The sequence below is a fragment of the Pseudomonas fluorescens genome (genome assembly GCF_902497745.1).
Taxonomy (GTDB): domain Bacteria; phylum Pseudomonadota; class Gammaproteobacteria; order Pseudomonadales; family Pseudomonadaceae; genus Aquipseudomonas; species Aquipseudomonas fluorescens_BM.
This window is the reverse complement of record NZ_CABVHJ010000011.1, coordinates 1-57,671: the sequence shown is the minus strand read 5'-3', so window position 1 is coordinate 57,671 and position 57,671 is coordinate 1. Positions and strand designations below refer to the sequence as shown.

At 60.3% G+C, this 57,671-nt stretch carries 48 protein-coding genes and 2 pseudogenes (1 of these 50 running past the window's edge); 19 read left to right on the top strand and 31 right to left on the bottom strand.

Annotated elements, in window-relative coordinates; all coding sequences use genetic code 11:
- The 6 genes from F8N44_RS17995 to F8N44_RS17970 form a co-directional block, all read right to left on the bottom strand.
- Positions 1-348, bottom strand: the 5' portion of a protein-coding gene (locus F8N44_RS17995; RefSeq protein ID WP_150651229.1) for a TonB-dependent receptor. The gene continues 2,307 nt to the left of window position 1, outside the view; only the first 348 of its 2,655 coding nucleotides appear in the window; it begins with the start codon at positions 346-348; the stop codon falls past the left edge of the window.
- Positions 349-466: 118 nt separating this feature from the next.
- Positions 467-970, bottom strand: a complete 504-nt coding sequence (locus tag F8N44_RS17990) for an RES family NAD+ phosphorylase (protein ID WP_095120991.1) — start codon at positions 968-970, stop codon at positions 467-469.
- On the bottom strand, positions 967-1,443 hold the full coding sequence (locus tag F8N44_RS17985) for an antitoxin Xre/MbcA/ParS toxin-binding domain-containing protein (protein ID WP_191630919.1): 477 nt from the start codon (positions 1,441-1,443) through the stop codon (positions 967-969). The genes F8N44_RS17990 and F8N44_RS17985 overlap by 4 nt, the downstream gene beginning before the upstream one ends.
- 270 nt (positions 1,444-1,713) lie before the next feature.
- Positions 1,714-4,623 carry a TonB-dependent receptor gene (locus tag F8N44_RS17980; protein ID WP_150651228.1) on the bottom strand — a complete coding sequence of 970 codons (2,910 nt, stop codon included), beginning with the start codon at positions 4,621-4,623 and terminating at the stop codon, positions 1,714-1,716.
- A gap of 91 nt (positions 4,624-4,714) precedes the next feature.
- The gene (locus F8N44_RS17975) at positions 4,715-5,662 is read right to left on the bottom strand and encodes a FecR domain-containing protein (RefSeq protein WP_150651227.1); all 948 of its coding nucleotides are present in this window, start codon (positions 5,660-5,662) and stop codon (positions 4,715-4,717) included.
- A complete protein-coding gene (locus tag F8N44_RS17970; RefSeq protein WP_034152323.1) occupies positions 5,659-6,165 on the bottom strand; it encodes a sigma-70 family RNA polymerase sigma factor in 507 nt (168 codons plus the stop codon). The genes F8N44_RS17975 and F8N44_RS17970 overlap by 4 nt, the downstream gene beginning before the upstream one ends.
- A gap of 297 nt (positions 6,166-6,462) precedes the next feature.
- Between F8N44_RS17970 and F8N44_RS17965 the strand changes: the two genes are divergently transcribed.
- The 4 genes from F8N44_RS17965 to F8N44_RS17950 all read left to right on the top strand — a co-directional run bounded on the left by F8N44_RS17965 (position 6,463) and on the right by F8N44_RS17950 (position 11,628).
- Positions 6,463-8,181 carry a hydrogenase maturation protein gene (locus F8N44_RS17965; RefSeq protein WP_150651226.1) on the top strand — a complete coding sequence of 573 codons (1,719 nt, stop codon included), beginning with the start codon at positions 6,463-6,465 and terminating at the stop codon, positions 8,179-8,181.
- 253 nt (positions 8,182-8,434) lie between these two features.
- Entirely contained in the window at positions 8,435-9,298 is an 864-nt protein-coding gene (locus tag F8N44_RS17960) for a LysR family transcriptional regulator (protein WP_095121024.1), read from the top strand.
- Positions 9,299-9,409: 111 nt separating this feature from the next.
- Positions 9,410-10,555 carry a sterol desaturase/SRPBCC family protein gene (locus F8N44_RS17955; protein WP_150651225.1) on the top strand — a complete coding sequence of 382 codons (1,146 nt, stop codon included), beginning with the start codon at positions 9,410-9,412 and terminating at the stop codon, positions 10,553-10,555.
- Positions 10,552-11,628: an SMP-30/gluconolactonase/LRE family protein gene (locus tag F8N44_RS17950; RefSeq protein WP_150651224.1), complete on the top strand. Its 1,077-nt coding sequence runs from the start codon at positions 10,552-10,554 to the stop codon at positions 11,626-11,628. The genes F8N44_RS17955 and F8N44_RS17950 overlap by 4 nt, the downstream gene beginning before the upstream one ends.
- 147 nt (positions 11,629-11,775) lie before the next feature.
- Here the strand turns inward: F8N44_RS17950 and F8N44_RS31375 are convergent, their stop codons facing one another.
- Both F8N44_RS31375 and F8N44_RS17945 read right to left on the bottom strand, forming a co-directional pair.
- Positions 11,776-11,940, bottom strand: coding sequence for a hypothetical protein (locus tag F8N44_RS31375; protein WP_007912545.1), 165 nt, complete (start codon positions 11,938-11,940; stop codon positions 11,776-11,778).
- Positions 11,941-12,049: 109 nt separating this feature from the next.
- On the bottom strand, positions 12,050-12,292 hold the full coding sequence (locus tag F8N44_RS17945; protein ID WP_077573170.1) for a YdcH family protein: 243 nt from the start codon (positions 12,290-12,292) through the stop codon (positions 12,050-12,052).
- On the opposite strand from F8N44_RS17945, the gene F8N44_RS31370 reads away from it, so the two are divergent.
- Positions 12,291-12,467, top strand: coding sequence for a hypothetical protein (locus F8N44_RS31370; RefSeq protein ID WP_191630914.1), 177 nt, complete (start codon positions 12,291-12,293; stop codon positions 12,465-12,467). The two genes, F8N44_RS17945 and F8N44_RS31370, sit on opposite strands and share 2 nt — an antisense overlap.
- Positions 12,468-12,497: 30 nt before the next feature.
- The gene (locus F8N44_RS17940) at positions 12,498-13,019 is read left to right on the top strand and encodes a DUF4142 domain-containing protein (RefSeq protein ID WP_016983387.1); all 522 of its coding nucleotides are present in this window, start codon (positions 12,498-12,500) and stop codon (positions 13,017-13,019) included.
- Positions 13,020-13,313: 294 nt separating this feature from the next.
- On the opposite strand, the gene F8N44_RS17935 is transcribed toward F8N44_RS17940, so the two are convergent.
- A complete protein-coding gene (locus F8N44_RS17935) occupies positions 13,314-13,577 on the bottom strand; it encodes a hypothetical protein (RefSeq protein ID WP_150651223.1) in 264 nt (87 codons plus the stop codon).
- A gap of 248 nt (positions 13,578-13,825) precedes the next feature.
- Between F8N44_RS17935 and F8N44_RS17930 the strand changes: the two genes are divergently transcribed.
- Genes F8N44_RS17930 through F8N44_RS17905 form a run of 6 tightly spaced genes read left to right on the top strand, consistent with a single transcriptional unit; the run spans position 13,826 to position 19,251 of the window.
- Positions 13,826-14,677, top strand: a complete 852-nt coding sequence (locus tag F8N44_RS17930) for an STAS domain-containing protein (RefSeq protein ID WP_150651222.1) — start codon at positions 13,826-13,828, stop codon at positions 14,675-14,677.
- A 2-nt stretch (positions 14,678-14,679) separates the two neighbouring features.
- A complete protein-coding gene (locus F8N44_RS17925; RefSeq protein WP_007912539.1) occupies positions 14,680-15,042 on the top strand; it encodes an STAS domain-containing protein in 363 nt (120 codons plus the stop codon).
- Positions 15,039-15,443 (top strand): anti-sigma regulatory factor, encoded by a 405-nt coding sequence (locus tag F8N44_RS17920; RefSeq protein ID WP_003225570.1) that lies wholly within the window; start codon positions 15,039-15,041, stop codon positions 15,441-15,443. Before F8N44_RS17925 ends, F8N44_RS17920 begins: the two co-directional genes overlap by 4 nt.
- Positions 15,440-16,450, top strand: coding sequence for an ATP-binding protein (locus F8N44_RS17915; RefSeq protein WP_150651337.1), 1,011 nt, complete (start codon positions 15,440-15,442; stop codon positions 16,448-16,450). The genes F8N44_RS17920 and F8N44_RS17915 overlap by 4 nt, the downstream gene beginning before the upstream one ends.
- Positions 16,443-17,318, top strand: a complete 876-nt coding sequence (locus F8N44_RS17910) for a sensor histidine kinase (protein ID WP_150651221.1) — start codon at positions 16,443-16,445, stop codon at positions 17,316-17,318. Before F8N44_RS17915 ends, F8N44_RS17910 begins: the two co-directional genes overlap by 8 nt.
- Complete coding sequence (locus F8N44_RS17905; protein WP_150651220.1) at positions 17,308-19,251, top strand: response regulator; 1,944 nt, start codon at positions 17,308-17,310, stop codon at positions 19,249-19,251. Before F8N44_RS17910 ends, F8N44_RS17905 begins: the two co-directional genes overlap by 11 nt.
- A 136-nt stretch (positions 19,252-19,387) precedes the next feature.
- Here F8N44_RS17905 and F8N44_RS17900 read toward each other — a convergent pair whose 3' ends face one another.
- The 3 genes from F8N44_RS17900 to F8N44_RS17890 all read right to left on the bottom strand — a co-directional run bounded on the left by F8N44_RS17900 (position 19,388) and on the right by F8N44_RS17890 (position 24,988).
- Positions 19,388-22,021, bottom strand: coding sequence for an excinuclease ABC subunit UvrA (locus tag F8N44_RS17900; RefSeq protein ID WP_150651219.1), 2,634 nt, complete (start codon positions 22,019-22,021; stop codon positions 19,388-19,390).
- Between the two features lie 31 nt (positions 22,022-22,052).
- The gene (locus tag F8N44_RS17895) at positions 22,053-24,164 is read right to left on the bottom strand and encodes a PAS domain-containing sensor histidine kinase (protein ID WP_150651218.1); all 2,112 of its coding nucleotides are present in this window, start codon (positions 24,162-24,164) and stop codon (positions 22,053-22,055) included.
- Between the two features lie 134 nt (positions 24,165-24,298).
- A complete protein-coding gene (locus F8N44_RS17890) occupies positions 24,299-24,988 on the bottom strand; it encodes a GntR family transcriptional regulator (RefSeq protein WP_150651217.1) in 690 nt (229 codons plus the stop codon).
- A gap of 115 nt (positions 24,989-25,103) precedes the next feature.
- Between F8N44_RS17890 and F8N44_RS17885 the strand changes: the two are divergent.
- Positions 25,104-25,358 (top strand): annotated as a pseudogene (locus tag F8N44_RS17885) (flavin reductase family protein); the annotation flags it as partial.
- A gap of 130 nt (positions 25,359-25,488) precedes the next feature.
- Here the strand turns inward: F8N44_RS17885 and F8N44_RS17880 are convergent.
- The 8 genes from F8N44_RS17880 to F8N44_RS17845 form a co-directional block, all read right to left on the bottom strand.
- Entirely contained in the window at positions 25,489-26,148 is a 660-nt protein-coding gene (locus tag F8N44_RS17880; RefSeq protein ID WP_150651216.1) for a DUF799 domain-containing protein, read from the bottom strand.
- Positions 26,145-26,516, bottom strand: coding sequence for a DUF4810 domain-containing protein (locus F8N44_RS17875; protein ID WP_007912524.1), 372 nt, complete (start codon positions 26,514-26,516; stop codon positions 26,145-26,147). The genes F8N44_RS17880 and F8N44_RS17875 overlap by 4 nt, the downstream gene beginning before the upstream one ends.
- A gap of 29 nt (positions 26,517-26,545) precedes the next feature.
- The gene (locus F8N44_RS17870; protein ID WP_166674995.1) at positions 26,546-27,232 is read right to left on the bottom strand and encodes a CsgG/HfaB family protein; all 687 of its coding nucleotides are present in this window, start codon (positions 27,230-27,232) and stop codon (positions 26,546-26,548) included.
- Between the two features lie 289 nt (positions 27,233-27,521).
- A complete protein-coding gene (locus F8N44_RS17865; RefSeq protein ID WP_224794786.1) occupies positions 27,522-30,620 on the bottom strand; it encodes an error-prone DNA polymerase in 3,099 nt (1,032 codons plus the stop codon).
- Complete coding sequence (locus tag F8N44_RS17860) at positions 30,596-32,011, bottom strand: Y-family DNA polymerase (protein WP_150651214.1); 1,416 nt, start codon at positions 32,009-32,011, stop codon at positions 30,596-30,598. The genes F8N44_RS17865 and F8N44_RS17860 overlap by 25 nt, the downstream gene beginning before the upstream one ends.
- Before the next feature lie 7 nt (positions 32,012-32,018).
- Entirely contained in the window at positions 32,019-32,636 is a 618-nt protein-coding gene (imuA, locus tag F8N44_RS17855) for a translesion DNA synthesis-associated protein ImuA (RefSeq protein ID WP_150651213.1), read from the bottom strand.
- Positions 32,636-33,253, bottom strand: coding sequence for a transcriptional repressor LexA (gene lexA / locus F8N44_RS17850; RefSeq protein ID WP_150651212.1), 618 nt, complete (start codon positions 33,251-33,253; stop codon positions 32,636-32,638). The genes imuA and lexA overlap by 1 nt, the downstream gene beginning before the upstream one ends.
- Positions 33,254-33,411: 158 nt before the next feature.
- Positions 33,412-34,329, bottom strand: coding sequence for a LysR family transcriptional regulator (locus tag F8N44_RS17845; RefSeq protein WP_150651211.1), 918 nt, complete (start codon positions 34,327-34,329; stop codon positions 33,412-33,414).
- 103 nt (positions 34,330-34,432) lie between these two features.
- On the opposite strand from F8N44_RS17845, the gene F8N44_RS17840 reads away from it, so the two are divergent.
- From F8N44_RS17840 to F8N44_RS17830, 3 genes are all read left to right on the top strand, one after another.
- Positions 34,433-36,175, top strand: a complete 1,743-nt coding sequence (locus F8N44_RS17840) for an amidohydrolase (RefSeq protein ID WP_150651210.1) — start codon at positions 34,433-34,435, stop codon at positions 36,173-36,175.
- A 148-nt stretch (positions 36,176-36,323) separates the two neighbouring features.
- A complete protein-coding gene (locus tag F8N44_RS17835; RefSeq protein ID WP_150651209.1) occupies positions 36,324-37,061 on the top strand; it encodes a TorF family putative porin in 738 nt (245 codons plus the stop codon).
- A gap of 234 nt (positions 37,062-37,295) precedes the next feature.
- Positions 37,296-38,948 (top strand): phosphoethanolamine transferase, encoded by a 1,653-nt coding sequence (locus F8N44_RS17830; RefSeq protein ID WP_412071520.1) that lies wholly within the window; start codon positions 37,296-37,298, stop codon positions 38,946-38,948.
- 128 nt (positions 38,949-39,076) lie between these two features.
- Here the strand turns inward: F8N44_RS17830 and F8N44_RS17820 are convergent, their stop codons facing one another.
- The 11 genes from F8N44_RS17820 to F8N44_RS17765 all read right to left on the bottom strand — a co-directional run bounded on the left by F8N44_RS17820 (position 39,077) and on the right by F8N44_RS17765 (position 50,153).
- Positions 39,077-39,355: a DUF971 domain-containing protein gene (locus F8N44_RS17820; protein ID WP_150651207.1), complete on the bottom strand. Its 279-nt coding sequence runs from the start codon at positions 39,353-39,355 to the stop codon at positions 39,077-39,079.
- Complete coding sequence (locus tag F8N44_RS17815; protein WP_150651206.1) at positions 39,352-40,314, bottom strand: HEAT repeat domain-containing protein; 963 nt, start codon at positions 40,312-40,314, stop codon at positions 39,352-39,354. The genes F8N44_RS17820 and F8N44_RS17815 overlap by 4 nt, the downstream gene beginning before the upstream one ends.
- Positions 40,311-41,159 (bottom strand): ABC transporter ATP-binding protein, encoded by an 849-nt coding sequence (locus F8N44_RS17810; protein ID WP_150651205.1) that lies wholly within the window; start codon positions 41,157-41,159, stop codon positions 40,311-40,313. The genes F8N44_RS17815 and F8N44_RS17810 overlap by 4 nt, the downstream gene beginning before the upstream one ends.
- Complete coding sequence (locus tag F8N44_RS17805) at positions 41,159-41,941, bottom strand: ABC transporter permease (protein WP_150651204.1); 783 nt, start codon at positions 41,939-41,941, stop codon at positions 41,159-41,161. The genes F8N44_RS17810 and F8N44_RS17805 overlap by 1 nt, the downstream gene beginning before the upstream one ends.
- A gap of 311 nt (positions 41,942-42,252) precedes the next feature.
- Positions 42,253-43,677: an ABC transporter substrate-binding protein gene (locus tag F8N44_RS17800; RefSeq protein ID WP_191630913.1), complete on the bottom strand. Its 1,425-nt coding sequence runs from the start codon at positions 43,675-43,677 to the stop codon at positions 42,253-42,255.
- 211 nt (positions 43,678-43,888) lie between these two features.
- Complete coding sequence (locus tag F8N44_RS17790) at positions 43,889-44,134, bottom strand: ferredoxin family protein (protein ID WP_003225615.1); 246 nt, start codon at positions 44,132-44,134, stop codon at positions 43,889-43,891.
- A 26-nt stretch (positions 44,135-44,160) separates the two neighbouring features.
- The gene (locus F8N44_RS17785; protein WP_150651202.1) at positions 44,161-45,891 is read right to left on the bottom strand and encodes a fumarate reductase/succinate dehydrogenase flavoprotein subunit; all 1,731 of its coding nucleotides are present in this window, start codon (positions 45,889-45,891) and stop codon (positions 44,161-44,163) included.
- A complete protein-coding gene (locus tag F8N44_RS17780; protein ID WP_016774450.1) occupies positions 45,888-46,640 on the bottom strand; it encodes a GntR family transcriptional regulator in 753 nt (250 codons plus the stop codon). Before F8N44_RS17780 ends, F8N44_RS17785 begins: the two co-directional genes overlap by 4 nt.
- Positions 46,641-46,861: 221 nt before the next feature.
- Positions 46,862-47,830 (bottom strand): Gfo/Idh/MocA family protein, encoded by a 969-nt coding sequence (locus tag F8N44_RS17775; RefSeq protein ID WP_150651201.1) that lies wholly within the window; start codon positions 47,828-47,830, stop codon positions 46,862-46,864.
- A 22-nt stretch (positions 47,831-47,852) separates the two neighbouring features.
- On the bottom strand, positions 47,853-48,740 hold the full coding sequence (locus F8N44_RS17770) for a Dyp-type peroxidase (RefSeq protein ID WP_150651200.1): 888 nt from the start codon (positions 48,738-48,740) through the stop codon (positions 47,853-47,855).
- A gap of 330 nt (positions 48,741-49,070) precedes the next feature.
- Positions 49,071-50,153, bottom strand: coding sequence for an AraC family transcriptional regulator (locus tag F8N44_RS17765; RefSeq protein ID WP_150651199.1), 1,083 nt, complete (start codon positions 50,151-50,153; stop codon positions 49,071-49,073).
- 211 nt (positions 50,154-50,364) lie between these two features.
- On the opposite strand from F8N44_RS17765, the gene F8N44_RS17760 reads away from it, so the two are divergent.
- The 3 genes and pseudogenes from F8N44_RS17760 to F8N44_RS17750 all read left to right on the top strand — a co-directional run.
- Positions 50,365-51,312, top strand: coding sequence for a transporter (locus tag F8N44_RS17760; RefSeq protein WP_150651198.1), 948 nt, complete (start codon positions 50,365-50,367; stop codon positions 51,310-51,312).
- A 179-nt stretch (positions 51,313-51,491) separates the two neighbouring features.
- Entirely contained in the window at positions 51,492-55,436 is a 3,945-nt protein-coding gene (locus F8N44_RS17755; protein ID WP_150651197.1) for an Ig-like domain repeat protein, read from the top strand.
- Between the two features lie 223 nt (positions 55,437-55,659).
- Positions 55,660-57,671 (top strand): annotated as a pseudogene (locus tag F8N44_RS17750) (hypothetical protein); the annotation flags it as partial.

The following is a 57,671-nucleotide window of genomic DNA, read 5'->3' as shown; positions in this document are numbered from 1 at the left end:
CAGGGTTTTATTCGGGCCAATGCCACGCAAGTCCGCATACGACGCGCCACCACTGCTCGACCCTACCGAGCGACCGGAACCCACTGAAGACTGGTTGGCGGATATCCGGCTGACCAGTTCCTCGGTGGTGGATACGCCCTGCTCGCGCAGCTCTTCTACGCGCAGGATGGTCACCGGCACCGCAGTTTCTGCATCGACCCGACGGATTGCCGTCCCCGTGACTTCGACGCGCTGCAGTTGAGTCGTCGGTTCGGATGCCGTGCTGTCGGCAGCGATGGCCGGCAGCGTGTTGATTGCCAGCAGCAAGGCCAGGCTCAAAGGTGATTTGACGGGTGAAAACTGAATCATGAACAGCCATCCCTGCGTTTTGGTTTATGCAGGGATGTGCGATGAAGAATAAGGATTTATAGAGGGCGGTTTAGACCGTTGGGTGATGAGGTTATGCACAAAATGCCGTGCGTCCGTATCAAGCCAATGTCACCTCCCTCAACAACCGGGTATCCAGGCCAAACCGCTCCTGGGAGACCATCTTGAACTGCCCCTCTGCCAGGTCGCAGCTCACCAGCAGATTCCAAGAGTGGCGGGTTGCCGCCGAGGGAATCAGGACAAACGGATGCTCATCCAGTAAAGCGTCGGCAAACCGCTGTTGATTGGGTGACGGCCACGCGGGACTCAACCAGTAAGGATTCGGTACCTCTTCAGGCTGGACGACTTTGACCCGTGCATCGCGGATGACCTCAAAACACGTCAGCACATAAGGCTCTCTGTCCAGTGCATCAAAACTGTTATTGGCTGCTACCTCCAGAATGGCCGAGGACGGGTCGACAGATGCATAGACGACTCGCCGGCCAGGCGCATTCCATCGACCGCCCTTCAGTTTAGAACCCATCCCGCTGTCCCACGTCTCTCCGTAGGCCTCCTGATCCAGGCGCCAGCCATACCAGTGCCCTTCCCAAGGCAAGGGATTCATGGGTAACCCCCGTACAGGAGCTGACACAAGTATTGCTCGACCATCTGGAAACCCAGTGGGTGGCGGGTCAGTTCCAACGGCACGTAGCCGTTAAGGTAAGGGGTGGGTTTTTGCATCCATATCTCCGCCTGTGACAGCCCCCCGAACGCCCGAGTGGCCATCTCCAGCACCAGCGCATATTGATAGGCGACGACACTCTGCTGCGAGTCAAGCCGTATCGATTTGCCTTCCTTCAACAGCCGCTGCACGGTTCTGACAGACCTGCCGGTGATGCGTTTGACCATGTCTTCGCGCAGGTACATTTCGGAAGTTGAAAGCATGTTGACGACGTCGCTCAGCTCAAAGCCCTGGTCGGTAAGGCGGACAATCAACATGGCATCGTCACCGAGGTCCTGGCCGTGCACGAGCAAATCGACAGGCTTGCCCGCGACCTTCTTCAGCCCCGTCAGCCGGGGTACTTTTGCTGTGGGCATCGCGACATCCTCCATGGGGCATCTGGCGCGATCGTCGATCCAGAAGTTACGCAGGGAATAAGCAGGCGTTTCATGCTCGATGTGTGGGGTACGCATAATCGATCCTTTATCTGGGAGCCTGAGCGTCCAAGCCGCTCAGCGACTTCAATGTCAGGTCCGATGCTATAGATCGCGCTTCCGACGACCAACCTGAAAAAGTCGTCGGAAATATCCCCTGCCTGCCGAAAAACCTGGCTTTTTCCGTAGGACGTCAACGCGAGATTCCTGCCATCAGCCGCCGAAGTGATAACTCACATCGAGCCACCATTGCCGCCCGTACGGGTCATAGTTGCCGGTCGGGTAATACGGCCACCCTGCCGAGTCATCGTGCTTGACCTGATTGAGCACGTTGTTCACGGTCAGCCCGACACTCGCCCGGTCATTGAGCTTGTAACGCGCACTGGCGTTGAACACCGTCCATGGCGACAGACGCCCGTCTCCCGCGCCATTGGTGACCGAGCCGTAACGAATGCCCATCAGCGTCGCCGTGGCCTTCTGGTAATCCCAGGTCAGGCTGGCGTTGACCTTGCTGCGCCAATCGTAGTTGGTGCGTGAGGTGCGCCAGTCTTGCGTGGGGGCTTCTTCCGATTCCTTGTAGTAATGCGAAAGCACCAAGGTGTAACCCAGCGCCGAACTGAACGCGCCGTACTGCCCGGCGCCCCAGCGGATGTTGCTCTTGAAATCCAGGCCGCTGACCCGCTCGCTAGCGGCGTTGATGGCGTTGACCCGCACGCGATTCAACTGGTTCGGGTCGACCGCCGCATTGCCGGCGTTACGATCAATGCGCGCCAGCGTCGACTGGCAATTGGCCGAGTTGATGTCCTGAGTACCATTGCGGCATTCGTTTTCCTGTTGCAGCAGCCGGTTTTCATCGACGGTGGTCAGCAGATCGTCGATCTCCACGCGCCAGAAATCGGTGGAGAAATCGAAATTGCGCGACGGTGACCAGACAAATCCGTAGGTCCATGATTTACCGCGTTCCGACTCCAGGTTCGCCGTGCCGCTTTGGGTGTAGTCGACGCGCCCGCGATCACAGGCGCCCTCCACGCCCTGACTGCAACCGTAGTAATCGATTTGCGCCGGGTAGTAGCCGTTGCTGTCGGACTGATAGATGTAGTTCAGATCCGGCGCGCGGAAACTGGTGCCGTAACTGCCGCGCAGCAACAGGCTGGTCACCGGGCGCCACTCAAGCCCCAGGTTGTAGGTTTTCTGCTGCTCGGTGCGGCCGCTGAACTTGTATTGGTCCCAGCGCCCGGCGGCGGTCGCCAGAATCGTGTCAGTCACCGGAATGCTGAACTCGCCGCCCGCCGCATAACGCTTGCGCGAGCCACCGGAACTTTGCTGTGGGCTTACGCCGTAAAAGGTACCGTCGTTGAGGCCGTCATCCGGATCGACGCGGTATTCCTGTTTGCCCGCCTCCAGCACACCGGCGAAGCCCACGGGCCCAGCCGGCAGATCGAACAGATCACCGTTGACCGAAGCGTTGTAGCTGGTCGACACCGACTTGCTGCTCTGGGTCAGGTTGCCGCGAAACTGCTGCCATTCCTGCGGCGTCAGCGGCCGGTCGAGCCGCGAGGCATCCGGGGCGAACACCGGATAACCACCGCTCACACCCAACTGCGGGCCGAGGTAGAAATCCTGAATCGATGACAGCGGGGTGTAACGGGTGGTCCTGACGCTGCGATATTCCGAGCGATTGGCCGCCAGATCGTAGCTCCAGCCAGTGTCGGCAATCTTGTCCGAGAGACCGAGGGTACCGGTCCACGAGGTGTCGCGCCACTTGCTGTTGTTGCTCGTACGGCCACCGATTTCCTCTTCACCGAAGCGTCGATACCAGCGCTCCAGATTGCCGCTGTTCTGGTTGATGAAGTCCGGCGAGGTGAAGGTCGGCCCGCGTGTGTTGTTCTGAATATGGTCGAGGCCGTACATCAAGTCGGCGAAGACCTGGCCGCTGTCGCTGAAGTGCCAGGTGCCACGGGTGTAGCCGTCGTAGTTTTCCTTTTGGGTCTGCACGGTCCAGTAATCGTTGTACATCTGATCGGTGCGGCAGCGCCCGCCGCTGTTGACCAGTTTGTTGTCGAAGGTGCCCTGATAAGCACCGCAACCCGGTCCCAGATAACGACTGTTGCTCAGGTCGCGGCGGTAACCGACGTCCGCCAGCGGGCCGTTTTGCATAAAGCCACGGTCATCGGCCCAGATCGGATCACGGTTAGTCAGTTCCAGACCGAACAAGCCGTCAAAATCCCCCCAACTGCCGCCGCCGCTGATCTGCAAGCGCTGGTTGTCACCGCCGCCGCGTTCGCTGGTGCCGCCCTTGAGGTTAACGTCGACGCCGTTGATCTTGTCCTTGAGGATGATGTTGACCACCCCGGCGATCGCGTCCGAGCCGTAAATCGCCGAGGCGCCGCTGCTGAGGATTTCGATGCGTTCGATGACCGCCGACGGAATGTTCGCCAGGTTGGTGAAGTTGACCTTGCCGTCGTACGGCGTCGGATAATCGGCCACGCGACGGCCATTGATCAGCACCAGCGTATGGTTCGGGCCGAGGCCGCGCAGGTTCAGCGCGCTGGCCGCCGGTTGCCAGGTGTTGCCGTAATCTTCGCCCTGGGTCATGCCGGTGTTTTGCGTTTGCGTCGCGAGGGCGTCGTAGACGTTTTTGTAGCCGCGCGCTTCCATTTCTTCGTGGGTGATGACGTTGACCGGCGTGGCGCCATCGCTTTGCGCGCGGGCGATGCGTGAGCCAGTGACGGTGACTTTTTCCATGCGGTAATCGGCGCTGGTGACCGGCGCTGCGGTAGTGACTTTCGCCGGCGCATCGGCTGCGCGAACGGTCAGGCCCTGAGCGCTTTGTTCGACTTGCAAACCACTGCCGAGCAGGGCTTTTTCCACCGCCTGGCGGCCACCCAACGCACCGCGCACCGCCGCACTGCGTTTGCCCTGCACCAGTTCCTGACTGAAGGAAATCGGCACGCCGCTCTGCCGCGAGATGTCCAGCAGCACTTCGTCGAGCGGCCCGCTGGCGATGTCGAAGGTGGACACCGCCGCTGCCGATTCCTGGGCCACCGCCGCCAATGGACTGACGCCCAGCGCCAAGGCAGCGGCGAGGGTCAATCGAGGTAATTGTTGTTTGAGTGAGAACATCGAAGGGTTTCCCTGTTGGAGGCATCTGCAGGGAATGAGCAGCAGGCCGGCGCTTTTTATAGGGCGGCGATTAGGCCAAGAAGTTATGGGTTTATAACCGCGCGTCGATACTCACCCAGTACGGGTTGTGCCAGGTGACGCGGATCGGCAGCGAGCGCTCCAGCAGTTGCAACGTACGATCGCTGTCGTCGAGCGGATAGAGGCCGCTGAGGCGCAGGTCGGCGACTTCCGGGCTCAGATGCAAGATGCCGCGACGGTAGCGGCGCAGGCTGTCGATGACCTCGTACAAAGGCCGATCGCGCACCTCCAGTCGACCTTGCACCCAGGCACTTTCCTGGCCGCTGCTGCGCTCCAGCGACAGTAACCCGGCGCCGTTGAACAGCAGACTCTCGCCCGCCTGTACCACTTGCCGCGCGCCACTTGCGGTGAGCACTTCGACCTGCGAATGGAGCATCACCAATCGCGTCGTTTCCTCGCTGTACTGCACGAGAAACTTCGTCCCCAGCGCCCGCATGCGGCCGTGCTCGGTCTCGACTACAAAAGGTCGCGCCGACTCTTTCGCCACATCGACCAACAATTCGCCGCTGCGCAAGGCGAGCAGCCGTTGCTGATGGTCGAACAAAGGCACCACACGGCTGCGCGCATTGAGGGTCAGCCCACTGCCGTCCGCGAGTGTGAAGTCACGCCGCTCTCCGGTTCCGGTCGACAACTCCCCCGCCTCCGGCAGCCAGCCGTAACGTCGCCCGAGCAACCCGGCCAACAGCGCAACACCGAGCACACTCAAACTGCCGCTGATGAAGCGTCGACGACTCGACGGCGCATTGAGACTGTGCAGCAGGCTGTTGCGCGGCACGCTGCGCAAGCTCGGGTTGCGCAGCAGATTCAGGCCGCCGCCCATTTGCTCGATGACCTGCTGATGCCGAGGATCGGCAACACGCCACGCCTCGAATGCGGCCCGCTCAGCCATGCCCGCCTCGCCCGACTGCAGCAACGCCAGCCATTGCGCCGCCTCGTCGATCACCGCCTCGTCCGGCCTCATGCCTGCATCGCCTGATAGCAACGCTTGAACGCTTCGACCATGTATTGCTGCACGCGACTGGTCGACACGCCGAGGCGCTCGCCGATCTCGCTGTAAGTCAAGCCGTCGAGTTGATGGTAGAGAAACGCCGCTTTCGCCTTGGCCGACAGCCCGTTGAGCAAACGATCGACCGCGAGCAGCGCTTCGATCACCAGCGCCCGTTCTTCCGGGGACGGATGCACCGGCTCGGGCGCCAGCGCCAGACTTTCCAGATAAGCGCGTTCAAGGTCCTGGCGACGCCAGCCTTCGTACACCAACCGCCGCGCAATGGTGGTCAACAGTGCCCGTGGCTCGCGAATGGCCGTGGGGTCCGGCAGTGCCAGCACCCGTAGAAAGGTTTCCGAAGCGATGTCCTGCGCACTGTGCGGGCAACCCAGCGTGCGACCAACGGCAGCGCACAGCCAACGATAGTCCTTTTGGAACATCTGCCCGATGATCTGGTAATGCGGGTTGTACCCACCCATGCCTTGCTCCCTGAAACGGGTCCCACCCGCTGCGAAAAACCATCGTTCTGCCGGGATCGTCCGGCTCTGATCAGGCGCGACTGTGCAATAGCCTCGAAGACATTTGAAGTAATAAAAAATCAGCACAAGCAAACCATTGAGCATAAGCCGCTTCGTCGCCGCAGAAACATTGGCTGACACAACGTTGACCTCGGTCACTGGCGCGTGGCCGCCCACTGATTAATCTCGCGGCTCCATCGAAGGCCAGGGACGGCTCAGCGAGAGCCCGTGGCTGAACCCACTCAAGGAAGAGCAAGCATGCGACCACTCAACATCATTCTGCTGTCGTCGGCCTTCAACGGCCTAACCCAACGCGCCTGGCTGGAACTGCGTGAGGCCGGGCACTCGCCCAGCGTCGTGCTGTTTACCAATGAACAAGCCGTATGCGAGCAGATCGAACACAGCGGCGCCGATCTGGTGATCTGCCCGTTCCTCAAGGACCGTGTGCCCGAAGCACTGTGGAGCAATACGCAGCGTCCGGTGGTGATCATTCATCCCGGCATCGTCGGCGATCGCGGCGCCAGTGCCCTCGACTGGGCGATTACCAACGAGCTGCCGAGCTGGGGCGTCACCGCGTTGCAAGCGGTCGAGGAAATGGACGCCGGCCCGGTGTGGGCCACCTGCGAATTCAACCTGCCGGCGGGCCTGCGCAAATCCGAGCTGTATAACGGTCGGGTCAGTGATGCGGCGATTCGTTGCATACGCGAAGTGGTGGAGAAGTTCGTCGAAGGCTTTGAACCGGTTGCCCTCGACTATGCCGATACAAAAGTGCGCGGGCGCTTGCAGCCGAACATGAAACAGGTCGACCGCAGTTTCAGCTGGCACGACTGCGCGCGTTTCATCAAACGCTGCATCGATGCCGCCGACGGTCAGCCCGGCGTATTGGCGAGCCTGGCCGGCGGTCAGTATTACGTGTACGACGCGCACCTCGATTCGCGCAGCGGCATGCCCGGCGAGATTCTCGCGGTGCATGACGATGCGGTGCTGGTCGCGGCCGGTGATCAGAGTTTGTGGATTGGTTCGTTGCGACGCAAACCGCAACCCGGCGAAGAAACCTTCAAGCAACCGGCGCGGCACCTGTTGGCCGAGCAATTGGTCAACGTGCCGGTGCTGGACTGGTCGATTGCCACGCAGCCGTTCAGTGACGAAGCCTATCAACCGCTGCGGTATCGCGAATCCGGCATCGTCGGTGAGCTGACCTTCGAGTTCTACAACGGCGCCATGAGCACCGAGCAATGCCAGCGCATGGTCGCCGCGCTACGCTGGGCCAAATCTCGTGATACGCAGGTGTTGCTGATCAAGGGCGGGCGCGGCAGTTTTTCCAACGGTGTGCATTTGAACGTGATTCAGGCCGCGCAGGATCCTGGTGCTGAAGCCTGGGCGAATATTCAGGCGATCGACGATGTCTGCGCAGAACTGCTGACGGCCCGACAACTGGTGGTCAGCGGCGTTACTGGCAATGCTGGCGCCGGCGGTGTGATGCTCGCGCTGGCCGCCGATATTGTGTTTGCCCGCGCCGATATCGTGTTCAACCCGCATTACAAGAGCATGGGTTTGTATGGCTCCGAATACTGGACCTACAGCCTGCCCCGCGCCGTCGGCCCGGCCATGGCCGAGCAATTGACCCAGGCCTGTCTGCCGGTGAGCGCGGTGCAGGCGTGGCAACTGGGCATGGTTCAGGAAATCGGCCCGCGTTGCCCGGACGAGTTTTCCCTGTGGTTGCTGCAACGGGCCAACGGCGTATTGAGCGATCCGACCTATGCCGCGGTGCGTGAGCGCAAGGCGCGGGTTGATCAGGTGTTGATCCAGCAATGCCGTGAAACCGAGTTGCAGGAGATGCAGGAAGACATGCTCTACAACCGCAATCAGTTTGCCGAGAAGTGTCGAAACTTTGTTTACAAGCGCAAGGTGTGTGGCACGCCGGCGCGGTTGATTGAGGAGTGGGCGCGGGTGCGTTTGACCGAGTTGGCCAGTTGATTTTGCGGTGACTGCTTTCCCCTCACCCTAGCCCTCTCCCCAAGGAGAGGGAACCGAGCCGGGGGTATTGAAGATTTACACCGACCTGAGAGTCTTGCTCTGAATCCATAATCGACCCGATCTTTCAGGTCGATGTATGACGCGAGACACCTCGGTCAGTCCCCTCTCCCTCGGGGAGAGGGATAGGCGGGCGGCGATCCGATGAGGGGCTTTTGCCTTTACAATGCCCGCCACCTCAAACACCGGCCCGCCCATGGACATCGATCTCGCTCGCACCTTTCTGGAAATCGTCCGCCACGGCAGCCTCGCTGCGGCCGCACAAAAGCTGTTCGTCACGCAAACGGCGATCACCGCCCGGGTGCAGAAACTCGAAAGCCAATTGGGTAGCACGCTGTTCGTGCGCAACCGCGCCGGGGCGAAACTGACGCCCAATGGTGAGGCCTTTGTGGTCTACGCCAATCAACTGGTGCAGACCTGGGAGGCCGCACGCCGCGATCTGCCGCTGCCCGAGGGCTACCACAACGTGCTGCACATCGGTGGTGAAGTCAGTCTGTGCAACCCGTTGATGCTCAGTTGGGCGGCGGAGCTGCGCGAAAAGATTCCCGGGCATGCCCTGCGCATGGAAATCCGCGACGGCGAAAACCTGCTGCGCCAGCTCGAACTCGGTGTGCTCGACGCCGCGCTGGTCTATCAGCCGGAATACTGGCCGGGCTTGCAGGTCGAGCAAGTGCTGGAAGAAAAACTGATTCTGGTGCGTGCGCCCGAGCGCCCCGATCCCTACGTCTACATCGACTGGGGCCCGGACTTCCGCCGCCAGCATGACGCCGCTCTGCCGGAAAAAGCCAAAGCGGCGCTGAGTTTCAACCTCGGCCCACTGGCCCTGCAATACATTCTCGAACACGGCGGCAGCGGCTACTTCCGCACCCGCGTGGTACGCACCTATCTGGAAAGCGGCGCCCTCGAAGCGGTGACCAAAGCTCCGGAATTCGGCTACCCGACTTACCTGGTCTACTCACGCGATCGCGATTCGGCGACGCTGCAGCAGGCCTTCCACCTGCTGCGCGAAGTGATCCGCACCGATGACGACTGGTCGCAACGCTGGAACCCTCTGAGCTGAAGCGACGGCTTGGTACCGGAGCATGGCGCATGTGCCACTGAGGTTCGGCCTGCACAAACGGCCGGATCGGCTAATCTGCCGGGTATAACAACGATCCCCGCAGGTGATGCAGTGAGGCAGACCACCGAGATATTCCGCAGCCGTTACCGTGCGGCCATTCATCCGCTGTACAACCCGTGGCTGCACGGTACGTTCGTGCTGCTGTTCGGCGTGCTGGCCATCACTGCGTTCTGGAGCAGTGTGCAGCAGGTCAGCCTGCTGGAATGGCTGACGGTGCCGTTGACCCTGCTGCTGTTCAATTTCGGTGTGTACATCGTCCACCGCCATCTCGGTCACCACAAAAAGACCTTCGCAAAAATGTTCTATGCCCGACATGCGGGCGATCATCACAGCTTCTTCACCCCCGGCCATATGACCTACGACGGCGCCCGCGACTGGCGGGTGATTCTGTTTCCCGCCTGGTTGATCGTACTGCACACGCTAGTGATTACCCTGCCGCTGTGGTGGCTGATCGCACAAGCCAACGCCAATGTCGCCGGGTTGTTCGGAGGCTGCATGGTGCTCGGTTATCTGACTTACGAAATTTTCCACGCCTGCGAACACCTGCCGCCGCACAACCCGCTGACCCACCTGCCGTGGATCCGCCAGATGCGCCGCCTGCACGAATTGCATCACCGCCGCGAGCGCATGCAGGAACGCAATTTCAATATCGTCCTGCCGTTGATGGACTACCTGTTCGGCACCCTTTACTGGGAGCCGGAAACCGCCCCATTGAACTATCCGAGACAAGCCATGACCCGCATGCAGCACACGATCGACATCGCTGGCGAACCCGTTTCCGTGCTCGCCTACGCCGCCAGTGTCGGGCGCTGGCCAGAGTGGCACCCGTCGTCGCTGAAGATCGACGGCCCACACGGCCCACTGCATGCCGGCGCGCGTTTCGAAGAGGACATTCATGCCGGCGGGCGCGCGGGCCACTTGAGCTGGGAAGTCACCGAGTACCTGCCCGGTCGGCGCTGGTGCGCCCGGGCGCAAGGCGATCATGGCTTGTCGCTGTTGCTGACGTATGAGTGCAGCATCGACGGCAGCGATACACGATTTGTCCGCACGCTGGATTATCGTTTTGACGGGCTGGGCATGCGCATCGCCAATCACCTGCTGCTGAAACGGCGCATCGAGCGCGAATCCGCCGCATCGATGCTGGCGCTGCGTGACATGGCCGCCCAGTACCTGGCCACGGCGAGGGCCAGCGCGTGAAGCTACGGCATCTGTTGTTGCTGCTGATCCTCATCGTCATCGCGTTCTTATTGTTGATGCCCACCAAGGTCGAACCTGTGGCTTGGACGCCGCTTCCAGCACCTTCGCTAACAGAAGGCATTTACGCCGAGAACCAGAAACTCAAAGGCGCAGCACAGGTCGGGCCGAGCGACATCGAAGGGCCGGAAGCGTTGCTGCTGGAGAGTGACTTCCTGATCACCGGGCTGCACGACGGCCGATTGATCCGCACCAGCCTCGACGGCCAGCAACGCAAAGTCCTCGCCGACACCGGTGGCCGCCCGCTGGGGCTGGCCCGGCACCCGAACGGCATGCTGGTGATCGCCGATGGGGTCAAGGGTTTGCTGTCCCTCGATGCGCAAGGTCAGCTGGTTCCTTTGACCACGGAGGCCAATGGTCTGGCCTTCGGTTTTACTGATGACGTGGCCATCGACAAGTCCGGGCATTACGCCTATTTCAGCGATGCTTCCAGCCGCTGGGGTTATGGCCATGACGGTGAAGCGATCATCGAGCACGGCGGCGATGGGCGTCTGCTGCGCTATGACTTCCAGAGCGGCAAAACCAGTGTCCTGCTCGATAAGCTTGAGTTCGCCAACGGCGTGACCCTCGGCCCGGACGACGCCTATGTACTGGTCAACGAAACCGGCGCCTATCGCATCAGCCGTTACTGGCTGACCGGGCCGAAAGCCGGCACTCATGATGTGTTCATCGACAATCTGCCAGGGCTGCCGGACAACCTGGCGTTCAATGGCAGCAACCGGTTTTGGGTGGCGTTATATGCGCCGCGTAATGCGTTGCTCGACGGTACGGCCGGGCACCCGTTCGTGCGCAAGATGATTGTGCGGGCGCTGAAGGTTTTACCGAAACCGGTGGAAAAGCGCGGGTTTGTGTTGGGGCTGGACCTGGACGGCAAGGTGATTGCCAATTTGCAGGATGCGAGCAGTGGCAATTATTCGCCGATCACCACGGTGCGCGAGTATGGGGCGTGGTTGTATTTCGGTTCGTTGAAGGCGATGCATATGGCGCGGATGCCGTTGGATGCAGCCCTTAAGTGAACCTGATGTTTTTGTGTTGCATGGACTGACGCCTTCGCGAGCAGGCTCGCTCCCACATTGGATTGTGTTGACCACAAATGCTGTGGTCAGCCGAGAACCTTGTGGGAGCGAGCCTGCTCCGGGCGGCGTTCCGACGAAGACGGTCTGTCAGTTGCTGGATTTATCGAACTTGTCCGGATCTTCGTCTTCAGGCAGATCCTCATCCGGCTCTTCGGGGTTGGCCGTGGTATGCGCCGGGCTGTTGGGTTCGGGATGCGTGGGAACCGGGTCGAATGCGCCCTGCTCTTCACTGGGGAATTTGGGATCGTTCATAAGGCACCTCGCAAAGAGTCGCTGATGGAAGACTCTGTACATTCGAGGTGCCGGTCGTGGCTGTCGTTCCCGTCAATCCGCAACCGCAGGTCGGCGGATCAACCGGGTTTCAGGATCGCGCCTGTAATTGCTCGACGATCTTGTCTTTGACCTGCAAGCGCTTTTCTTTGAGTTTTTTCAGCGTGTCGTCGCTGGGAGCATCCGAGGTGGCAGTCTCGGCCTTGACTACTTCGGCGTCCGCCTGGGAATACTTGTTGATCAGTGCGTCCAGATGTGGATCCGCGGTGCGTTTTTGCTGGATCTCTTCCTTTGTAAGCTTCAAGTCCTGTAACAGATCATGGGTCACCGGCATGGAACACCTCCGTCAGTTGATCGGCTGGCCAACGCGACCGATTGCGCTGGCCAGTTATCAGAATGGCCTCGGTTGCACGGTTCTGTCGACCACCTGTCAGACCAGCGGTGCCCGTTCGTCGCCCTTTCGCAAATGCGATCAAACCTTTATTCGTCGCATTGCCTCCATTGGTTAACACCAACAAAAACTGCGTGGAGATACACCAATGGACGGATTCAACCTGCGTCATCTGGTTCTGGCTGTCGCTTTGAGCAGCGGCATGGGCAGCGCCTTCGCTGCGACTGACAATGACTTTGTCGATAACGCCGCTGCCGGTGGCATTGCTGAAATCGAAACCAGTCGGCTCGCCCTGGAAAAAAGCCAATCGGCTGACATCAAGGCGTTTGCCAACATGATGATCACCGATCATGGCAAGGCCAACGATGAGCTGGCGACCATTGCCAAGGCCAACGACATCGAAGTCCCGGACACCACAACCCTGGTCAAACAGGCCAAGGAAAAAATCCTTGAAGTGCGTGATGAGTCTTTCGACGCGGCATACGCCAACAATCAGGTGAAGGCACACGAAGAGACCATCGAGCTGTTCAAGAAACAAGCCAATACTGTGACCGATGACAAGGTCAAAGGCGCTACGGAGTTGAAGGCGTTTGCGCAGAAAATGCTGCCGGGGCTGGAAAAACATCTGGCCGCCGCTAAAGAGCTGCAGGCCAAGCATCCGAGCAAGTAAAAAGCCTTACCCTCACCCCAGCCCTCTCCCGGAGGGAGAGGGAGCCGACCGAGGGGGATGTTCAAGTTACGTCGACCTGAACGTTTTGAGTCGAACTCAGGATCTGAACAGCCCCCGACTTGAAATCTCGAGTTGAACTCAGCTTTTGAAAAGCACCGAGATCGGCTCCCTTTCCCCCTCGCCCCCCGTGGGGGAGAGGGCTGGGGTGAGGGGGATCGATCTAAACCACACCACAAATCCAAAGCAAAAAAAGGCCGCATCCATAAGATGCGGCCTTGTCATATCCGCCGAACATCAACCCCCATCGGTATCAATATCGGCATCCGTCTCCTCCCCCGGCTTCGCCCGATCCGGCTGCGGTTCGAAGCCCGGACTGAACTCATTGTCGTTGTCCGTGTGCTTGTTCTTCTGATCCACCGCCGGATCGCCACTCTGCGCCTGCCCGCCATCGCCTTGCTGCTGCGTCGGCACCGGCTGCCCCGGCACCTGCGGGTCGATAGCCGGATCATTGCGATTGATCGGTTCGCCAGATTGGCTCTGCTTCGTTTGCTCGTTCATGGCCACCTCGTTGGTCAAACACCCCCGGCACACATCCGCCGGGTGTCAAAGATTCGAAGCCTGCCCCGCGCCATCGTTCAAAACATCGCCGCTCGCCGTCACGCCGACTAGAGTTACCGGGACGTTCCCTGCGCCAGATCAAAAATATACGTGCAGGAACGAACAACTATTTCGAACGGCAAATGTCGATCGCTTCGCGGCGATCATTTTCCCGATCGCCCCCCAATTCGCGACGGAGCAACAGGCACATGGCAGCACTGCAGAACAGCACACTCGATGCGATGAAAAACAAACAAACGCAACTGCTGGGCGAATGGATCAACGGCCTGCAAGCCAGCGGCGCCACGCGCAATCTGAAAGATCACGATCTACAACAACAGACCAGCGAGTTCCTGCAACTGGTGGTCAATGGCATCGAGAACGACAACGGCACCAACATCGCCGCACCGGGTTGGGAAGCCACCCGCCAGTTCCTCGAAAAGCTCTCCCACAGCCGCGCCCTGCTCGGCCAGGACTCGCAGCAGACCGCCAGTTTCATCTTCGCCCTCAAGGGCCCGCTGTTTAACCTGCTGCAGAGCCATTACAAAGACCAGCCTGCGCTGCTCGCCGAACAGCTCTGGGAAGTCTCGGAACTGCTCGACGCGTTCGGCATGCACACCATCCGCACCTTCCAGAAATCCCGCGAAGCGGTGATCAAGCGTCAGCAGGAAGAACTGCTGGAGCTGTCGACCCCGGTGGTCAAGCTGTGGGACGGCGTGCTGGCGCTGCCGATGATCGGCACCCTCGATTCGCAACGCACGCAAGTGGTCATGGAATCGCTGCTGCAACGCATCGTCGACACCGGTTCGGAAATCGCCATCATCGATATCACCGGCGTGCCGACCGTCGACACGCTGGTCGCACAACACCTGCTGAAAACCGTGACCGCGATCCGCCTGATGGGCGCCGACTGCATCATCAGCGGCGTGCGTCCGCAGATCGCGCAAACCATCGTCCACCTCGGTCTCGACCTGCAAGGCGTGGTGACCAAGGCCAATCTGGCCGACGCGTTGAAACTGGCCCTGACCCGTCTGGGTGTCAGCCTCGTCAAGACGGTATAAACATGGAACGTATCCCGATTCTCCAGATGGGCAAGTTCCTGCTGGTGACCATTCAGGTCGACATGCATGACCAGCTCGCCCTCACATTGCAGGATGACTTGTCCGAGCGCATCAGCAAGACCTCGGCGCGCGGGGTGTTGATCGACATCTCGGCGCTGGACATGGTCGACTCGTTCATTGGCCGGATGATCAGCACGATCTCCGGCCTGTCGAAAATCATGGACGCCGAAACCATGCTGGTCGGCATGCAGCCGGCCGTGGCGATCACCTTGGTCGAGCTCGGCCTGACCCTGCCCGGTGTCAGCACGGCACTGAACGTCGAGCGCGGGATGAAACTGCTGCAGGAACGAGTAGACCGGCAATGACCGTACGCAGCAGCGGTACTCAACCCATCCACATCGAGCAGGACGTCGTGCTCGCGCGCCAGACCGCACGCAAACTGGCCACCGAATGCGGAATGCGCCTGATCGACCTGACCAAAATGGTCACAGCAGTCAGCGAACTGGCCCGCAACACCATGGTTTACGGTGGCGGCGGCGACATGGACTGGCAGATTCTCGATGAAGATCACAAAGTCGGTCTGCGCTTGACGTTCCGCGACGAAGGCCCGGGCATTGCCGACATCAAACTGGCGATGACCGACGGCTGGACCTCCGGCAGCGGCATGGGCCTGGGCCTGACCGGCGCGAAACGGCTGGTCGAAGAATTCGAACTGGACACCGAGCCCGGCAAGGGCACTCGCATAACGATTACCCGATGGACATGAATATCAGCGGGTCGATGACCCAGGTTTTACTGATCGAAGACAGCAGCCAGATCGGCCACGCACGGCGCACGGCGCAACAACTGGCCGAACAGCATGGCTTTGATGAGCGCGATGCCGGGCGCGTGGCGCTGGTCGCTACGGAGCTTGCGAGCAATGTGCTCAAGCACGCCAACCACGGTGAAATGCATCTGCGGGTGCTGCCGCGCATTGATGGTTTCGGCATTGAGTTGCTCGCCATCGACCGTGCTCAGGGGTTTGATTTGCAGGCCTGTATGCCCGACGGGTTCTCCACCGGAGGCACCCAAGGCATTGGCCTTGGCTCGATATCACGCCAGACCGAAGTGTTTGATGTGTACGCCGATGCCCGTGGCGCGGTGTTATTGGCCCGGTTTTATCCACGCACGGATCGCGAGCCTGACATGCGTTTTGGGGTCAGCCAGCACTCGTTGCACAACGATCCGGCGTGCGGCGATGTCTGGCACCTGGCGTATGACAACGGCAGCATCAGCGCGCTGATCATCGACGGCCTCGGTCACGGTGAAGACGCCGAACGCGCCGGGCGGGCCGGAGCGCAAACCTTCGCTCTGATGCCTTTCGCCGAGCCGGTGATGCTGATGGAAGACATGCACCGCGACATGATCGGTACTCGCGGCGGCGCTGTCGCGTTTGCCCAATTCGATGCACGGCGCGACAGCCTGACCTTCGCCGGCGTCGGCAACATCGGCGCCAGCCTGATCAACGCCGACAAGTCCCGCGGACTGGCTTCGCACCCGGGCATTGTCGGCGTGCAATACCGGAAAGCCCGGCCCTTTGACTATGCTCACGTGAACGGACATCTATTGATCATGTACAGCGACGGCTTGCAGTCCCGTTGGAACCTTCAAGACTACCCCGGCCTGGTGCACCGCCATCCTGCCGTGATAGCCAGCGTCCTGCACCGCGACTTCTGCCGCGGGCGCGACGATGTAACGGTGCTGGTCGTTGCCCTGGAGGCCGCCCATGGCTGAGTCGCCGATTCTGAGCAGTGCCGAGCAGGCTGCGCTGATTGCGCAGTTGCAGAGCGAAACCGCAGCCCTGCGCGAAGAACTCGATGAAACCAATCAGGGCGTGCTGGCGCTGTACGCCGAACTTGATGTACAGGCTGAGGAACTGCGCCAGGCTTCGGATCTGAAAAGCCGTTTTTTGTCGTACATGAGCCACGAGTTCCGCACGCCGCTGGGTTCGATCCTGAGCATCAACAGCCTGCTCGCCGATGAGCTCGACGGCCCGCTCAGTCCCGAGCAACACAAGCAGGTGGCGTTCGTCAGCACGGCTGCGCGCGAACTCAGCGACATGGTCGATGACCTGCTCGATCTGGCGAAGATCGAGGCCGGACGCATCAGCATTTCCCCGGCATGGTTCGACATGTTCGACCTGTTCTCGGCCCTGCGCGGGATGTTCCGGCCAATCGTCGACGCCAGCGCCGTGGACCTGATTTTCGAAGAGCCGGTCGGTTTGCCACGCCTGTACACCGATGACAAGAAACTCGCGCAGATCCTGCGCAACTTCATTTCCAACTCGCTGAAGTTCACCACCCGTGGCGAAGTGCGGGTTTCCGCGCGGCTCGAAGGGGCGGACAAGGTGCGTTTTGCCGTTAGCGACACCGGAATCGGTATCGCACCAGAGCTGCATGGTGCATTGTTCGAGGACTTTTCCCAGGTCGACTCGCCGTTGCAGAAACGTCTGCGCGGCACCGGGCTGGGCCTGTCGCTGTGTAAACGCTTCGCCGCCCTGCTCGGCGGTGAAGTCGGGATGGACAGTGCGCCGGGGGTCGGCTCGACCTTTTTCGTGATCATCCCGTTGGCGATCGCTCTGGAGAACGTCGATGAAACGTGACATCCGCTTGTTGATCGTCGACGACAACGTCGCCACCCGCTACGCCCTGCGCCGACGGCTGGAGCGTCACGGCTATGAGGTGCTGGAAGCCGGCACCGGCGGCGAGGGGCTGGCGTTGATCGAAAGTGAAGTGCTCGACGCACTGATCCTCGACGTCAATCTGCCGGACATGAGCGGCTTCGACATCGTACGGATTCTGCGCGCGGACAGCCGCACGGCGCTGTTGCCAGTGATCCACGTGTCCGCCGCCTCGATCCAGACTGGCGACATCATCACCGGCCTCAATGCCGGCGCTGATGCCTATCTGATTCACCCGGTCGACCCCGACGTGCTGCTGGCCACCCTGCGCACGCTGCTGCGGGTACGCGACACGGAAAATGCCCTGCGCGAAAGTGAAGCGCGCTTCCGTGAGATTTTCGTCAATGTGTCCGCGCCGATCGCGGTGCTCGATGCCAGCCTCAAGGTGCATGAGTGCAACCATGCCTTCGCGCAACTGATTCTCGACGATCAGGACCCGCAAATCCTGCGTGAATGCTTCGCCGAGGAGCAGAGCGCGATCCTCAATGAACTGCGCCTGCGCCTGGTCGATGGCGAGCGCTGGAAAGGCACGCTGAACATGCGTGTGCAGGGCGAGATTCGCGAGACCGAGTGGCAGATTTCGCCGTACCGGACGCCGGAGCTGAGCCTGGTGTTTGTCGAAGACGTCACCGAACACCGCCATCGCGAGCGCTCGCATCTGGCGCGCCTGGACGACACCACCACGCAACTGGCCAAAGAGGTCGCCGAGCGTGCGCGCGCTGAGGCGCAGTTGCTGCAAGTGCAAAAAATGGACGCACTGGGCAAGCTCACGGGCGGTATCGCCCACGACTTCAACAACCTGCTGACCGGGATCATCACCAGCCTGGAGCTGATCCAGAAACGTGTTGCCGATCAACGTCTGGACAAGGTGCAGTTTTATTCCGAAGCGGCGCTGAATTCGGCGATGAGTGCCGCCTCACTTACCCATCGTTTGCTCGCCTTTGCCCGTCAGCAGCCGCTGGATACACGGCCGGTCGACATCAACGAACAAGTACGCTCACTGGAAGAACTGCTGGTGCGCACCATCGGTGAGCGAATCACCCTCAAGCTTGAATTGACCAGCAAACCGGCGATCGCCCTGGTCGACCCGGTGCAGCTGGAAAGCGCGGTGTTGAACCTGGTAATCAACGCCCGCGATGCGCTGCCGGCGGGCGGCAATATCTGGGTCAACACCTACGCCGCCTACTCCCACGGTGATCCGAACATGGCCGATGGCGCTTACGTGGCGCTGTCGGTGCGTGACGACGGGACCGGGATCGAGCACAACGTCATCGATAAAGTCTTCGATCCGTTTTTCACCACCAAACCGTTGGGCCAGGGCACGGGGCTGGGGTTGTCGACGATCTATGGTTTTGCCCGCCAGTCGGGCGGCGATGCGCACATCCGCAGCGTCGCGCGGCGCGGCACCGAAGTGACGATCATGTTGCCGGCCACCACCGACCCGACCGGGGCCGACATCCCCGCGCCAGTGGTTGACCCGCAAGGCACTGGCGAGCATGTGCTGATTGTCGAGGACATGCCGTCGGTACGCATGTTTGTCACTGAAGTGCTGGAAGACGCGGGTTATCGCTGCACCCAAGCGGCGGATATCGAAACGGCGCTGGAACGCCTGCAGAATGATCCGTCGATCAACCTGCTGCTGACCGACGTTGGTTTGCCGCGCATGAGCGGTCGTGAGTTGGCGGATGTTGCGCGGGGCTGGCGTGAGGGATTGCCGATCCTGTTCATGACCGGGTATGCGGAAACGGCGATCAACCGCCAGGTGTTTCTGGGCAGCGGCATGGACATGCTGGTCAAGCCGTTTCAGATCAGTGAATTGCTCGACAAGGTTCGCCGCACCCTCGATGGTGCCTGATCAACCGCTTTCGCGAGCAAGCTCGCTCCCACAGGTTTTAGTGATGTACGCGGAATAGGCGTACACACAAAACCACTGTGGGAGCGAGCTTGCTCCGGGCGGCGTTCCGACGAAGACGTCAGCCCTGCCAACACACCTATCGGTTCAAAGCCCGAGCCAAAAACGGCGCGGTCTTGCTCTTCTTGCTCGCCGCAACCTTCTGCGGCGTGCCCGCCACGACAATCCTGCCGCCCTGATCCCCTGCCCCCGGCCCGATGTCGATCACCCAGTCACTCTGCGCGACCACGCGCATTTCGTGCTCGACCACGATCACCGTGTGCCCTGCCGTCACCAGCGAATCCAGCTGCTCCAGCAACCGGTCAACATCGCGCGGGTGCAGCCCGGTGGTTGGTTCATCCAGCACATACAAGGTCGCGCCGCGCTGGTTGCGCTGCAACTCGGTGGCCAGTTTGATGCGCTGTGCTTCGCCGCCGGACAGTTCCGTGGCCGGTTGCCCGAGACGCAGATAACCCAGGCCAATGTCCCGCAACACTTCCAGTGAACGGCGAATGCCCGGTTGCTCGGCGAAGACTTCCACCGCTTCATCCACGGTCAGTTGCAACACCTGCGCAATGCTCAAACCCTGCCAGAGAATCGCCAGCGTCTGCGGGTTGTAGCGCGCGCCATGACAAGTTGGACACGGTGCATAGACACTCGGCATGAACAACAACTCGACGCTGACAAACCCCTCACCTTCGCAAGTGGCGCAACGGCCTTTGGCGACGTTGAAGGAAAACTGCCCGGCGTCATAGCCTGCCGCCCGTGCATCGTCGGTCGCGGCATACAGTTTGCGCACGTTGTCGAACAAACCGGTGTAGGTCGCCAGATTCGAGCGTGGCGTGCGGCCGATCGGTTTCTGATCGACCTGCACCAAGCGCTTGATCGACTCCAGCCCAGACACGATCTGGCCGCTGCTGAGTTGCGGTGCGTCGTCTTCGAGGCTGAGTTCCTCCGGTTCGCTTTCCAGCGTGGGACGGCCCAACTGCGCGCCGACCAGTTCCAGCAATGCCTGACTGACCAGACTCGACTTGCCCGAGCCGGACACACCCGTCACCGAGGTAAAGCAGCCCAAGGGAAATTCGGCACTGAGGTTGTTCAGATTATTGCGGGTGATGCCCTCGAGTTTCAGCCACGCCGTCGGTTTACGTGCCGTTCTTGTCTGGCGTTGCGACTCGGCAAACAGATATGCGCGAGTCTGCGACTGTGCGATCCCGGCCAGACCTGCAGGCGGGCCGCTGTACAACACCTGCCCACCCTGCTCGCCCGCCGCCGGACCCACGTCGATCAGCCAGTCGGCACGGCGCATGGTTTCCAGGTCATGCTCGACGACGAACAGCGTGTTGCCGTCAGCCTTCAAGCGTTGCAAGGCTTCGAACAGCGCTTCGCCATCGGCCGGATGCAAACCGGCGGATGGCTCGTCGAGTACATAAATCACCCCGAACAATTGCGAGCCCAACTGCGTCGCCAAACGCAAGCGCTGCAACTCACCCGACGACAGCGTCGGCGTGCTGCGCTCCAGCGCCAGATAGCCGAGGCCCAGATCGGTCAGGGTGCTGACCCGCTCCAGCAAGTCCTCGGCAATACGCTGCGCCGCCAGGCGTTTCTCCAGCGACAGGTTCGGCGTGTGCCGCACATCCGGCGCGCTGGCATGGCCGCTGGCGCCATGGGCCACCCGCTGCTGGCGGGCCTCGCGGGTTTGCGCGTGGCTCAAGGTCTCGCCGGTTTCCTCGACGTGCTCCAGATAACTTTGCGCTGCCACGGGTTTCAAAACCTCGGCCACTTGCAGCAGTGGCATCTGCGCCAGCTCACCGATGTCGTACCCGGCAAACGTCACCGACAACGCTTCACGCTTCAGGCGCTTGCCGTCACACAGCGGGCAAGGACTGCCGAGCATGAACTGCGACACGCGCTTCTTCATCAGCGCACTTTGCGAATGGGTGAACGTGTGCAAGATATAGCGGCGCGCACCGGTGAAGGTGCCCTGATAACTCGGCTCCATCTTGCGCTTGAGGGCGACGCGGGTTTCTTCCGGGGTCAGCCCGGCGTACACCGGCACGGTCGGGGTTTCTTCGGTGAAGAGAATCCAGTCGCGCTGTTTTTTCGGCAGCTTCTTCCACGGGATGTCGACATCGATGCCCATGGTCACGAGGATGTCGCGCAGGTTCTGCCCCTGCCACGCCAGCGGCCAGGACGCCACCGCGCGCTGGCGGATGGTCAGGTTGGGATCGGGCACCATAAGCGCTTCGGTGACTTCATACACCCGGCCGAGGCCATGGCATTCAGGGCACGCGCCTTGCGGGGTGTTCGGCGAAAAGTCCTCGGCATACAACATCGGTTGCCCCGGCGGATAACTGCCGGCGCGCGAATAGAGCATGCGGATCAGGCTCGACAACGTCGTCACGCTGCCCACCGACGAGCGCGTACTCGGCGTACCGCGTTGCTGTTGCAGAGCGACGGCCGGTGGCAGGCCTTCGATGGAGTCGACATCCGGCACGCCGACCTGATCGATCAGCCGTCGCGCGTACGGCGCCACCGATTCGAAGTAACGGCGCTGGGCTTCGGCATACAAAGTCGAGAACGCCAGCGACGACTTGCCCGAACCGGACACCCCGGTAAACACCACCAGTGCATCGCGGGGGATGTCGACATCGACGTTTTTCAGGTTATGTTCACGGGCGCCGCGCACCCGGACCATGCCGGCGGGCGCTTTAGAGGTGCGTTTGGAAGTCATCGACCTGCCTTGGTGAAGGAATGTTCAACGCTCAGCTACCGAGCACCACCCGAATCATCTGCAACATGGTTTCCGGGCTATACGGTTTGCCGAGCAAGTGCGTGTCAGGGCTTAACTGGTGATTGCGCGAAATGATGTCGCGGGTGTGCCCGGAGGTGAACAGCACCGCCACCGGCGGCGTCTGTACCTTGGCCCAGGCAAACAGGTCAGAGCTTTTGATCAGCCCCGGCATGACCACGTCAGTGAAGATCAAGTCGACCTCGACGCCGTCGAGGAGCATTTGCATGGCCGCATCGCCATTGCCGGCGGTCAGCACGCGGTAACCCTCCTCGCGCAACAACTCGACGGCCGAGGCGCGCACGGCGTCGTTGTCTTCGACTACCAGAATCGTCTCGTGGCCACCGCTCTGCTGCCGTTGCAGATTGGGGGCTTCATCAAGGATCGGCCGCAGGCTACGCGGGAAGTACAACTGCACCCGCGTGCCCTCACCGACGGTACTGGCGATCTCGACGTGGCCGCCGCTCTGCTTGACGAAACCGAACACCATGCTCAGGCCCAGACCGGTGCCTTGGCCATCGGCCTTGGTGGTGAAAAACGGTTCGAACACCTGCTCCAGAATGCCTGGCGCGATGCCGGCGCCGGAGTCACTGACCGCGACGCGGACAAACTCGCCGGGGACGATGCCTTTGCCGGCGCAGAACTCGCGATCGAGGCGCACGTTGGCAGCGCTGAGCGCAATGGTGCCCTCGCCCTTCATCGCATCGCGAGCGTTGATCGCCAGATTGAGAATGGCGTTTTCCAACTGGTTGCGGTCGACGTTGATATGCCACGGTTGCTGCGGCAGTTGCACATCGATCTGAATGGTTTCACCCAGCGCTCGCTGCAACAATTCGCCGACGCCTTCGAAAATCTGCCGCGGGTTGCACACCGCTGGAGACAACGGCTGGCGTCGGGCAAACGCGAGCAATTGCGAGGACAGCTTGGCACCGCGTTCGACCGCCGCCAGTGAGGCGCTGACTCGGCGCTGCACATTGGCGTTGTTCGGTTCGTGACGTGCAAGCAGATGCAGATTGCCGGCGATCACTTGCAACAGATTATTGAAGTCGTGAGCGACGCCACCGGTCAAACCGCCAATGGCTTCGAGCTTCTGCGACTGACGCAACTGCTCTTCAGCCGCCAGCCGCGCCTCGACTTCTTCGCCGACGCGCTGTTCGAGGTTACGGGTGAATTTGAGCAGGGATTCTTCGGCAATCTTGCGTTCATGAATGTCGATCAGCACCCCGGGAAAGCGCAACGGCTTGCCGTGCTCGTCGAACTCGCAAGCGCCGCTGGCCAGCACCCACAGATAACTGCCGTCACTGCGCCGGACGCGATATTCGGCGTTATACGGCTCACCGGTCTGCACGGAATGGGCGATTCGTTCCTGTACCCAGGCGTGATCATCGGGATGGATGCGTGACTCGGCAATGTCCTGGGCCAGATTGTTCAGGTCATGATCCGGCGGATAAGAGAACGTACGGGCGAAACGCTCGTCTGCTGACAATGTGTTGTTTTTCACGTCCCAGACAAACGAGCCAAGCAAGGCACCGGCATTCAGCGCCAGACGTACCCGCTCATTGTCAGCGCGGTAAGCCTTTTCGGCGGCCTGACGGCGGCGTTCGGAGTGCATGAATTCCGTGGTTTCCACCACCATCGCCATCACCCCGGCTGGCACCCCGTCATCGTTGGCGATCGGGCTGTAATACAAATCCATCCACACGTCTTCGGGGACGCCATCGCGCAACAGCACCAGTTCTTTATTGCGGTAAGACAAAGTGCCGCCGGCCAGGCAGGTATCGACCACGTGCCGGTTGAAATCGGCGACTTCCGGCCAACCCAGCTCCACCGGCGCACCGAGTAGATACGGGTGCCGACCACCGGCAAATATCGAATAGGCATCGTTGTAGATCATGTAGCCGGCGCGGCCCCAGAGCATGACCATTGGCAGCGGCGACGCCAGCATCAATTGCACCGCGCTGCACAGGCTGGCTGGCCAGGTGTCCAGCGGGCCGAGTTCGGTATGGCGCCAGTCGAACGCACTGATGCGTCCGGCCATTTCGCCTTTCCAGCCCTCACAACCATGGCTATCGGATAAAAACTGCATCGACTGACTCAGTGTCCTTAGGTGGTTGCCCGATAAATCGCGGCGCCATAACGACGCGACGCCCGTCTGTTTCGAGCGTCTTCAGTCGCATTGGTTTCATTAGAGGTATAGCCGATTTCATCCCGGTCTGGAGCCTAGACCCCGATCAGGTGCTTGAGCGGATGGTAGCCAGTTTTCATCTTCGCGGCGACGTCGAGGATGGCTTTCTCGATACCGTTCAAATGCATGCAAGTCAGCTCGATGGCAGCGCTCTGATTGCCGGCCTCGATGTACTCGATCAGGCGCAAATGCTCGTCGTCGCGGCACACTTCATGACTGTCGTCGTCTAACGCCGCGGCATACAGCGAAGCGCGGGAAATCAGCTTCTGGAACCAGTCAAGCAGCACCGGATTATTCAGGCTGCGCGCCAGTTTGATGTGGAACTCGCCGAGCAGATGAATCAGCCGCTCATGATCGCCCGCCGCATGGGCTTCATCTTCCAGCAGCAGGTGTTCGCGCAGGTCCTGCATCGCGGTGCTGTCCTTGCGCCGGCACAGTTCAGTGACGATGCCGATCTCGATCAGCCGCCGGGTTTCGAACAGCGAGCGAAGCTCTTCATTGCTCGGCAGCGATACCGACGCCCCTTTATTGGGCTCGGTGGTGACCAGTCCATCGGCCTCCAGTTGCTTCAATGCGGCGCGCACCGACGTGCGGCTGACATTGAATAACTCGGCCAACGAGGCCTCGCCCAGCTTCATCCCCGGGCGCAACGAACGCTTGCTGATCGCCTCGTAAATCCCTTGGTAGACGCGGTCGACCGTGGTTTCCGGTTTCTTCTCGGTCATTCGAACACTCCTTTAGCGTCAGGCAACCTGCCCTTGGCGGTGCCTGACCATGGAAAAAGGGCGGCAGACGCAGGTTAATCCGGGCCTTGGCAAATTGCATTCATATATTGCATACCAACGGATGATGGCGCTGAACATCGGTCAGTCGCGGGAGATCATTTTTGGCGAGGTGGTGATGGCGTATGTGCGCGATGAGTTGATCGATCCGAAGACGCTGTATATCGATCAATTGGGCCTGGATGCGATCAGGCGCATGGGTGGCCATGGCTACGCACGAACCCGCGATTACTTCGACCTGCCGAACCGCTCGTTGCAAGCGTGGACGGAAGCGCCGGGCGGTGGCGAGCGGTTTTGGCCGGCCGCCAAATAACCCAGAAGAGAAACGCATCACCCCTGTGGGAGCGAGCCTGCTCGCGAAAGCGGTACATCAGACAAATAATCTTTGAATGACAGACCGCCTTCGCGAGCAGGCTCGCTCCCACAGGGATTTATATCGTTTCTCAGTCGGTGCCGTACTTCGGCGAGCGCGGGCCGTACAGCAGGCCTGCCCGATGTCCGGCCGAGAGCAGACGATTGCTCGCCACACCGGCAATCGGGTAGCCGGCATCGGTGGCGCTGTTGATGATCTGCTTCACCGCCGCCGAAATCAGCATGCCGACGATACCGCCGGCATTGCTATTGCCGCCCTCTTCGCTCGACGCCCGTGCCGAACCGGTCCACAGCGTGGTGCCGCTTTTCAGGTCGACCAGTTTCGCCGTCGCGGTCACCGCCGTTTCGCTGCTGATCACCATGTAACGCGTACCGTATTCGGTCACGGTGATGTACAGCGCCGCGTCCGCACCGAAGATCTCCTTCAGTTTGCTCGGCGGTGCCTGATGGATATCGTCCGGGGTGCTCAGGCCGTTCTGGCGGAACGTCTCGTCAACCAGCGCGATCGGCAGCACGTAGTAACCGGCTTCGGCCAGTGGGAAGGTCACCTGCGACAACAGGCTGTACGACGCCTTCACATCCGGCGAAGTGTTCAGCGGTGGCAGCACCAGAATGGTTTTCGGCCGCGCCTGCTTATAAGCCGAGTAATCCACGGTCTTGGGCGCAACGCAGCCACCCAGCACGGTCAGGGCCAGACCGGCGGCCAGCAGCTTCAAGGTACGCGCGATCATTTCGCGTCTCCGCTCTTGGCGTTCTTGAGCAGGAAATCCATGTACGTCCCGGACTCGGGGAACAGGGTTTTCTCGGTTTTGAACTGCTGCACCATCTGGTCGTCCTTGCCCATGCTCAGATAGAGCAGGCCAAGGTGCGCGTGGTAACCCGGCGGTACGGCTTTGCCGGTGGAGCGGATTTTCTGCAGGTCACGTTCCAGTGCTTCAGCCTGGGCTTCTTTCGGCTCTTCGCCTTTGAAGTATTCGTAGACCTGCGGTTCGTAGCCTTCCCATTGGTACAGGGTTTGCGGGCCGGAAGCACAACCGGCCAGCAAGGCACTGGCAGCCAGCGTCAGCGCCATCAACGAGCGCGACAAATTCAGAGTCATGGGGTGTTGCTCCTTGCAATGGGCGTCGATCAGTTACCCGGTTTCCAGGCACCGGCGTTCATGCCATCCACCAGACGATTGATCGCCTCGCGCATGGCCAGATCCAGTACTTTGCCGTTGAGGGTGGAGTCGTAGGCAGCGGTGCCGCCGAAGCCGATGATTTCGCGGTTGGACAGTGCGTATTCGCCAGCGCCCTGAGTCGAATACACCACTTCCGAGGTGCTGATATTGACGATGTTCAGGTTGACCTTGGCGTAAGCGACCTGGGTCTTGCCACGGCCGAGAATGCCGAACAACTGGTGATCGCCAGTCTCTTTGCGGCCGAACTCGGTGACGTCACCGGTAACCACGTAATCAGCACCTTTGAGACGCTGGGCCTGGCCCTTGATCGCCGCTTCCTGCTGGATTTCACCCATGTTGTCGCGGTCCAGCACGCTAAAGCGGTTGGTCTGCTGCAGGTGAGTGATGAGGATGGTCTTGGCCTGACCGCCGAGACGGTCGACACCGTCGGAGAAGATCCCACGCATGTAGCTGGAGCGGTTGTCGAACTTACCCACAGCCATTGGCACGCGAACGCCGGTCCAGACCTGGGAGGCGCTTTCAACCTTGGCCACCGGCAGCGCGCGCGAGCTTTCGGTGGCGCAACCGGCGAGTGTGCCGGCAATCGTGCCGAGCACAGCAATCGCGACGCCTGAGACCAGCATCCGGGAGATCATTCTCACTGAGTATTCCTTTGAAAAACGGGGATGTCCCGGCGCGGCAATGCGCGGCGGGAGCTGAAAAGGGCCGGCATTATGACAAAGTGCCATCATTGAGGACAGGTTTTTTTGACGCCAGTGAATTGGCTTGATTGGCCTTACGCAAATCCATTGTGGGAGCGAGCTTGCTCGCGAAAGCGGTTCGTCATTCAACGAATATTTGTCTGATGCACCGCCTTCGCGAGCAAGCTCGCTCCCACAGGGTTTTGTGTCTGACTTGGGTTGGTGTTTGGCTTGGGAGAAAGGATCAGTGGAAATCGCGGCTCTGCACGCGAATGCCATTAAGCAATGGGCTGAGGTCGCTCAAACGCCCGGCGATCAGGTGGCGCACTTCGCCTTCGCGCTCCCAGCGGCCATCGACCTTGAGCAATTGCGAACCGACCAGTACTTGCCGCTGACGCTCGGCCAGATCACGCCAGACCACCACGTTGACGTTGCCAAACTCGTCTTCCAGCGTCACAAACGTCACACCACTGGCGGTGCCCGGTCGTTGGCGTCCGGTGACCAGCCCGGCGACGCTCACCGGCCGACCGTGCTCGACGTCGAGCAATTCCTGCGAACTGCGGCAGCGCCGGGCTTTGAGTTCACCGCGCAACAGTGCCAGCGGATGCGGCCCCAGCGTGGTGCCGACCGTGGCGTAATCGGCATGCAGATCCTCGCCAACGCTGGGTTTGGGCAGCAGCACTTCCGGTTCCTCCTGACTCGGCAACCCGGCAAACAGACCCAACTGTTTCTGCACCCCGGCCACTTCCCAGCGCGCCCGATGTCGATGCCCGGCCAGGCCGCGCAACGCCCCTGAGTCGGCGAGCAACGCCTGCGCCCGACTGTCGAGCGCCGCCCGCTCGCCCAAGTCGGCGACATCGGCAAATGCCCCACGCGCCCGCGCCGCCTCGATGCGCCGGGCATCGTCTTCGCGAAAGCCCTTGATCATGCGCAGGCCCATGCGAATCGCCGGTTGCGCCGCTGTGGTGGTTTCCAGGCTGCAATCCCAATCACTTGCGCGCACGTCGACCGGGCGGATCTGCAACTGATGCCGGCGCGCATCCTGGAGAATCTGGTCCGGACTGTAGAAACCCATCGGCCAGCTATTGATCAGCGCACAGGCAAACGCCGCCGGTTCGTGGCACTTGAGCCAGCAACTGGCGTAGGTCAGCAAGGCAAAACTGGCGGCGTGGGATTCGGGAAAACCGTAGCTGCCGAAGCCTTTGATCTGCTCGAAAATTTGCGCGGCGAATTCCGGTGTGTAGCCGTTTTTCTTCATGCCGGCGGCGAGGCGTTCCTTGTGCGGCTCGAGTCCGCCGTGGCGTTTCCACGCGGCCATCGAGCGGCGCAACTGATCGGCCTCTCCGGGGCTGTAATCGGCGGCGACAATGGCGATCTGCATCACCTGTTCCTGAAACAGCGGCACGCCGAGGGTGCGTTTGAGCACCACTTCCAGTTCCGGTGACGGATAGGTTTCCTCTTCTTCCTTGTTGCGGCGGCGCAGGTACGGATGGACCATCCCGCCCTGAATCGGCCCGGGGCGGACGATGGCCACTTCGATCACCAAGTCATAGAACTTCGCCGGTTTCAGACGTGGCAGCATCGACATTTGTGCGCGGGACTCGATCTGGAACACGCCAATGGTGTCGGCGCGACTGATCATCTCGTAGGTCGGTTTGTCTTCGGCCGGGATAGTCGCCAGGCTCAGGTCCAGATTGCGATGGCGACGCAGCAAATCGAAGCAGCGACGAATTGCGCTGAGCATGCCGAGGGCGAGGATATCTACTTTGAGCAGGCCAACCGCGTCGAGGTCGTCCTTGTCCCACTGGATGATCGTGCGCTCGGCCATCGCCGCGTTCTCGACCGGCACCAGCGTGTCCAGCGGTTGCTCGGAAATCACGAAGCCACCGGGGTGTTGCGACAGGTGCCGAGGGAAGCCGATCAGTTGTCCGGTCAGGCTCAATACCCGGCGCAGCACCGGACTTTCCGGGTCAAAGCCGCCCTCGACCAAGCGCTCCAGCGGCGGTGTTTCATCGCTCCAGTGGCCGCAGCAATCGGCCAGTGCGTTGATCTGATCCGGCGGCAGGCCGAGGGCCTTGGCCACATCGCGTACGGCGCCAGCAGCGTGATAAGTGCTGACCACTGCGGTCAACGCCGCGCGACCACGGCCGTAACGGCGAAACACGTATTGCAGGACTTCTTCGCGGCGTTCGTGCTCGAAGTCGACGTCGATGTCCGGCGGTTCATTGCGCTCCTTCGACATAAAACGTTCGAACAGCAACGTGGTGCGGTCCGGGTCGATCTCGGTGATGCCCAAGGCAAAGCACACCGCCGAGTTGGCCGCCGAGCCACGGCCCTGACACAAAATGCTCTGGTCGCGGGCAAAGCGCACCACGTCGTGCACGGTGAGGAAGTAGCTTTCGTAGCCGAGTTCGGCGATCAGCTTCAGCTCTTTGTTGATCTGCCGCAGCACCTTGAAGGGCGCGCCTTTCTTCCAGCGCCAGGCGATGCCTTCCTTGGTCAGTTGCCTTAGCCAGGAACTGGCGCTGTGCCCCTCGGGCACCAGTTCTTTCGGATACTGATAACGCAATTCACCCAGATCGAAAGTGCAGCGCCGGGCCAGATTCACCGATTCGTCGAGCAAGGCTTGGGGATACAACTCGCGCAACACCTCGACGCTGCGCAAATGTCGCTCGCCATTGGGATGCAAACGCAACCCGGCCTCGGCCACTGGCACGTGATGCCGGATCGCGGTCATGGTGTCCTGCAAGGCGCGGCGACCACGGGCGTGCATGTGCACATCGCCGCTGGCCACGGCCGGAATCTGCAACTCGGTGGCCAGACTTAACAACGCCGTCAGCCGCTGCTGATCGTCCTGGCCACGATGCAATTGCACCGCCAGCCACAAGCGTTCGGCGAAGGTCTGCTGCAGCCAACGGCCCTCTTCCACGTCATCGAGTGAATCCGGCACCCACAACACCAGCAACCCCGGCAACGACTCGGCGAAGTCTTCGCGCAACACCTGATACTGGCCTTTCTGCGTGCGCCGCCGGGCGCGGGTGATCAAGCCGCACAGGGCCTGATAACCCGCCAGGTTCTCCACCAGCAGCACCAGTTTCGGGCCGTTTTCAATGCGTACTTCACTGCCGATGATCAGCGGCAGCTCAACGGACTTCGCCGCTTGCCAGGCGCGAACGATCCCGGCCAGCGTGCATTCATCGGTGATCGCCAGCGCCTGATAGCCGTGTTTTTTTGCCCGTTGAAACAGCTCAAGGGCACTGGAAGCACCGCGCTGAAAACTGAAGTTCGACAGGCAGTGCAGTTCGGCATAACCGTCGCTCATGCAAACCAGCCCTGCAGCCACAACGGACCGCCCTCACCCACCGTGCGATAAGCCCAGCCCTGTTGGCCGACGCGGTTCTGGATCAGGTAATAATCGCGGCGCACATCGTCGCCGTCCCACCAGCCGGACTCGATGCGCTCCGGGCCCATGAGAATCCGCGCCGAACCTTGCGCCACGCTCTGCGGTTCACCGAGCAGCCAACCCGGACGGTGCACGCTCGGCAAGCCTGCGCAGCGCTGTTTGTCGACGCCGTGCTGCCACGCGCACTCCGGGCGATGATCAGCCTGAAAACGCAGCCCCTGCACGGCGTCATCACCGAGCCGTGCGCGCAGGCGTTCGCGCAACTGCTCCCACGGCAAGGTCTGCTGCGGACGGTCGTCGAACAGTTCCTGAAACTGCGGGACGAAACTCGGCAGGTCCTCGGCGCGCAGACGAAAGCCGCGCACGGGCGCCTCGACTTGCACCTGTTCCAGCCGCCCGCGCGCCAGTTCGAAAAGCATCGCCGGATCACGTTCGGCACTGAGCAAACCGACCTTGATCACGCTGTCCGGCAGCCCGGCGTGTTCCAGATGCAGGTCGAAACGCTGTACGCCGCTGTCACGCCCGCAGAGGAACGCCGACAGGTCACCGGTCAAACGGCGTAACGGGAACAGCAAGGCCTGATGCGACTGCACGTCGAAATTCAGTTCGATGCGCACATCGAAGCGATCCGGCGGCAAGTAAAATTCCAGCGCCAAGGGTCGCGCACCGAACAAGGTGTCGAGATGCTTGAGCATCTGCGCCTCGAAACGGCGGGCCAGTGCCTGACGCGGCAGGCTCTGCACCTGACTGAGATTGCGCAGACCCATGCGCGACAACGCCGTGGCCACCGCCGGTTCCAGACCGACGCGGTCGACAGGCAACTGACCGAGGTGATGCTGCAAGGCCTCGCCGTCCGGCACCACCAAGCCATCGTAAGCATTGGCCAGCACCCGCGCCGCCACCGGATTCGGTGCGGCGACGATGCGATGGCGAAAACCCAGATCGCTCAGCTCCTTGCGCAACCGTGCTTCGAGCTGTGCCCAGGAACCGAACAGTCCCAGGCTCGATTCGATCTCGAACACCACGGTGCGCGGGTAATGCACGCTGACCTGCGCACTGAAACCGTAGGCCCACGCGGCGAGAAACTGCTGCCAATGCTCGACCTCGGCGGCCTCGTAATCCGCAGTGGCAAACCCTTTGCTCATCGCTTGGGCGGCGGTCATCGACTGGCCGGCGCGCAGACCGAGTTTGCGCGCGGCAGGATTAACCGCTTGCAGCACCCGGCGCTGGGCCGGGCCGCTGAGCAGCACCAACGGTTCATCGGGATCGGGACGCTGACGCAGCACCGCGTCCAAGGCCAATTGCGGAAACAGAATACACACCCAGCGCATGGCGACCTCAGTGACTCACAGCAAAAGCAATTGGCGTCGTACGCGCGAGTCCGCCACGGCACTTGAGGACGCGCAACTGCGCGGGTTTGGCATCGATGGCAATCCGTAATGCCGCCGGTGACGGATTGACCGCTTCGCTCAACGGACGCCAGGCAAATGCCAGGGTCTGGCCGGTTTCCGCTGCCACCTGCAAACGGCGCAACGCGCGGTCATCGGCCTTGTGCGGCCAGCACAGCACCGCGCCGCAACTGCCTGAGCGCAGGCATTGTTCCGCCGCCCACAAGGCATCGCGCTCGCTGGCCTGGATCACCGACAACTGGCGCAGATCAACCCCGGCGTTTTCCCACGCCTGCGGGTACGGCACGAATGGCGGCGCCACCAGCACAATACGCTCGCCCGCCGCCGATAACCGCGCCAGCGTCGGCCAGACCAGTTGCAGTTCGCCGACACCGGGGCCGGCCAGGAGGATTTCACTCAACGCCGCTTCTGGCCAGCCACCGCTGGGCAGTGCCGCGTCCAGCGCCGCATGCCCGGTCGGTTGCGGGCTGGCGGCCGGCGGCGCAGGCCGGCCTTTCCAGACCTGGCCGCCATTGAACAGCGTGTCCAACGCAACGACGGCGCCCATCAGCCTTGCCTCACCAGACCACAGAACACCCCTTCGATGGCCAGATCCTGATCGTCGCGCACGACAATCGGCTGATACGCCGGGTTGCGTGGCAACAACCGCACTTCATCGCCGAGCCGTTCGAAGCGTTTGATGGTGACTTCACCGTCGAGCCGCGCCACGACGATCTGGCCGTTGAGCGCTTCGGGATTGCGCCGCACGCCGACCAGATCGCCGTCGAGAATGCCGTCCTCGATCATCGAATCGCCCTGCACCCGCAGCATGTAGTCGGGCGTGCGCGAGAACAGCGCCGGGTCGAGCAGCAAGCGGCTATGGATGTCGGCATCGGCGCCAATCGGCGCACCGGCAGCGACGCGACCGAGCACGGGGATGTCGAGCAGCTCAGGGCGCGGCGCTTGCCCGAGCAGGCGAATGCCCCGGGCCTGATGCGGGTTGACCTCGATAAACCCGGCTTCGGTGAGCGCGAGCACGTGCTTGCGCGCCACGCTGCGCGAGGCAAAACCAAAAGCCTCGCTGATTTCAGCGAGGCTTGGGGGCTGACCGTGTTCGGCGATGCGATCGCGGATAAACGTCAGGATGGCGGTACGGCGGGGAGTCAGGTTCGTCATGGAGTACATTTGTACTCCTGTAGGATTTTCCTGACAAGCGCCGCCAGTCGGCCTAGGCCGACGTAGGAGCTGCCGAAGGCTGCGATCTTTTGATGTTGTTTTTAAAAAGCCAGATCAAAAGATCGCAGCCTCGTTTCACTCGACAGCTCCTACAGGGAAACGGGGTGTCAGCCCAAGCCGCGTTCGGCAAGGAATTCCGAGATGTAATCAATGAAGGCAACAACCTTCGCCGTGGCCCGACGATGACTCGGATACACCGCCAGAATGTGCGGGCCAAAGGTATCCGGGTCGATCTCATAATCGGCCATGACCCGCACCAGTCGCCCATCGGCAATGTACGGCGCAGCGCTCCACAACGGCGTGTGCAGCAAACCACGCCCGGCCAAAGCACTCGCCAGCAACAAATCGTAATTGTCACTGCGCAACAACGGCGCTGCGGGTTGTGCCAGGCTCAAGCGTTGCCCGTCGCGCTCGGCCCACCAGAATTCGCGGCTAAGCAATGGGTGTTGATAGAGCAGCCATTCATGCTGTTCGAGGGTTTGCGGATTCACCGGCAAGCCCTTGCGAGCCAGGTACTCGGGGCTGCCGCACAACGCCAGACGATTGCTGCCAACCACCCGCGCAATCAACCCCGGCAAATCATCGTGGCCCTCACGCAGCGCCAGGTCGTAGCCGCTTTCCAGCAAATTGACGAAGGCATCACAAAGATCCACTTGCAGGCTGATCTGCGGATATTGCTGCAAAAAGCCGTCACATACCTGATCGAGAAACGCCCGCCCATAGGCCAGCGGTGCGGTGATTTTCAGGCTGCCGCGCAAGCCGTGCTGCAACTGCTCGATTTCCTCACTGGCCTCATCCAGCCGCTGCAACACCAGCCGCGCGGTTTCCAGGTATACCCGACCGATTTCAGTCAACAAAATCCGTCGCGTGCTGCGTTCGAACAGCCGTGCGCCCAGCTCCGACTCCAGGTGATTGACCGCTTTGGTCAGCGCCGACGGGGTCTTGCCCAACTGCTCGGCGGCGCGGCTGAAACTGCCGAGCTGCGCGGTGACCACGAACATTTTCAATGCGCCCAACTTGTCCATGCTTTTTCCATTCAGGCAAAAACGTTTTTCGTGAGGGAGGCGTTCTGTCGGCCGGTGCCAGCCACTAATCTCGCCATCAGACGCAATAACAAGGAAATCTTCAATGAAAAGATTCATCCCGAGTCTGTTGGTAGCCGCTGTAAGTTTTGCCTCGATGGAAGCCATCGCCGCCCCTGATCTGATCCTGCTCAACGGCAAGATTTTCACCGCCGACCGTGCGCAACCCAAAGTGCAAGCGCTGGCCGTGGAGAACGGCAAAGTGCTGAAAGTCGGCAGCGACGCGCAGATCAAAGCCTTGATCGAACCCGGCACTCAAGTGATCGACCTGAAGGGCAAAGCGCTGATGCCCGGGCTGATCGACAGCCATTCCCACGCGATTTTCGGCGGTCTGGAAATGGTCTCGGCGAACCTGGAAGACGAAGTCGTCACCCTCGACGAACTGCAAAAGCGCCTGCGCGACTGGCGTGCAGACGGCAAGGCCAAACATGGCGACGTGCTGAGCATTGCCGGCATGAGTTCGGTTTACTGGGCGCAAGCCGAGGCCTTGGGCAACACCTTCAACAACGGCGAATGGGCCTATGTGCCGGTGGTGTTTATCGGCAGCGACCACCATACGGCATGGGCCAACAACGTCATGCTCAAGCGCGCCGGCATCGACGCCGCGCTGCTGAAAACCCTGCCCGACGCGGAAAAAGACACCATCGGCAAACTGGCCAATGGCGAGCCGAACGGTTTTGTCGTCGACGCCGGATGGGACCGGGTCGCCTCGAAAATGCCGGTGCCAAGCCCCGCCGATATGTTGAAGGCCGCGAAATCAGCGGTGCGCTACAACAACAGCCTCGGCATCACCGCGTGGATGGATCCGGCCGCCAACGCCGCGCCGGGCGAAGCGGTGTTCGCGCTCAAGCCGAGCGAAAAAACCGTCGGCGTGCTGCCAGCCTATAAAGCGCTGTCAGAAAGCGGCGACATGAGCGTGCACGTCGCCGCGCTGCTGGTGGCCAACCCGAAAAGCGTGCCCGCCGACCTCGAGACGCTGGACAAGGTGCGCCAGCAATTTCAGGGCATCCCCAACCTGACTCTACCCGGGATCAAGATCTTCGCCGACGGCGTGATCGAATTCCCGGCGCAGAGCGCGGCGATGATCGATCCGTACAGCAACTCGCACAAACAAGGCGAACTGCTGATCGATCCGCAGCATTTCGGCGAACTGGTCAGCGCCATCGATCAGCGCGGCTGGCTGGTGCACATCCACGCGATCGGCGACCGCGCGGTGCGTGAATCGCTGAACGGCATCGCTCAGGCGCGCAAGGATCGCCAGAGCGGCGTGACCCACTCGATCACTCACCTGCAAATGGTCAACCCGAAAGAGTTCGCCCGTTTCAAACCGCTCAACGTGATCGCCTCGATGCAACTGCTGTGGGCCAGCGCCGACGATTACACCACCGACATGATCAAGCCTTACGTCAGCGCCCTCGCCTTTCGCTATCAGTATCCAGCTCACTCGCTGCTGAAACAGGGTGCGACGATTGCCGGCGCGAGTGACTGGCCGGTGTCGTCGCCGAACCCGTTCAATGCTATGGCCCAAGCGATTACTCGCGTCGGCCCGCTGGGTGTGCTCAATGCCGACGAGCGTCTGGACCGCGACACGATGTTCTATGCCTACACCGTCAACGCGGCGCGCACGATTGGCCTGGAGAAACAGATCGGCTCGCTGACGCCGGGCAAGCAGGCTGACTTTATCGTCCTCGACCGCGACGTGTTCAGCGTCGACAACAAAGCCCTGCACGACACCAAAGTGTTGCAAACCTGGTTCGGCGGCCGCCAGGTCTACCCCGCCGCAAAATAACAACACTGATCCCCCCTGTAGGAGCTGCCGCAGGCTGCGATCTTTTGACTTTGATTTTACAAAACCAAGATCAAAAGATCGCAGCCTGCGGCAGCTCCTACAGGTTTACTTCCTGCCCCCAAAAATAATCACAACATCGGGACTTCACATGAAAGCCTTGCCCCTGTTCGCCCTGAGTTTTTTCAGCCTGCTGCCGTTGAGCAGTTTTGCGATTCCCTTGAACGATGATTTTGCGCTGTTGGTCGACCTGACCCTGGCCAGCGACTACCGCACTCGCGGCATCTCGCAAACCCAAAACGACCCCGCCATGCAGGCCGGCCTGACCCTCGCCCACAGCAGCGGTCTGTACCTCGGCGCGTGGAGCTCCAACGTCGATTTCGGCGGCGGCCTGAAAACCCGCCAGGAAGTGGATTACTACGGTGGCTGGCTGTGGCAGGCGACCGAGGAGGTCAGCCTCGATCTGGGCTACCTCAAGTACGCCTACCCCAAGGAAAGCCAGTTCAACCAGAGCGAGGTCTACGGGATTATCGGTGTCTACGGGGTGAAGCTGGCGGCGTATTACTCCAGCGATGCGCCGGGGATTGATAGCAAACAGAGTTCGCTGTACAGCTATGTCAGCTATGAAACTGAATTGCCGTACAACTCTGGGTTGAAGCTGCGTTACGGCAATATGGATTTCAAGGATCCGCATTTGTATTCGGCGTCCGGCAGCGCCGAAGAGTCGTACCGCGAATGGGAGGTGAAACTCACCCACAATCTGGCGGGGGTGGTGTTGGGGTTGAGCTATATCGACACCGATCTTTCGCAGAGCCAGTGCCTGAGCAATTGGGGCTTCAAGGATGTCTGCACCGCCACCGTCGTCGCCAGCCTCAGCAAATCCTTCTGAAAAACGCTGACCACCTGTGGGAGCGAGCCTGCTCGCGAAGGCGGTGTATCAGTCGCCATCAATGCTGAATGAACCACCGCATTCGCGAGCAGGCTCGCTCCCACAGTTTTGAATGGGTGAGCCAGCTCGGTAGTTGTTACAGGATGTTTACGAATTTTTTACTAATGTTCTTCTACAGTTACCCGCGCAACCGCGTGGTTTTTCTCTTTATGTAGAGGGATGTTTGACATGGCTTTGGGCAACGGACTGCGTTTACCGTCCATCACGCCGACCCGACTGGTCCTGCTGTTTTCGCTGGCACTGGTGGCGTTGTACAACCTGGCAACCTGGAAGGCGCTGGGTACGCTGATCACCCTGCAAGGCGCGCACAAAGTGGCGTTCTTTGCTTCGTTCGGTCTGTTTTTGTGGGCGGCGATCACCCTGCTGCTGACCTTGGTGTCGTTTCGCTGGACACTGAAACCGCTGCTCACCGTGGTCGCCCTGCTCTCGGCCTGCGCCGCGTACTTCATGAACGAATACGGCATCACCATCGACACGGTGATGATTCAGAACGTCTTCGAAACCAACCCCGCCGAAGCCACCGCGCTGTTCAACGGCAAGCTGCTGGCTTACCTGCTGTTGCTCGGTGTGTTGCCGGCGGCGTTGATCTGGCATTGGCCGGTGAGTTATCGGCCGTTCTTTCGCGGTCTGCTCAACAAGGTACTGGTGATCATCGCCTGTGTGCTGGTGATCGCCGCGTCGGTGGGCGCGTTCTATTCGACCTACGCGCCGATCTTTCGCGAAGAAGACAAGCTCACCCACTTCATCAACCCGACCAATTACATCTACGCGATCAGCAAGTACACCAAGCAACGCCTGGGCATCAAAAAGCACTTTGTGGTGCAGGCCATCGGCGAAGACGCGGTGATGAGCGCCAAGGCCGCCAGCCGCGAGAAGAAATCACTGATGGTGTTTGTGGTCGGTGAAACCGCCCGCGCTGATCACTTTTCGCTGAACGGCTATGCGCGCGAGACCAATCCCGAACTGAGCAAACTCGATATCCTCAATTTCACCCAGGTGCACTCCTGCGGCACGTCGACGGCGGTGTCGGTGCCGTGCATGTTCTCGATGTTCCCGCGTGAGGATTACAGCGACAAGAAAGGCAAAACCTACGAAGGCCTGCTCGACATCCTCCAGCGCGCCGGGGTGCAAGTGCTGTGGCTGGACAACAACAGCGACTGCAAAGGCACCTGCCTGCGCGTACCCAATCGCGATATTTCCAAGCATCAGCCGGGGCCGTTCTGCGACGGCAACAACTGTCTCGACGAAGCACTGCTGGCCGATCTGCAAAGCTACATCGACAGCCTCAAGGGCCACGCGATCATCGTCCTGCACGCCGACGGCAGCCACGGCCCGGAATACTACGAGCGCTACCCGAAAGACATGGAGCGCTTCAAACCGATCTGCCATACCAACCAGTTGGGCAGCTGCAGCCGCGATGAACTAGTGAACGTTTACGACAACACGATTCTCTACACCGACCATTTCCTCGCCAAGGTCATCGAACTGCTCAAACGCAATCAGGACTCGCTGGATACCTCGATGGTGTATGTCTCCGATCACGGTGAATCGCTGGGCGAGAATGGCCTGTATCTGCATGCAGCGCCGTATGCGCTGGCACCTGAAGCGCAGACCCATGTGCCGATGGTGATGTGGTTTGGCGACGGCACGCTCGCCAGTGAGGGGATTGATCGCAGTTGCCTGCAAGGCAAGACCGGGCAGGCGGATCTGAGCCACGACAACCTGTTTCACTCGGTGCTGGGGTTGTTTGAGGTGAGGACGTCGGTGTATCAGCCGGGGCTGGATATTTTCTATGGCTGCCGACCGTCGATGACTGCCGCGCAATAACCGAAAAGACACTGCAAAACCCTGTGGGAGCGTGCTTGCTCGCGAATACGGTAGATCAGTCAAAACAGATGTCGACTGACCCGCCGCCTTCGCGAGCAAGCTCGCTCCCACAGTTGATTTTGGTGGACCTAAGGATTGAGGTTTGCCAGATAGGCCCACGGGTAAATACCGCGTTGATGGCCGTCGCTGAACACCAGTTGCACGCCGTAGCCCTGGGGGTTGAGTTCGATCAGGCGCACGCGTTCATCAACCATTGGTGTCAGGCCTTTGAGGCGAAACGCGCGGCATTGCGAGCATGGACACTGGCGGCGCAGTTCGGCGTGGTTGAGTTGCTGCTCGCGGCCGTCCGGCCAGGTCAGTCGCAGGGTTTGCTCGCTTTGTGAGTTACCCACCGACAGCGGGTTCATTGCAACTGACTCAGGGCAATGCGCACGGCTTTGCGCACTTCCGGGTCGCCGTCGTCCTGCGTGGCCTGCAAGGCAGCCACAGCGCCGCGATCATTCAACTCGCCCAAAGCCAGCGCGGCTTCCTTGCGCAGGTTGCTGATGCGATGGCCGAGGGTGTCGATCAAGGCGTCCAGTGCCGGGGCGAACCGCAAACGGCCGAGACTGCGGGTGGCGCGCAGGCGTACTTGCCAGTAATCGTCGCTCAAGGCTTCAACCAGCGCCGGGCCCGCGTCAATGTGGCCGACCTTGCCCAGGGTCGTCGCGGCTTCTTCGCGCACTTGCCAGGCGTTGTCCTGCAAAGCCTGGCGCAGGGCCGGCAAAACTTCAGCGCTGGAGGCCAGGCCCAACGCCCCGGTGGCGGCGCGGCGAACTTCGGTATCGGGATCGTCACTGGCCAATCTTGCTAACGCCGGCAACGCGTCAAGTTGTTTGAGCCAGCCGAGCACGCCGACCGCTTCACGGCGCACGTTAGCGTCAGCATCGTTGAGTGCGGCGACGGCAGCCGGTGCGGCGTCGGCGAAACGCAATTCGCGCAAGGCGCGAAACGCCGCGATGCGCACGCTGACGTCGGCGTGATCGGTCCACGGCAAAATCACCTGCCCCGCCGCTTCAGTCTTGAGCAGACTCAAGCTCTGCGCAGCAGCGGATTGCACGGCGGGCGACGGATCGGTCAGCGCTTCGCACAAGGCTTGCACAACGTCCTCATCTTCCCAGGCCTCAAGCAATCGCGCGGCTTCGGCGCGGACTTCTTCAGCAGGATCCTGACCAAGGCGATCAACCAGCCAGAGCAAGCCATCGGGTTCTTCCAGATCCGCCAGATCAATCAGGGCAATGCGTCGTACGCCGGCGTCTTCGGCAGTCAGGCGCGGTTGCAGATCGAGAATGTCTTGGTTATCGGTCACAGCAAAAATAGAGGTCATAGGGCAAATCGCGGCAAAGGGTTTTCAGGAGGCAGGCCGAGCGGGTTGAGGCGCGGCAGCGGTCGGTCGTTGTCGTGGCGCAGCAGGTCGAGGCAGTGGCGCTTGAGGCGCGAGAACTCAGGACTGGTGACCAGTTCACTGGTGCGTGGCCGGGAAAAATCCAGACGCAAGTCTTCGATGATTCGTCCCGGTCGTGCGCTCATCACCAGCAAGCGGTCGGCGAGGAACAGCGCCTCGTCGATGTCGTGAGTGACGAACACGACCGTGGTGCGGATGCGCGTCCAGATGTCCAGCAGCAGCTCTTGCATATTCAGGCGGGTCAACGCATCCAGTGCGCCGAACGGTTCGTCCATCAGCAACAGGCGCGGGCGGTTGACCAGCACGCGGGCGATTTCGACGCGTTGCTGCATGCCGCCGGACAGCTGATCGGGCCAGCGTTCGGCGAAACCTTCGAGGCCGACCAGTTTGAGAATTTCATCGGCGGCGCGGTGGCGCTCAACCTTGCCGATACCGCACATTTTCAGGCCAAAGGCAACGTTGTCACGCACCGTACGCCACGGAAACAGCGTGTGATGCTGGAACACCATGCCGCGCTGCGGCGACGGACCGGACACTTCGCCGCCATCGACTTTCAGGCTGCCGGCATGAGCGCTCAGGTGCCCGGCCAAGGCGCCGAGCAAGGTCGATTTGCCGCAACCGGACGGTCCGAGAATACAGACGAACTGGCCCGGTTCGATCTGACAATCGAGCTCGCGCACCGCTTCGAAGGCTTCCCTTCCCTGCCCAAGGACAATGGACAACTGGCGAATATCGATCCGTCCTTCCGGGGTTTGCATCGCGCTCATCAGGCTTTTCCTCGCGGTCGATGCCAAGGCGTGAACAACCCGCCCAGGCGTTTGATCAGCAGACTGCTGCCCATGCCCAGCACGCCGATCAGCAACATGCCGACGACGATGTCGGCGTAGTTCTGGATCGTGTAGGACTCCCAGGTGTAGTAACCGATGCCGAACTGGCCGGAGATCATTTCCGCCGTGACCAGGCAGAACCACGAGGTGCCCATACCGATCGCCAGGCCGGTGATGATGCTGGGTGCGGCGCCCGGCAAAATCACTTCCAGCAGGATCGCCCGGCGCCCTGCCCCGAGGCTTTTCGCTGAGGCGATCAGACGTGGGTCGACGCCTTCGACGCCGTGCACGGTGTTGAGCAGAATCGGGAACAGTGCACCGGTGAAGGTGATGAAGACCATCGACAGTTCAGAGGACGGGAACATCAGGATCGCCAGCGGGATCCAGGCGACGGCGGGGATCGGGCGCAGGACTTCCAGCGGTGGCAGCAGCAGGTCTTCGGCCCATTTCGAGCGGCCGATGGCCAGGCCGAGGGCGATGCCGATCAGCAGTGCGGCGAGGTAGCCGGCGAAGACGCGGCTGAGGCTGGCGGTGAGGTGTTGCAGGAGCTTGCCGGAGTCGCCGAGGCCCAGCGCTGCTTCGATCACCGCGATGGGTGTCGGTACGTTGGCGAAGGTGACCAGGCCGAGGTTCCAGTGGTGGCTGGCGGCGAGTTGCCAGAACAGCAGGCAGAGCAGCAAGGATATGGCTCTTGATGTCCAGCGTAGGGTGGGTGAATTCATTGATCGGGTTTCCAGTTCTGGATCTGTGTTGTGGCTGAGATTTACCCCCCTCACCCCAGCCCTCTCCCCCCAAGGGGGGCGAGGGGGAAAGGGAGCCGATCTTCATGTTTTTCAGAACCTGAGTTCGGCTCAAGCAAGAGCCGATCTTTATGTTTTTCAAAACCTGAGTTCGGCTCGATAGCGAGCAGGTGTTCATGCTTGAAAACCTGAGTTCGACTCGGTATTTCAGGTCGGCGTAGCGAGTCCAAACACCTCGGTCAGTCCCCTCTCCCCCTGGGAGAGGGCTAGGGTGAGGGGCTTTTGATCTTCAATCAGCGAGCAGCAACCGCTTGGGTCGTGGCATCCGTGAAGTCGAAAACCTTGCCGCCCTGCGTCGAGGCATATTGCTGAGCCTGACCCTTGAGTAGAAACGCACTCAGGCGACCCTTGGCGTCACTGGCAAACCAAGCCTGCTCCGCGAGCAACTTGATCCCGCTATCACTGGCCTGTGCATACACGGCACGGACGCTTTTGCCTTCCTGCTTCAAAGCAGCCAGCGCAGTAAAGGCTTCTTCCGCCGACGCGTACTGACGCACCTTGCCCTCGCCCCGCACCCAAATCTCGACAACATGGCTAACGTCAGTAATCGCTTTCCCTGTCGCCGCATCCGTAGCCTGCAACGGCGTCTGCGCGTAATTGGCCAATTGCGCCGTGTAATCCAGGTTCGACGCCTTGAACGCCGCACGAATGTATTGATCGTCGACAAAGGTATTCAGATCGAGCCCGCGATCAGCCTTCTTCAGCAGCTTCAACGTATCGATAGCCGTGCCGACTGCCTGGCGATATTCCGGCTTCCAGCTCAGGTCGCGGGTCTGCACGCCGAGCGGGCCGTGGAACAGATAATTCACCTCGGCATCGACGCCGGTGACTTTGGCGATCAACTCGCTGTACTTCTCAGGCTCGGCGGCGAGCAGTTGATTGGCCTCGATGCTCGCTCGCAGATAAGCGACAACGATCTCCGGGTACTTCTTGGCGTAAGCCTGATCCACCAGCGCACCATGGAACGTCGGTGCGTTGGCCTGAGCGCCGTCGTAGATCTTGCGGGCGAAACCCCGGCTCGGGAACAGTTCGGCGAACGGCACGAAATCGGCGTGGGCGTCGATCTTGCCGGCCTGCAACGCCGAGCCGGCGACTTCCGGCGGCTGGGCGATGATGTTGACGTCTTTAAGCGGATCCCAACCCTGCGCCGCCACCGCACGCAGCAACATGCCGTGGGCGGTGGAGGCGAACGGCACGGAAATCGTCTTGCCCTTGAGTTCGCTGAGCGACTGCACGCCCGACGCGCTCGGCACAACAATGCCGTTGCCGCTGCCCTTGATGCTCCCCGACAGCACGCTGATGAACAGGCTGTGCTTGCCGGCGGTTTCGAACGCAACACCGTTGAATGCGCCGGGGAAATCGGCCATCGCGCCGAAGTCGAGTTTGCCGGCGACCATCTCGTTGGTCAGCGGCGCGCCACTGGTGAAGTTCTTCCACTGTACGTCGTACTTGGCGTCTTTGTAGGCGCCGTCGTGGGGCAGGTATTTGTCGAGCAGGCCCAGTTCACGAATCAACAGTCCGCCAGCGGCGCAGTTGATGGTGGTGTCCTGGGTGCCGATGGCGATGCGGATGGTTTCGGCTGAGGCCGACACAGTGAATGAAGCCAGTACCAGACCGGCGATTGCTGCACGCAACATGAGTGTTTCCCCTCGAATCATTTATTTGAGTTCGTCTCCGCCGCGATCGGGGCGCGGTGGGAAACGAGGGGTTTTCGGTGAATCCAGCGTCCGGGGTTTCCGGATGGCTTTGGGGTGTCGCAGTTCAAATGTGGGAGCGAGCCTGCTCGCGAAGGCGGCGTGCCAGTCACCATCAATGTTGAATGAACGATTGCTTTCGCGAGCAGGCTCGCTCCCACATTTCGATCGGGTTTCAACGCAGGAGATAGGGGATGTCGACTTTCACGGCCCCCGTCGGGCAATCCTTCTCGCACGGCATGCAGTACCAGCATTCATCGAACGCCATATAGGCCTTTTGCGTCGCCGGGTTGATCGCCAGCAAGTCCATCGGGCAAACGTCGACACACACGGTGCAGCCCTTTTCGGCGATGCATTTGTCCTCGTCCACGGTGACGGGCGCGTTGGAGCGGAAGAAGATTTCCTGAGCTTGATAGGCCATGGTTCGGACTCTCTTTTAGTAGTGCATCAAGCGGCAAATGCGCCGACCCGCAAGCGGTCGTACGCCTGCATTTCTTCGGCATCGAGCGGGATGATGTAAGGCTCGACGGCTTTCTTGAAACTGGTCATCTGGCCGTCATCCCCCTTCTTCAGATGGCAATGGCAGAACCACTCGCTATCGTTGCGCTGCGGATGGTCGACACGATAGTGGTACAGACCCCAGCGGCTTTCGGCGCGGAACAACGAGGCGCGTGCAGCCATTTCGGCGCAGTCGCGGATCACGCTGGTTTCCATCGCACGCATCAGTTCGTGGGCGTTGTTGGCTTTCATCTGATCGAGATCGCGTTCGATGTCACTGAAGCGTTGCAGGCCGATCTGCATCTTTTTGGTCACTTTCGGCGGTTGCAGGTAATCGTTGACGAAGCGCCGCAGCTTGTACTCGACCTGCGCCGGCGGCAGACCGTGTTCGCGATCCAGCGGTGCGTAGACCCGGGCCTTTTCCTTTTCGATCTGCTTGGCGTCCAGCGCAGAAAACTCGCGCCCAGCGACAAAATCCGCAGCGTTATGCCCGGCGAACCAGCCATAGGTGAACGCTCCGAGCATGTAGTTGTGCGGCACGGCAGCCATGTCACCCGCCGAGTACAAACCCTTCACCGAAGTCTCGGCGCGCTCGTTGACCCACACGCCAGACGCCGAGTGGCCGCTGCAAAAGCCGATTTCGGAGATGTGCATTTCGACCATCTGCGTGCGGTAGTCGGTGCCACGATTGGCGTGGAACTGGCCGCGACTGGGGCGCTCGTTGCTGTGCAGTATCTCTTCGATGTTCTGGATGGTTTCTTCCGCCAGGTGATCGAGTTTGAGAAACACCGGGCCGTTGCCGCTCTCCAGTTCCTGGTGAAACTCCCACATCATCTGCCCGCTCCAGTAGTCGCACTCGATGAAGCGTTCGCCCTTGTTGTTGGCGGTGTAGCCACCCAGCGGGCCGGTGACGTAGGCGCAGGCCGGGCCGTTGTAATCCTTGATCAGCGGGTTGATCTGGAAGCATTCGAGGTTGGCCAGTTCGGCGCCGGCGTGATAGGCCATCGCGTAGCCGTCGCCGGCATTGGTCGGGTTTTCGTAGGTGCCCATCAGATAGCCGGAAGACGGCAGACCGAGGCGGCCGGCAGCGCCACAGGCGAGGATCACCGCTTTGGCCTTGATCACATGGAAATCGGCGGTGCGGCAGTCGAAGCCCATCACACCGTTGACGGTGCCCTCCTGGTCAGTCAGCAACCGCGTGCAGACCAGCCGATTGGTGATGCTCACCCGTGCTCGTTTCAACTGGCGATAGAGGACTTTTTTGATGTCGTGCCCTTCCGGCATCGGCAGCACGTAGGCGCCCATGTGGTGGACCTTTTTCACCGCGTAATCGCCGGTTTCGTCCTTCTCGAACTTCACGCCCCAGCGGTCGAGTTGTTCAATGGTTTCAAAGCTGTGAGTCGCGTAAGCGTAAACGGCGGCCTGATTGACGATGCCGTCGTTGGCGATGGTGATTTCCTTGGTGTACTGCTCCGGCGTCGAGTGGCCGGGGATGATCGCGTTGTTCAAGCCGTCCATGCCCATGCTGATCGCGCCGCTGCGTTTGACGTTGGCCTTGTCGACCAGCAACACGCGCAAGTCGCGGTTCTTTTCCTTGGCCTTGATCGCGGCCATCGGGCCTGCGGTGCCACCGCCGATGACGACGATGTCGTATTCCTGTTCGAGCACGTTGCGGGTCATGCCTGCTCCCCTTTTTGCCGGTCGATTCGCAGGCGGTACTGGAACGCATCGCCGCGGTAGTAAAGGTGTTCGAAGTCCAGCGGCTGGCCCTGTGCGTCGTGGGTCAGACGCTCGATACGCATGATCGGCGAGCCGGCTTCGACGTTCAGCGCCTGGGTCAGGTCGCTGTCGGCGAGCACGGCGTCGATGGCCAGATCGGCGTGGCCAAGGGCAATGCCGCAGTCGTTTTCAAGGATCAGGAAGATGTCGCGGGTGACCAGATCAGCCTTCTCCAGTCGCTCGCCAACGGCTTTGGGCAGGTAGGTGATTTCCAGCGAGATCGGCTCGCGATTGATCAACCGCACACGCTTGATCTGCGCGACGATCTCGCCCTCAGCGACTTGCAAACGCTCGGCGACGCGCTTGTCGGCCGGGATGAATTTGAAGCTGCGCAGACGGTTGATCACCTCGTAGCCACGGCCAGTCATAGACTCGGCGAGGCCTTGCAGACTGCTGACGTTTTGAAAGGTTTTCGGTTTGGCGACGAAGGTGCCTTTGCCGTGGATCTTGAAGATCAGCCCTTCCTTTTGCAGATCGCCCAGCGCTTGGCGCACGGTGATGCGGCTGACTTTGAACAGCGCACCGAGTTCGCTTTCGGAGGGCATCTGACTGTCTTGCGGGTATTCGCCGTCGAGGATCCGCGCACGGAGGACGTCGCGCAGTTGGGTGTGCAGAGGAACGCTGCTAAGGGAAAGAACGTTATCGGTCATCACTGGATCACTTGTTATAACGAGTTATGACGTGATCTTAGAGTTGTTATGACGAGTTTGAGAAATACCGAATGGGCATAACCTTAGATGCGACGACGCACTGCCCAATGTGGGAGCGAGCCTGCTCGCGAAGGCGGCGTGTCAGATAATATTTTTGAAACAGACACACCGCTTTCGCGAGCAGGCTCGCTCCCACATTGGGAAGGTGTACAACCGGAAGGTCAGTGGCGCTTGAGGATCTGGTCCATGACCCAATCAGTCTTGAGCGCTTGCTCGGCAACTGCGGGGTGTTGTGAATCGCCACGAATATGCGCATTCATGCCCAGCACGTGATGCCACTGGATGTGTTCGTGATGAGGAATGTCCAGGCTGATGATTTCATCGGCATGCAATTGCACGGGATGCTCATCGAATACGGAAAAACTGATCCGCCCGAGGCTGCCGATGATCTCGACGCGATCCTCACGCCGATCCGCGACAAAGCTCCAGCAACCCATGCCCAGCGCTCCGGAAGCGAACCGCCAACTGGCGCTGACGGCATCTTCTGCCGCATACAACCCGGCCTGACGCGCGGTGAAACCGGCGACCTCGACAACGTCGCCAAGCAGATACTGGAACAGATCAAAACCATGACTGGCCAGATCAGCAAAGTACCCGCCACCGGCCACCGCCGGATCGGTGCGCCAGTTGTCGCCACCCTCGAGATCCGCCGGCGACGGCGCTTTGGTCAGCGTCCAGCTCAGGTGCCGCACGTCACCGATTCGCCCCTCCTCCAGCCACTGCCTTACTTGCGCAAAGCGTGGCAACGAACGGCGATAGTAAGAAACGAACAAGTGCAAACCAGCCTCGGCAAACGCTTGCTGCATTTCACGGCTTTGCCCGGCACTCAGCGCCATGGGTTTTTCCACGCAGCAATGTTTGCCGGCGGCGGCGACTTTCAGGCTGTAGGCGTGGTGGCTGTCGGGGGGCGTGGCGATGTACACCGCGTCCACCTCGGGATCGTTGATCAGCGCATCGACATCGGTGTAAACCCGGGCGATGCCATGGCGCGCGGCGTAGTCAGTCACCGCCTCAAGCCGTCGGCCCATGACCGCGACCAAGGCCGAGCCAGGCACCTTGTAGAAGGCCGGCCCGCTCTTGCGTTCAGTGACATCACCGCAACCGATCATACCCCAGCGCACCACGTTCATTTTTCAGTCCCTTTTTTCAAGATCAGCCAATGCGCAAAGCGCGCAAATCGAGGTGACCGTCCTTCAGCGGCGGGCACCAGTAGTAGCCGCCGGTAATCGGTCGGCTGATGCGATACAGGCCATCGGTGATGCCGTCTTCCAGACCGCTCATGCGCCGCAGTTGTGCTTCGAAGGCATCCAGCGAGAAGCCGAAAGCGAGGAACATCAGGCCGGCGCGATCACCTTCGATCCACGGCATCGAGCGGCGCACGACAAACGCTTCCGGGGCGAAGCTTTCCTGCGCGGTGCGTTTGACGTGGGCGGAGATTGGGGCGTCATCGATCTCTTCGTTGTCGCTGAGGCGACGGCCCATGATGTTGTCTTTGTCCTCGGACGAGAGTTTGTGGAAACCCTTGAGGTCGTGCTGCCACTGCTGGATCGCGGCGAAGCTGCCACCGACCATGCCATCAATGCCAGCGCTTTGCAGGGCGGCGGCGATGGCGGCTTCGTCATGCGGGTTTTCGGTGCCGTCCTCGTAGCCGGTCAGGTCGTGGCCGTCCTTGTGGCGGAAGGCTTCCTGCATCTCGACCAGACGCAGGGCCGGGGCCAGTGCGGCTTCGAGGGCGTTGCAGCGGTTGAGCAGTTCACCACGGTCGACACCGTGCAGCCACACCCACAATGCGTGTTGGGTCGACGGGTTCTCGACGCCAACGCCGCTCATGGCCGGGAAGCTGCGCAGGCCGTCGATCTGCACATTGAGGGCCTTGGCCAGGGATTCACCAAAACCGACCACCGCCGACTTGCCGTCCACCTGATTGATCAGGTTGTCGATCGCCTGCGGCAGGGCTTCCACCGATTCAAGGGCGAAAAACAGGTGACGTGCTTGCGCAGGAACTGGGGTGGCGAGAATGCCCGGCTGGTAGTAACTCATGTGAACTCCTTGGGAAAGTGCGCGGGAGTTTACCTGTGGCCGGAGGGTTTGTGGGGGTTTGGATGGAAGTCAAAAGCCCCTCACCCTAGCCCTCTCCCGGGGGGAGAGGGAACTGATTCGGGGATATTTGAGATCTACACCGACCTGAACGTGCAGCTGTGAATCCATAATCGACACAATCTTTCAGGTCGATGTAACTCGCAAGACACCTCGATCGGCCCCCTCTCCCTCCGGGAGAGGGCTGGGGTGAGGGGATAATAGAGGTAAGACACCGACTTGAACGTGCAGCCGTGAATCCATAATCGACGCAATTCTTCAGGTCGATGTAACTCACAAGACACTGCGGTCGGCCCCCTCTCCCTCTGGGAGAGGGCTGGGGTGAGGGTTAGCGTCATTACGCCAGGCGCTAGGGCTCAGCCCCGTCCAGCGCTTGAATGCCCGGCGAAAACTGCGCACATCGCTGTACCCCACTTCCTCGGTAATCCGCTCGATCGGCATATCAGGATTGCCCAGCAAACTCAGCGTCCGCGCCTGGCGCACCTGCTCCAGCAACGCCTCAAACGTCAGCGCATGCTCAGTCAGACGTCGGCGCAAGGTGCGGCTGCTCATATTCAAATCACCAGCAATCTTTTCAATGTGGCTGCCGCTACTCAGATCCCGCGCAATCGCCCGTTCCACAGCCTGAATCAAATCAAGTTTCTGATGCACCTGCGCCGCTTCCAGCTCCAGCAATGCAACGGCCTGACGCAGCGCCAGCGAATGATGATTGGGCAGATTCACGTCTAGCCACTGCGCCTCGATCAGCATGCGGTTATGCAGGCAACCGAAGCGCACGTCCGGCCCGAGCAAGCGCTGGTATTCGCTGAGGTAATCCGGTGCGGCATGCACAAATTCCACGGCAATCGCCTTGAACTCAGCCCCGACCAGTGCGCGGCCGTACACCAGCAGACTGGCGAAAAACTCCTCGACCGCGAACACCTGCACATCGGCAAATGGCAGGCGACATTCAGCATCGAGATGCACCTGCCCGCCAACCACATCGACACTGGACACCACAATCCCGCCCGAGGTGTGTTGATGACGAATGCCCAGCGCAAAGGCATCACGCAAGGTCTTGCACAGTGACAACACATGCCCGAGCAGACCCAAAGTACCCAGTACGTTCTGCGCGCCGACCCACAATCCCAACCCCTGATTGGGCAGCACTTTGAGCGCGCGCTGAATCATCGCCACGGCTTGACGATAGGAAATCCGCTGCGCCGGATCCTGCAGATCATCAAGGGTAAAACCCAGGCCACGGCACAGGCTCTGGGGATCGATGCCCTTGTTCTGTGCGACTTCGGCGAGGGTTTGCAAAAGAAATGGCGAGACCAGCGCCAGTTCGAAGGTCGGATCTTGGACTTTTACGTTCATGGGGGCTGACATTCCGGATCACGCTTGATTGTTATTTTTGTAACCGGTTATGTCGAAGGAAGTTAGCACAGGGTGCGCGAGCTGTCCGCAGATGCCCCCCTCGGTGTCCGCCAATACCCTGCCCCAACGTACGCCAAACGCTTATTTCTAGCGTACCGGCGCTCCGAGCGACCGGTACCAGGTCCCAATCACAATAATAATGAGGACAGTCATGAGCCAGAACCGCGCAACATCCTTCTTGCCGCTCGCCCTTTTCATCGCGGGTTGCACCCTGACGTTGCCCGCCCTTGCCACCGAAGCCGGGGTCGACAACATCGGCACCGGCACCGACGGTTTCTTCATGCTGCCGCTGGAAGTCGACAGCCTTCCGCAGAACATGGTCGCGTTCAACCTCTACTACAACCATTACAAATCGACCACGCTCAACATCAGCTCGCTGGGCGGCAAGGTGCCGAATGTCGAGATCGAATCCACTGCAGTGATTCCGCGTCTCGATTATTTAAGCCCGGTGCGTGTGTTCGGCGGACGTCTGGCCGGCTACATCGCCCAGCCGTGGCTGAAACAGGAAGTCTCGGTGTTCGGCTTGAGCGACACCCGCGAAGGCATGGGCGATACCACCTTCGCGCCGATCATTCTGTGGGACATGGGCAAGAATCTGACCCTCGGCGCCGCTGTGGAAGTTACCGTGCCCACCGGCGAATACAGCGTCGATCGACTGGCCAACACCAGCAACAATTTCTACACCTACAAACCGCTGTTCTCGTTCACCTGGTTGCCGACCGAAAAGACCGAAGTCTCGATGAAGACCACCTACAGCTTCAACGAGAAAAACAAGGACACCGATTACAAGTCAGGGCAAATTTTCCACTTCGATTATTCGGCCAGCTACAAGATCACCGACGACCTGATGCTCGGCGTCAACGGCTACTACCTCAAGCAGACCACCGACGACAAACAGTTCGGCCACACCGTGCAGTTTGCCGGGCAGGACGTCGATGATGGTGTGCGCGGCAAAGTGTTCGCGATTGGCCCGGCGCTGCACTTCACCTTTCTCAAGTACGCCAGTGCGGAGATTCGCTGGGCCAAGGAATTTGATGTGGAGAACCGGCCGGAAGGGGAAATGTTGTGGGCCAAAGTCAGCATCCCCTACGCATTTTGACCCAGCCAAATTGCGCATCAGTAGCGCGCAGTGCTCAGCGGACGTTCAATAAAAAGACTTGCCTGCACTTGACCGTCCGTCTGGAAAACGCCTACCCCTGTCAGATCTGACAGTAGTCAATGAGCAATGAATGGGACTAAAACGGGATCACCCGTTTCAGTCCTCAGGCAGTACTACTCATGACATCTTTCAGACTTTTTCTGTTTCCTCCCCGCAGAGACTTGTCCGTCGCGCCATTAGAAGTATGGCCCATCTACTTCGCCGGCATGACTAGTCCAGTTGAGGATGCCGACGGCGGTATCAACCTGGGCATATTTGAAGAATCCGAGGCAGGAATTTTCAGTCTTATCGACCCTTACCTCGGCATGGGGGCAGGCGATGAAATCCAGATTTTCTGGGACAAAAAAGTCATTCACGAACTGAAAGTCAAAGCTGAAGAAGTCAATGAACGACTGTTCTTCTTTCTCCCGACGGCTGAAATCGCCCCCGGTTACTCCGAGTGCTATTACCAGGTAACCCGGCTAGGAGAATCGCTCCCTGACGACCCCTCCGTCGTATTGACGCTGTTGGTGAAATTGAATTTGCCCGCCGGCGAGGATGACGAGCAACATCTTCCCTGGCACTCACACCTCGACATTGTCGGGTTGCCGCAGGATGTCATCGACAATGGTGTCAGCAAAGAGTGGTCGAGCAAGGGCGTGCCCATGACCATCAAGCACTATCGGGAAATTACGGTGCGCGACGTCATCTGGGTGCGCTGGGGCAGTGTTTTTCTGACCCCGCACGTAGTCACAGAAGCCGAGGCCGACGGCACGCAAGAAATTGTCATCACCGCGTCGCCCGGTGACATCCTGACCGCCGGCGATAGCAATGCGTTGCCGATCAGGTACGAAATCCATGATGAGGTCTGGAACTGGTGCGAGAAATGGTCGAAGGAGACCACGGTTCAGGTGGATGCTGGTGCCGCTCGCCTGGACCCGGCCTTTTTCGAGGATGCCGATGATGGCGAACTCCATCTCGATCAGCTCGACCATCAGGCGACCAATCTGCTGATCCGGCTCGACATCAATAAAGAATTCTCCACGGGCGACACGATCGTGATTAGTGTCGCCGGTGTCGGAGGCACCGGAACAGCGCCTCGTACACTGACCGAGGAAATCATCGTCGGCAATCTGCCGTACATTCTCGAGTTCCCGATCCCTTTTGCCTTCGTCAGTCTCTTCGCCATCGGGACACTCGATGGCTCCTACGTTTTGCGCAAGAAAGACGGTAGCCCTCTGCTCTATTCCAAGCGCACCTTCGTCAAAGTGGTCGGTAACCCGGCGCTGTTGCCGGCGCCGATTATTGAAGAAGTTATCGGTGCCATTTTGCCTGGAGACAGCAAAGCAGCGACCGTGAAAATTGCCTACCCGAGCCTTAAAACCGGCGACACGATCAACATGGTTTGGGAAGGCACGAAGTCAGACGGGACGCCTTACGTATATGAGGAACCGTATGACGTCAGCAGTAACGATGAGCAGGCAGGCTTCATTTACATCTTTGTGATGAACGAGCACATCCTCGCGCTGAACAACGGCAGCCTCAAACTCTATTACCGGGTGTACAACGACGACCCTGCCGATTATGGACTCAGTGAGTCTGACTTTTTGCGGGTCGAGGTACGCGCACTCCCCGCCACACTGCCGGCACCCGACGTAGAAGAAGCCAAAGATGGCGTGATCGACCCGACGCTGGTTTATACCCAGGCTCATGTGCTGGTCAAACCGGTCAATTGGTCCAAGGGCGACACGCTGACGTATCACTGGTTGGGTATCTCCGCTTTCAGCTCAATCAGAGGCAGCGTCCCCATCACTCATTTGTCGATCGACAAGACCGCGCGTTTTAGAGTGGATGCCCAATACGTCTCGGCCAATATCGGCTATACGGTCACTGTCCGATACACCCTGCTGCATGCCGCGACAGAAAAGTACAGCTATTCAGCACCCTTCGAAGTAATGATTGGCATACCGGTGGGGCATTTGCCTGCGCCTACCGTATTACAGGCACCCAACGGTTCGCTGAACCCGATGGATGCGCTCAACGGTGTCGATATCGAGTGCAGTTATCTGAGCATGGACGAAGCCCTCGACACCCTCGCGCTGAAATGGCGGGGGACGCCCGGGGCCGGTACATCAGAGGATCTGGAACAACCCGCAGTACCTTCCCGCATCGTCACCTTTCACCTGCCCGCCTCGTTTGTGGGTGCCAACATTCGGCGCTCGGTTGACGTCAACTATGAAGTACAGCGCTATGGCTTGTGGACACCTTCTGAAACGCTGCCACTGAATATCCTCGACTTCCAGGATCCGGAAAACGATCTGCCCACTCCGCAAGTACCTCAGGCAGACAAGGCTGTACTGGATTTGATGGAGTTTGCCGGCGACGCGAGGGTGTTGGTGAACATATGGCCATTTATTGCCAAGGGCCAGCGCACGTGGGTCTGTGTAGAGGGCGAAACCAGCACCGGCAGCTACCGGATCGATGTACTGAAAGATCATCAAATCAGTGACCAGCAAGTGGCTGGAGGCCTGGACGAGTCCTTGCTCAGAAGTGAGCTCTCGAAGTTGCGGCACAGTTCTCCAGCGGAGGTGAAATGCAAAGTGATTTTCGACAACAGCACGCAAGAGACTGCTGCAATCGAGTTCCCCGCCCTGCCGCTGACGATCCGCACACGCTACGACTATGTGACGCCGGTCATCACCAGAATTCTCAATCCGCAAGGCCAGGAAATTCCCGAAGCCGGGTTGACCTACGACAAGCGCGTGACGATCCATGGCACGGCGACGCGCGGTGAAAAAGTCGAATTAGGTATCAATGGCGACCTCAAGGGTACGCCGCAGGCCACAGCTCTCTGGACTTGGGAATGCCCTGTCGATCGCCTGGAGGAAGGTCTGCAAACAATCTCGGTCAAAGCCCTGTACGACGCGGAAGTACCGATTGGTAAACCGCGAACTTTTACCGTTGGCGTCGCCACGAAACCCAGCATTACCGCAGTCAGCGACTCCAGGGGGCCGGTTCCCCATGGCGGATTGACCTACGATACTGAGGTGTCCGTGGCGGTCATGGCGGATCCCAACCAGCGCGTTCAGCTTTATGACGAACTCGCCATCATCGGCTCGCCTATCAATCTGGACAGCGCGGGCAAAGGATCTACCCAGCTGACCTCGCTGGGCAGGAAACCGTACGCCATCAAGGTCCGGGCACTTTATGGAGATCAACTGGAGTCACCGTTGCACAGTTTTAGAGTCGAGGCTCACTGGGCAGTGACGCTGACATCGGTCCTGCATTCGGGAGGCGAATTGAACAACGGCAGCACTACCACAGATTCATCGGTGAGTCTGAGGGGTTCAGTGACGCCTTTGTACGATGTGCGGATTTATGACAACAACAGCCCTTTACAGACGGTGCGCAGCAATGGCAGCGGTATATGGACATATGCATTGCAAATAGCCCTTGGCGGGCATTCGGTGTATGCCAAAGCAGTGGCGACTGATCAGAATTCCAGTACGCGGAGCTTCACCAGAAACAATCCGATACCACCGCTGAACTTCAATACGAATCCAGTCACATTAGGTGGCAAGACTTACATCATTCCAGGTTCTAACGTTCTCCCCGCTTTCAACTCGGGGAACTCGGTCCAACACCAAGCCACGGGCGGCTCGGGAGCAAAAACGTACAGCTCAAGCAACCCGGCGGTCGCCGCCGTCGACGGTGCAGGTTTTGTAACCGCTCGTGGCAAAGGCAGCACGGCGATCACTGCAAGAGACAGTATCGGGCAATCCAGGAGCTATACCGTGACTGTGACAAATGTCATTCATTGCCTCGGTCTGGGCAACGCAGTTTGGCAAACGGCAAACTCAAGTGCCAACGCCAACGGTGCGCGCATCCCCAACATGGCAGAACTTAACGAAATTCACGCCGCTTATGGCGCAAGGTGGCCCATGGGTAATCACCACTATTGGTCAACTGACTGGAGTTCTTACTGGTGGCCATTCGCGGGTAGAAGAACCAAGTACCTGGTGACAGGAGGCTACGGCGATGCGATGGATAAAGGTCACTATTCAAACGTTGTTGCGATCAGATGACGCTGCTGGCTGACCCCTTTGTCCGGGTATCCAATACACTGCCGCCGGCTGCTCCGTGAAGTCTGTTCGTCATATCTGATGAATAGATTTCGCAGTTACAGGCCGGCAAAAGTTTTACCACTCGTCTGATTATCGCCTGCACCTGTCAGATCTGACAGGTGCGCATTTTCCGGTTTTATCTCCTAATCACTCCATCGCCCCATCCTCGGCAGGAGTGCCCGTCATGCTCGTCCAACCACGCAAAGAAATCTCGACTCTGGCTCTGCTAGACCCGGAAATCACCGGCGGCATTTTGTTGCCGGACGGCACCTGGGGCATCAACCTTGCTGCCGCACGGCTCAACTTTCCCGACAAGGGCCTGAAGATCCAGATCCCGGCCTGGTCCAACATGAATAGGGGCGATAACTGCAAGTTGTTGCTGAACAAAACCATGGTGGATCAAAAGACCATCACCCATGACATCGAAGTCGGCGAACGCGTCACTCTGTTCGTCCCGCCGCAGCGCTTGCTCAGCGGCGACTGGGAGCTGTCCTATGAGGTCAAACGGATCAGTCAGGCCGTCGAACCCGGGCCGGTCCTCAAGTTGTTCGTCAAACTCGAGTTGCCCGGTGGCCAGGATACCAATCCTGATTATGGCCACTCGGAATTGGCCATGGCCTTCGATCCGCCGGATGTGGTGCGTGACGGGATCGACAAGGAAATGGCCAGGAAAGGCGTGCTGGTCATCGTCGAACCCAAGCCTGGCAGCAGCGTGCCGTACCTTCATATGGCCCTGGGTGATGTGACCACCGCAGCCTGGGCCGGGAAAACCGTGGATTCCGCTCCCGTCACCCAGGAACAGATTGACGATCCCGACAGTCATCCCGTCGTGGTTCTGATCGACGAGGCCACCATCCTCTCGGCCGGCGATTCCGACGGCGTGATGGTCAGCTACAAGATTCGCGACCGCGTGTACAACGAATCCGAGGACTGGTGCGAGGCCGTGTCCATCGCCGTCGATACCCAGAACCTGCGTCTCGGCGCGCCCATCCTCAAACAGGCCGACGGTCTCATCGTCGATCTGGAGGTTCTGGGTGACGAGATACCGCAGGTGGAAGTCTGGGCGGATGACGTGAATATCTACAAAAAAGGCGACGAGATCGTCGTCCTTGTCACCGGCACCAGCCTCGAGGGCAAAGAGATCAGCGAAACGGTGCGCCAGTACATTGAAAGCACGCCACCGGCGCGGATCTCGATCCCGCACAAAAACAGTACCCTGCGCGCCTTGGCCAAACGCACGGCGATGTATTCCTACCAAGTGCTGCGCGCGGGCGTTCCAATCGAGAACTACCAATCCAAGTCGCGCGCCTACAGCATCATCGGCGAGGCCTCGCGCCTGGCCGCGCCCATCGCCCTCGACAAGAGCGGTGGCGCAATTGACCCCGACCTCACCGAATACCGCATCCGCATTCCCTACGACCCGCTGATCACCCCGGACAACGCGATCGAACTGAAATGGTTCGGCACCCGGTCCGACCTGACCACCTACGATCCGGAACTGGACTGGTATTTCCCGACTGAAGACGAGGCCAATGACCGCAACGGTTTCATCATCACTATCGAGGGCAAACATGGCAAAACCCTGGAGGGCGGCACGCTGGATCTGTCGTACAACCTGCTGACCGATGAAGACGGCACCATCACCCGCCGCGCTTCCCTGCACGCGGCGCTGTTGAACGTTGGTGAGCCGCAACGCGAACTGGTCAAACCCATCGTGCTGGGTGAAAAAGATGGCGTGCTCGAACCCAAAGACCTGCCCGGTGGCACCAGCAAACTCACCGCCCCACGGCCGGTGGCTGTTCCGAGCGAGGCCAACGATATCGTCACTTATTTCTGGATCGTAGAAGGCAATGAGCCTGTTACCGACTTTAAAAACCTCAACGCACTGTCCAAGGACAAGGACGTCGATTTCCCGCTGAACGCGGCGTTTGTGGCGCAGCACATCGAGCCTGATCGCGGGAAAAAAGTGCAGGTGCACTACGAAATCTTCCGGGCGGCCAGCAACACCACCAGTTATTCGAATGTGCTGGACTTTGTCATCGGTGAGCCGGTGGCGCTCGATCCGCCGACCATCGACTCGGTCAAGGGCTCGCCGAGCGACAAGGACATTGTCGAGGGTGGCACGACTGTTGAAACCAGTGTGGTGCTGAGCGGCACGGCGGCCAAGGGTCAGCAAATCGAAGTGTTCGACGGTGC

Excerpts from the sequence above, each read along its gene's own strand:
- F8N44_RS17990 (WP_095120991.1), bottom strand. The coding sequence starts at position 970 with ATGAATCCCTTGCCTTGGGAAGGGCACTGGTATGGCTGGCGCCTGGAT.
- F8N44_RS17985 (WP_191630919.1), bottom strand. The coding sequence starts at position 1,443 with ATGCCCACAGCAAAAGTACCCCGGCTGACGGGGCTGAAGAAGGTCGCG.
- F8N44_RS17980 (WP_150651228.1), bottom strand. The coding sequence starts at position 4,623 with ATGTTCTCACTCAAACAACAATTACCTCGATTGACCCTCGCCGCTGCC.
- F8N44_RS17975 (WP_150651227.1), bottom strand. The coding sequence starts at position 5,662 with ATGAGGCCGGACGAGGCGGTGATCGACGAGGCGGCGCAATGGCTGGCG.
- F8N44_RS17970 (WP_034152323.1), bottom strand. The coding sequence starts at position 6,165 with ATGGGTGGGTACAACCCGCATTACCAGATCATCGGGCAGATGTTCCAA.
- F8N44_RS17965 (WP_150651226.1), top strand. The coding sequence starts at position 6,463 with ATGCGACCACTCAACATCATTCTGCTGTCGTCGGCCTTCAACGGCCTA.
- F8N44_RS17960 (WP_095121024.1), top strand. The coding sequence starts at position 8,435 with ATGGACATCGATCTCGCTCGCACCTTTCTGGAAATCGTCCGCCACGGC.
- F8N44_RS31375 (WP_007912545.1), bottom strand. The coding sequence starts at position 11,940 with ATGAACGATCCCAAATTCCCCAGTGAAGAGCAGGGCGCATTCGACCCG.
- F8N44_RS31370 (WP_191630914.1), top strand. The coding sequence starts at position 12,291 with ATGGAACACCTCCGTCAGTTGATCGGCTGGCCAACGCGACCGATTGCG.
- F8N44_RS17945 (WP_077573170.1), bottom strand. The coding sequence starts at position 12,292 with ATGCCGGTGACCCATGATCTGTTACAGGACTTGAAGCTTACAAAGGAA.
- F8N44_RS17940 (WP_016983387.1), top strand. The coding sequence starts at position 12,498 with ATGGACGGATTCAACCTGCGTCATCTGGTTCTGGCTGTCGCTTTGAGC.
- F8N44_RS17935 (WP_150651223.1), bottom strand. The coding sequence starts at position 13,577 with ATGAACGAGCAAACGAAGCAGAGCCAATCTGGCGAACCGATCAATCGC.
- F8N44_RS17930 (WP_150651222.1), top strand. The coding sequence starts at position 13,826 with ATGGCAGCACTGCAGAACAGCACACTCGATGCGATGAAAAACAAACAA.
- F8N44_RS17925 (WP_007912539.1), top strand. The coding sequence starts at position 14,680 with ATGGAACGTATCCCGATTCTCCAGATGGGCAAGTTCCTGCTGGTGACC.
- F8N44_RS17920 (WP_003225570.1), top strand. The coding sequence starts at position 15,039 with ATGACCGTACGCAGCAGCGGTACTCAACCCATCCACATCGAGCAGGAC.
- F8N44_RS17915 (WP_150651337.1), top strand. The coding sequence starts at position 15,440 with ATGAATATCAGCGGGTCGATGACCCAGGTTTTACTGATCGAAGACAGC.
- F8N44_RS17910 (WP_150651221.1), top strand. The coding sequence starts at position 16,443 with ATGGCTGAGTCGCCGATTCTGAGCAGTGCCGAGCAGGCTGCGCTGATT.
- F8N44_RS17905 (WP_150651220.1), top strand. The coding sequence starts at position 17,308 with ATGAAACGTGACATCCGCTTGTTGATCGTCGACGACAACGTCGCCACC.
- F8N44_RS17900 (WP_150651219.1), bottom strand. The coding sequence starts at position 22,021 with ATGACTTCCAAACGCACCTCTAAAGCGCCCGCCGGCATGGTCCGGGTG.
- F8N44_RS17895 (WP_150651218.1), bottom strand. The coding sequence starts at position 24,164 with ATGCAGTTTTTATCCGATAGCCATGGTTGTGAGGGCTGGAAAGGCGAA.
- F8N44_RS17890 (WP_150651217.1), bottom strand. The coding sequence starts at position 24,988 with ATGACCGAGAAGAAACCGGAAACCACGGTCGACCGCGTCTACCAAGGG.
- F8N44_RS17880 (WP_150651216.1), bottom strand. The coding sequence starts at position 26,148 with ATGATCGCGCGTACCTTGAAGCTGCTGGCCGCCGGTCTGGCCCTGACC.
- F8N44_RS17875 (WP_007912524.1), bottom strand. The coding sequence starts at position 26,516 with ATGACTCTGAATTTGTCGCGCTCGTTGATGGCGCTGACGCTGGCTGCC.
- F8N44_RS17870 (WP_166674995.1), bottom strand. The coding sequence starts at position 27,232 with ATGATCTCCCGGATGCTGGTCTCAGGCGTCGCGATTGCTGTGCTCGGC.
- F8N44_RS17860 (WP_150651214.1), bottom strand. The coding sequence starts at position 32,011 with ATGCGCTGGGTGTGTATTCTGTTTCCGCAATTGGCCTTGGACGCGGTG.
- imuA (WP_150651213.1), bottom strand. The coding sequence starts at position 32,636 with ATGGGCGCCGTCGTTGCGTTGGACACGCTGTTCAATGGCGGCCAGGTC.
- lexA (WP_150651212.1), bottom strand. The coding sequence starts at position 33,253 with ATGTACTCCATGACGAACCTGACTCCCCGCCGTACCGCCATCCTGACG.
- F8N44_RS17845 (WP_150651211.1), bottom strand. The coding sequence starts at position 34,329 with ATGGACAAGTTGGGCGCATTGAAAATGTTCGTGGTCACCGCGCAGCTC.
- F8N44_RS17840 (WP_150651210.1), top strand. The coding sequence starts at position 34,433 with ATGAAAAGATTCATCCCGAGTCTGTTGGTAGCCGCTGTAAGTTTTGCC.
- F8N44_RS17835 (WP_150651209.1), top strand. The coding sequence starts at position 36,324 with ATGAAAGCCTTGCCCCTGTTCGCCCTGAGTTTTTTCAGCCTGCTGCCG.
- F8N44_RS17820 (WP_150651207.1), bottom strand. The coding sequence starts at position 39,355 with ATGAACCCGCTGTCGGTGGGTAACTCACAAAGCGAGCAAACCCTGCGA.
- F8N44_RS17815 (WP_150651206.1), bottom strand. The coding sequence starts at position 40,314 with ATGACCTCTATTTTTGCTGTGACCGATAACCAAGACATTCTCGATCTG.
- F8N44_RS17810 (WP_150651205.1), bottom strand. The coding sequence starts at position 41,159 with ATGAGCGCGATGCAAACCCCGGAAGGACGGATCGATATTCGCCAGTTG.
- F8N44_RS17805 (WP_150651204.1), bottom strand. The coding sequence starts at position 41,941 with ATGAATTCACCCACCCTACGCTGGACATCAAGAGCCATATCCTTGCTG.
- F8N44_RS17800 (WP_191630913.1), bottom strand. The coding sequence starts at position 43,677 with ATGATTCGAGGGGAAACACTCATGTTGCGTGCAGCAATCGCCGGTCTG.
- F8N44_RS17790 (WP_003225615.1), bottom strand. The coding sequence starts at position 44,134 with ATGGCCTATCAAGCTCAGGAAATCTTCTTCCGCTCCAACGCGCCCGTC.
- F8N44_RS17785 (WP_150651202.1), bottom strand. The coding sequence starts at position 45,891 with ATGACCCGCAACGTGCTCGAACAGGAATACGACATCGTCGTCATCGGC.
- F8N44_RS17780 (WP_016774450.1), bottom strand. The coding sequence starts at position 46,640 with ATGACCGATAACGTTCTTTCCCTTAGCAGCGTTCCTCTGCACACCCAA.
- F8N44_RS17775 (WP_150651201.1), bottom strand. The coding sequence starts at position 47,830 with ATGAACGTGGTGCGCTGGGGTATGATCGGTTGCGGTGATGTCACTGAA.
- F8N44_RS17770 (WP_150651200.1), bottom strand. The coding sequence starts at position 48,740 with ATGAGTTACTACCAGCCGGGCATTCTCGCCACCCCAGTTCCTGCGCAA.
- F8N44_RS17765 (WP_150651199.1), bottom strand. The coding sequence starts at position 50,153 with ATGAACGTAAAAGTCCAAGATCCGACCTTCGAACTGGCGCTGGTCTCG.
- F8N44_RS17760 (WP_150651198.1), top strand. The coding sequence starts at position 50,365 with ATGAGCCAGAACCGCGCAACATCCTTCTTGCCGCTCGCCCTTTTCATC.
- F8N44_RS17755 (WP_150651197.1), top strand. The coding sequence starts at position 51,492 with ATGACATCTTTCAGACTTTTTCTGTTTCCTCCCCGCAGAGACTTGTCC.